Origin of the sequence: Tumidithrix helvetica PCC 7403 (genome assembly GCF_965232925.1) — a bacterium.
Taxonomy (GTDB): domain Bacteria; phylum Cyanobacteriota; class Cyanobacteriia; order Pseudanabaenales; family Pseudanabaenaceae; genus Tumidithrix; species Tumidithrix helvetica.
In genome coordinates this window covers 1-57,671 of sequence record NZ_CBDDRA010000014.1, presented here as the reverse complement: position 1 = coordinate 57,671, position 57,671 = coordinate 1, and the positions used below count along the sequence as shown (strand labels likewise).

Annotated in this window: 54 protein-coding genes and 1 pseudogene (1 of these 55 running past the window's edge); 20 read left to right on the top strand and 35 right to left on the bottom strand. The window is 46.3% G+C overall.

The genetic code is table 11. From position 1 onward, the window contains the following. The 4 genes and pseudogenes from ACP2WE_RS14085 to pdxR all read right to left on the bottom strand — a co-directional run. A protein-coding gene (locus ACP2WE_RS14085) for a hypothetical protein (RefSeq protein ID WP_425216178.1) crosses the window boundary here: on the bottom strand, positions 1 to 78 show its beginning. Its footprint begins 390 nt before the window's first position; the window shows 78 of its 468 coding nt (coding positions 1–78); it begins with the start codon at positions 76 to 78; its stop codon lies beyond the left edge, outside the window. Between the two features lie 59 nt (positions 79 to 137). After that, on the bottom strand, positions 138 to 5,471 hold the full coding sequence (locus ACP2WE_RS14080; RefSeq protein WP_425216177.1) for an AAA family ATPase: 5,334 nt from the start codon (positions 5,469 to 5,471) through the stop codon (positions 138 to 140). A 19-nt stretch (positions 5,472 to 5,490) separates the two neighbouring features. Beyond that, positions 5,491 to 5,844: pseudogene (locus tag ACP2WE_RS14075) on the bottom strand (response regulator transcription factor); the annotation flags it as partial. Between the two features lie 109 nt (positions 5,845 to 5,953). Further along, a complete protein-coding gene (gene pdxR / locus ACP2WE_RS14070; protein WP_425216176.1) occupies positions 5,954 to 7,402 on the bottom strand; it encodes a MocR-like pyridoxine biosynthesis transcription factor PdxR in 1,449 nt (482 codons plus the stop codon). 208 nt (positions 7,403 to 7,610) lie between these two features. Between pdxR and ACP2WE_RS14065 the strand changes: the two genes are divergently transcribed. Next, entirely contained in the window at positions 7,611 to 7,838 is a 228-nt protein-coding gene (locus ACP2WE_RS14065; RefSeq protein WP_425216175.1) for a hypothetical protein, read from the top strand. A gap of 5 nt (positions 7,839 to 7,843) precedes the next feature. Here ACP2WE_RS14065 and ppsA read toward each other — a convergent pair whose 3' ends face one another. Further along, positions 7,844 to 10,297 (bottom strand): phosphoenolpyruvate synthase, encoded by a 2,454-nt coding sequence (gene ppsA / locus ACP2WE_RS14060; protein WP_425216174.1) that lies wholly within the window; start codon positions 10,295 to 10,297, stop codon positions 7,844 to 7,846. Between the two features lie 180 nt (positions 10,298 to 10,477). Here ppsA and ACP2WE_RS14055 point away from each other — a divergent pair, with 180 nt between their 5' ends. After that, positions 10,478 to 10,666, top strand: a complete 189-nt coding sequence (locus ACP2WE_RS14055) for a hypothetical protein (protein WP_425216173.1) — start codon at positions 10,478 to 10,480, stop codon at positions 10,664 to 10,666. A gap of 75 nt (positions 10,667 to 10,741) precedes the next feature. Then, positions 10,742 to 12,886 carry a M3 family metallopeptidase gene (locus ACP2WE_RS14050; protein WP_425216172.1) on the top strand — a complete coding sequence of 715 codons (2,145 nt, stop codon included), beginning with the start codon at positions 10,742 to 10,744 and terminating at the stop codon, positions 12,884 to 12,886. Positions 12,887 to 13,123: 237 nt separating this feature from the next. Here the strand turns inward: ACP2WE_RS14050 and ACP2WE_RS14045 are convergent, their stop codons facing one another. The 6 genes from ACP2WE_RS14045 to ACP2WE_RS14020 form a co-directional block, all read right to left on the bottom strand. Continuing rightward, positions 13,124 to 17,023 carry a hydantoinase B/oxoprolinase family protein gene (locus tag ACP2WE_RS14045; protein WP_425216264.1) on the bottom strand — a complete coding sequence of 1,300 codons (3,900 nt, stop codon included), beginning with the start codon at positions 17,021 to 17,023 and terminating at the stop codon, positions 13,124 to 13,126. 275 nt (positions 17,024 to 17,298) lie between these two features. Then, positions 17,299 to 17,622, bottom strand: a complete 324-nt coding sequence (locus ACP2WE_RS14040; RefSeq protein ID WP_425216171.1) for a tetratricopeptide repeat protein — start codon at positions 17,620 to 17,622, stop codon at positions 17,299 to 17,301. Between the two features lie 421 nt (positions 17,623 to 18,043). Further along, positions 18,044 to 18,421 carry an RHS repeat-associated core domain-containing protein gene (locus tag ACP2WE_RS14035; RefSeq protein WP_425216263.1) on the bottom strand — a complete coding sequence of 126 codons (378 nt, stop codon included), beginning with the start codon at positions 18,419 to 18,421 and terminating at the stop codon, positions 18,044 to 18,046. Further along, on the bottom strand, positions 18,346 to 18,591 hold the full coding sequence (locus ACP2WE_RS14030) for a hypothetical protein (RefSeq protein WP_425216170.1): 246 nt from the start codon (positions 18,589 to 18,591) through the stop codon (positions 18,346 to 18,348). Before ACP2WE_RS14030 ends, ACP2WE_RS14035 begins: the two co-directional genes overlap by 76 nt. After that, the gene (locus ACP2WE_RS14025; protein ID WP_425216169.1) at positions 18,581 to 19,309 is read right to left on the bottom strand and encodes a hypothetical protein; all 729 of its coding nucleotides are present in this window, start codon (positions 19,307 to 19,309) and stop codon (positions 18,581 to 18,583) included. The genes ACP2WE_RS14030 and ACP2WE_RS14025 overlap by 11 nt, the downstream gene beginning before the upstream one ends. A 3-nt stretch (positions 19,310 to 19,312) precedes the next feature. Next, the gene (locus ACP2WE_RS14020; RefSeq protein ID WP_425216168.1) at positions 19,313 to 19,531 is read right to left on the bottom strand and encodes a hypothetical protein; all 219 of its coding nucleotides are present in this window, start codon (positions 19,529 to 19,531) and stop codon (positions 19,313 to 19,315) included. 366 nt (positions 19,532 to 19,897) lie between these two features. Here ACP2WE_RS14020 and ACP2WE_RS14015 point away from each other — a divergent pair, with 366 nt between their 5' ends. Both ACP2WE_RS14015 and ACP2WE_RS14010 read left to right on the top strand, forming a co-directional pair. Continuing rightward, entirely contained in the window at positions 19,898 to 20,581 is a 684-nt protein-coding gene (locus tag ACP2WE_RS14015) for a transposase (protein WP_425216262.1), read from the top strand. A 297-nt stretch (positions 20,582 to 20,878) separates the two neighbouring features. Beyond that, complete coding sequence (locus ACP2WE_RS14010; RefSeq protein ID WP_425216167.1) at positions 20,879 to 21,037, top strand: hypothetical protein; 159 nt, start codon at positions 20,879 to 20,881, stop codon at positions 21,035 to 21,037. Positions 21,038 to 21,506: 469 nt separating this feature from the next. Here the strand turns inward: ACP2WE_RS14010 and modB are convergent, their stop codons facing one another. From modB to cysE, 21 genes are all read right to left on the bottom strand, one after another. Next, positions 21,507 to 23,480 (bottom strand): molybdate ABC transporter permease subunit, encoded by a 1,974-nt coding sequence (gene modB, locus ACP2WE_RS14005; protein WP_425216166.1) that lies wholly within the window; start codon positions 23,478 to 23,480, stop codon positions 21,507 to 21,509. Beyond that, entirely contained in the window at positions 23,461 to 24,267 is an 807-nt protein-coding gene (gene modA / locus ACP2WE_RS14000) for a molybdate ABC transporter substrate-binding protein (protein ID WP_425216165.1), read from the bottom strand. The genes modB and modA overlap by 20 nt, the downstream gene beginning before the upstream one ends. 51 nt (positions 24,268 to 24,318) lie before the next feature. Next, complete coding sequence (locus ACP2WE_RS13995) at positions 24,319 to 24,528, bottom strand: TOBE domain-containing protein (protein WP_425216164.1); 210 nt, start codon at positions 24,526 to 24,528, stop codon at positions 24,319 to 24,321. A gap of 101 nt (positions 24,529 to 24,629) precedes the next feature. Beyond that, positions 24,630 to 25,268 (bottom strand): class I SAM-dependent methyltransferase, encoded by a 639-nt coding sequence (locus ACP2WE_RS13990; RefSeq protein WP_425216163.1) that lies wholly within the window; start codon positions 25,266 to 25,268, stop codon positions 24,630 to 24,632. A gap of 163 nt (positions 25,269 to 25,431) precedes the next feature. Further along, positions 25,432 to 26,058, bottom strand: coding sequence for a CBS domain-containing protein (locus tag ACP2WE_RS13985; protein ID WP_425216162.1), 627 nt, complete (start codon positions 26,056 to 26,058; stop codon positions 25,432 to 25,434). 417 nt (positions 26,059 to 26,475) lie between these two features. Then, positions 26,476 to 26,736, bottom strand: coding sequence for a hypothetical protein (locus ACP2WE_RS13980; RefSeq protein WP_425216161.1), 261 nt, complete (start codon positions 26,734 to 26,736; stop codon positions 26,476 to 26,478). 3 nt (positions 26,737 to 26,739) lie between these two features. Further along, a complete protein-coding gene (locus ACP2WE_RS13975) occupies positions 26,740 to 27,075 on the bottom strand; it encodes a hypothetical protein (protein ID WP_425216160.1) in 336 nt (111 codons plus the stop codon). 235 nt (positions 27,076 to 27,310) lie between these two features. Further along, the gene (locus ACP2WE_RS13970; RefSeq protein ID WP_425216159.1) at positions 27,311 to 27,721 is read right to left on the bottom strand and encodes an ArsC/Spx/MgsR family protein; all 411 of its coding nucleotides are present in this window, start codon (positions 27,719 to 27,721) and stop codon (positions 27,311 to 27,313) included. A gap of 25 nt (positions 27,722 to 27,746) precedes the next feature. Continuing rightward, positions 27,747 to 28,367: a cysteine dioxygenase family protein gene (locus tag ACP2WE_RS13965; protein WP_425216261.1), complete on the bottom strand. Its 621-nt coding sequence runs from the start codon at positions 28,365 to 28,367 to the stop codon at positions 27,747 to 27,749. Between the two features lie 37 nt (positions 28,368 to 28,404). Continuing rightward, complete coding sequence (gene fdxB, locus ACP2WE_RS13960) at positions 28,405 to 28,701, bottom strand: ferredoxin III, nif-specific (protein WP_425216158.1); 297 nt, start codon at positions 28,699 to 28,701, stop codon at positions 28,405 to 28,407. A gap of 69 nt (positions 28,702 to 28,770) precedes the next feature. Further along, positions 28,771 to 29,046, bottom strand: a complete 276-nt coding sequence (locus tag ACP2WE_RS13955) for a FeoA family protein (protein ID WP_425216157.1) — start codon at positions 29,044 to 29,046, stop codon at positions 28,771 to 28,773. Positions 29,047 to 29,059: 13 nt separating this feature from the next. After that, complete coding sequence (locus ACP2WE_RS13950; RefSeq protein WP_425216156.1) at positions 29,060 to 29,359, bottom strand: 2Fe-2S iron-sulfur cluster-binding protein; 300 nt, start codon at positions 29,357 to 29,359, stop codon at positions 29,060 to 29,062. Positions 29,360 to 29,458: 99 nt separating this feature from the next. Beyond that, positions 29,459 to 29,824 (bottom strand): iron-sulfur cluster assembly accessory protein, encoded by a 366-nt coding sequence (locus ACP2WE_RS13945; RefSeq protein WP_425216155.1) that lies wholly within the window; start codon positions 29,822 to 29,824, stop codon positions 29,459 to 29,461. 33 nt (positions 29,825 to 29,857) lie between these two features. Continuing rightward, a complete protein-coding gene (locus ACP2WE_RS13940; RefSeq protein WP_425216154.1) occupies positions 29,858 to 30,715 on the bottom strand; it encodes a HesA/MoeB/ThiF family protein in 858 nt (285 codons plus the stop codon). Further along, positions 30,715 to 31,050, bottom strand: a complete 336-nt coding sequence (nifW, locus tag ACP2WE_RS13935; RefSeq protein ID WP_425216153.1) for a nitrogenase-stabilizing/protective protein NifW — start codon at positions 31,048 to 31,050, stop codon at positions 30,715 to 30,717. The genes ACP2WE_RS13940 and nifW overlap by 1 nt, the downstream gene beginning before the upstream one ends. Before the next feature lies 1 nt (position 31,051). Next, a complete protein-coding gene (locus ACP2WE_RS13930; protein ID WP_425216152.1) occupies positions 31,052 to 31,291 on the bottom strand; it encodes a CCE_0567 family metalloprotein in 240 nt (79 codons plus the stop codon). A 56-nt stretch (positions 31,292 to 31,347) separates the two neighbouring features. Beyond that, positions 31,348 to 31,845, bottom strand: coding sequence for a NifX-associated nitrogen fixation protein (locus ACP2WE_RS13925; RefSeq protein WP_425216151.1), 498 nt, complete (start codon positions 31,843 to 31,845; stop codon positions 31,348 to 31,350). A gap of 146 nt (positions 31,846 to 31,991) precedes the next feature. Further along, positions 31,992 to 32,393, bottom strand: a complete 402-nt coding sequence (gene nifX, locus ACP2WE_RS13920; RefSeq protein ID WP_425216150.1) for a nitrogen fixation protein NifX — start codon at positions 32,391 to 32,393, stop codon at positions 31,992 to 31,994. Positions 32,394 to 32,423: 30 nt separating this feature from the next. Then, positions 32,424 to 35,201, bottom strand: a complete 2,778-nt coding sequence (locus ACP2WE_RS13915) for a bifunctional nitrogenase iron-molybdenum cofactor biosynthesis protein NifEN (protein ID WP_425216149.1) — start codon at positions 35,199 to 35,201, stop codon at positions 32,424 to 32,426. An 82-nt stretch (positions 35,202 to 35,283) separates the two neighbouring features. Then, positions 35,284 to 35,583: a Mo-dependent nitrogenase C-terminal domain-containing protein gene (locus ACP2WE_RS13910; protein ID WP_425216148.1), complete on the bottom strand. Its 300-nt coding sequence runs from the start codon at positions 35,581 to 35,583 to the stop codon at positions 35,284 to 35,286. Between the two features lie 180 nt (positions 35,584 to 35,763). After that, complete coding sequence (gene cysE / locus ACP2WE_RS13905) at positions 35,764 to 36,612, bottom strand: serine O-acetyltransferase (RefSeq protein WP_425216147.1); 849 nt, start codon at positions 36,610 to 36,612, stop codon at positions 35,764 to 35,766. A gap of 977 nt (positions 36,613 to 37,589) precedes the next feature. On the opposite strand from cysE, the gene nifB reads away from it, so the two are divergent. The 12 genes from nifB to ACP2WE_RS13845 all read left to right on the top strand — a co-directional run bounded on the left by nifB (position 37,590) and on the right by ACP2WE_RS13845 (position 48,649). Continuing rightward, on the top strand, positions 37,590 to 39,062 hold the full coding sequence (gene nifB / locus ACP2WE_RS13900; RefSeq protein ID WP_425216146.1) for a nitrogenase cofactor biosynthesis protein NifB: 1,473 nt from the start codon (positions 37,590 to 37,592) through the stop codon (positions 39,060 to 39,062). Between the two features lie 2 nt (positions 39,063 to 39,064). After that, positions 39,065 to 39,253, top strand: a complete 189-nt coding sequence (locus ACP2WE_RS13895; protein WP_425216145.1) for a hypothetical protein — start codon at positions 39,065 to 39,067, stop codon at positions 39,251 to 39,253. Next, complete coding sequence (locus tag ACP2WE_RS13890; RefSeq protein ID WP_425216144.1) at positions 39,237 to 39,371, top strand: hypothetical protein; 135 nt, start codon at positions 39,237 to 39,239, stop codon at positions 39,369 to 39,371. Before ACP2WE_RS13895 ends, ACP2WE_RS13890 begins: the two co-directional genes overlap by 17 nt. Beyond that, on the top strand, positions 39,368 to 40,573 hold the full coding sequence (gene nifS / locus ACP2WE_RS13885) for a cysteine desulfurase NifS (protein WP_425216143.1): 1,206 nt from the start codon (positions 39,368 to 39,370) through the stop codon (positions 40,571 to 40,573). Before ACP2WE_RS13890 ends, nifS begins: the two co-directional genes overlap by 4 nt. A gap of 108 nt (positions 40,574 to 40,681) precedes the next feature. Beyond that, the gene (gene nifU, locus ACP2WE_RS13880; protein ID WP_425216142.1) at positions 40,682 to 41,566 is read left to right on the top strand and encodes a Fe-S cluster assembly protein NifU; all 885 of its coding nucleotides are present in this window, start codon (positions 40,682 to 40,684) and stop codon (positions 41,564 to 41,566) included. Positions 41,567 to 41,788: 222 nt separating this feature from the next. Beyond that, positions 41,789 to 42,700, top strand: coding sequence for a nitrogenase iron protein (gene nifH, locus ACP2WE_RS13875; RefSeq protein WP_425216141.1), 912 nt, complete (start codon positions 41,789 to 41,791; stop codon positions 42,698 to 42,700). Between the two features lie 86 nt (positions 42,701 to 42,786). Next, positions 42,787 to 44,295, top strand: coding sequence for a nitrogenase molybdenum-iron protein alpha chain (nifD, locus tag ACP2WE_RS13870; protein WP_425216140.1), 1,509 nt, complete (start codon positions 42,787 to 42,789; stop codon positions 44,293 to 44,295). Positions 44,296 to 44,415: 120 nt separating this feature from the next. Beyond that, on the top strand, positions 44,416 to 45,954 hold the full coding sequence (nifK, locus tag ACP2WE_RS13865; RefSeq protein WP_425216139.1) for a nitrogenase molybdenum-iron protein subunit beta: 1,539 nt from the start codon (positions 44,416 to 44,418) through the stop codon (positions 45,952 to 45,954). A gap of 149 nt (positions 45,955 to 46,103) precedes the next feature. Further along, positions 46,104 to 47,234, top strand: a complete 1,131-nt coding sequence (gene nifV, locus ACP2WE_RS13860) for a homocitrate synthase (RefSeq protein ID WP_425216138.1) — start codon at positions 46,104 to 46,106, stop codon at positions 47,232 to 47,234. Beyond that, positions 47,224 to 47,481, top strand: a complete 258-nt coding sequence (locus tag ACP2WE_RS13855) for a nitrogen fixation protein NifZ (RefSeq protein WP_425216137.1) — start codon at positions 47,224 to 47,226, stop codon at positions 47,479 to 47,481. Before nifV ends, ACP2WE_RS13855 begins: the two co-directional genes overlap by 11 nt. A 56-nt stretch (positions 47,482 to 47,537) precedes the next feature. Next, on the top strand, positions 47,538 to 47,741 hold the full coding sequence (gene nifT / locus ACP2WE_RS13850; RefSeq protein ID WP_425216136.1) for a putative nitrogen fixation protein NifT: 204 nt from the start codon (positions 47,538 to 47,540) through the stop codon (positions 47,739 to 47,741). Between the two features lie 305 nt (positions 47,742 to 48,046). After that, entirely contained in the window at positions 48,047 to 48,649 is a 603-nt protein-coding gene (locus ACP2WE_RS13845) for a (2Fe-2S) ferredoxin domain-containing protein (protein ID WP_425216135.1), read from the top strand. Positions 48,650 to 48,665: 16 nt separating this feature from the next. Here the strand turns inward: ACP2WE_RS13845 and ACP2WE_RS13840 are convergent, their stop codons facing one another. Continuing rightward, the gene (locus ACP2WE_RS13840; RefSeq protein ID WP_425216134.1) at positions 48,666 to 50,306 is read right to left on the bottom strand and encodes a helix-turn-helix domain-containing protein; all 1,641 of its coding nucleotides are present in this window, start codon (positions 50,304 to 50,306) and stop codon (positions 48,666 to 48,668) included. A gap of 418 nt (positions 50,307 to 50,724) precedes the next feature. Between ACP2WE_RS13840 and ACP2WE_RS13835 the strand changes: the two genes are divergently transcribed. The 3 genes from ACP2WE_RS13835 to ACP2WE_RS13825 all read left to right on the top strand — a co-directional run bounded on the left by ACP2WE_RS13835 (position 50,725) and on the right by ACP2WE_RS13825 (position 55,711). Next, positions 50,725 to 51,003 (top strand): hypothetical protein, encoded by a 279-nt coding sequence (locus ACP2WE_RS13835; protein WP_425216133.1) that lies wholly within the window; start codon positions 50,725 to 50,727, stop codon positions 51,001 to 51,003. A gap of 120 nt (positions 51,004 to 51,123) precedes the next feature. Further along, positions 51,124 to 51,978, top strand: a complete 855-nt coding sequence (locus ACP2WE_RS13830) for an FkbM family methyltransferase (RefSeq protein WP_425216132.1) — start codon at positions 51,124 to 51,126, stop codon at positions 51,976 to 51,978. Between the two features lie 49 nt (positions 51,979 to 52,027). Continuing rightward, positions 52,028 to 55,711 (top strand): FkbM family methyltransferase, encoded by a 3,684-nt coding sequence (locus ACP2WE_RS13825; protein WP_425216131.1) that lies wholly within the window; start codon positions 52,028 to 52,030, stop codon positions 55,709 to 55,711. 17 nt (positions 55,712 to 55,728) lie between these two features. Here the strand turns inward: ACP2WE_RS13825 and ACP2WE_RS13820 are convergent, their stop codons facing one another. Both ACP2WE_RS13820 and ACP2WE_RS13815 read right to left on the bottom strand, forming a co-directional pair. Continuing rightward, positions 55,729 to 57,174: a cobyrinic acid a,c-diamide synthase CobB gene (locus ACP2WE_RS13820; RefSeq protein ID WP_425216130.1), complete on the bottom strand. Its 1,446-nt coding sequence runs from the start codon at positions 57,172 to 57,174 to the stop codon at positions 55,729 to 55,731. Between the two features lie 115 nt (positions 57,175 to 57,289). Further along, positions 57,290 to 57,511 (bottom strand): hypothetical protein, encoded by a 222-nt coding sequence (locus ACP2WE_RS13815; RefSeq protein ID WP_425216129.1) that lies wholly within the window; start codon positions 57,509 to 57,511, stop codon positions 57,290 to 57,292. Positions 57,512 to 57,671: the final 160 nt, after the last annotated feature.

Here is a 57,671-nt window from a genome sequence, read left to right as displayed (position 1 = left end):
TGGTTTGGTAGATGTTTTCGGAACCACTGGTTGTGGTTGGGCGATCGCTTGAATGGGTTGATCTATTGCTTGAGTCATTGTTTTAGGTAAATGACTAATTTGTAATTACCATTCTATATTCGGTCATGCTTATGAAACTAACTATCTTTAGTGAGAAATTGAGGTTTCAAGGGTAATTTGATGGTAACCGTAGTTCCAACACCGACCTCGCTTTCTAGATCGATCGCGCCATGGTGGAGTGTGGTGCACTGCTTGACGATTGCCAGTCCCAAACCCGTCCCTTGAATTTGTCCGACATTACTCGCCCGATGAAAGGTCTCAAACAAGCGATCGCGATCGCTGGGGGGAATCCCAATACCGCAGTCCCGCACTTGGAACGTCGCCATGCCATCGGCACAAACCAGCTCGAAGTAAATCTGACCGCCCTCTGGGGAATACTTGATCGCATTAGAAAGCAAGTTCGCAAAAATATGCCGCATCAAGGTTGTATCCATTTCTACAGCATCGCATTCCCCCTGACAGGAAAAGATAATTGCCTGCCCTTCCTTGACATTCAAATTAAAAGCCGTCAAAAGCTCGTGACAAAACTGTTCTAGGTTGGTTGGTTTGGGCTCGTATTTGAGCACACCCGCTTCGCTCCTACCCAAAAGCAAAACTTCATCCAGCAGATGCAACATATCGCTCAGAGATTCTTGGATTAGGGCGAAATACTCGGTTTTGCGATCGTCGGATAATTGACGCTTGGGATTTTGTAGCGATCGCACACAGCCCGTGATCGTCATCATCGGATTGCGGAATTCGTGAGAAACCATCGAGATAAAATTCGTCTTGAGCAGATTTGCTTCCCTCTCCATTTCCAATGCTTTAAGAATGGTTTGTTCGTTCTCCTGTAGTTGCTGATTGACTAGCGAAAGCTCTGATGTGCGCTCCTGTACGCGCATTTCAAGGGACTGATTGAGTTCCGCAAGATTCTGATAGAGACGGGCATTTTCAATGGCGATCGCTGCTTGTGCGGACAGGAGTTGCAATACCTCTACCCTTTCGGGTGTAAAAGCATCATGGGCTAAATTGTTTTCGACATACAGCACGCCAGAAAGCTTTCCCTGATTGACTAGGGGGGCACAGAGTACCGACATGGGTTGATGCATAATGATATAGGGATCGTGGCTAAAGAGATGTTTTTGCGAAGGATTATTCAAAATTACGCTCTCTTGGGTGCGAGCCACTTGGGTAATTATGGCAACCGATAAATTCTCGCTAAATTCGGCTATGGGTACGGACTGAAGCACTGTAACAAGTTCGCGATCGGCAGTTCCTTCCGCCTCCACCAGCAATGCCCCCTCGGATGCCAAAATCAAATACCCCTTTTCCGCTCCTGCATTTTCTAGCAAAATTTTCATCAATTTCATGATCAATTGTCCCAGCATCATCTCTCCCGAGAGGGTCTGCGATGCTTTTAAAACAGAATCCAAGTCTAAAATATTGGCACTGGTTCTGCCCGTACTTCTAGGGGATGGGGAACGTTGTCCTGATGTAGCTTCACTGACTTGGGAGAAGCGATCGAGTAGTTGCGGATATAGGCGTTCTAAATGGGCGACCTTGGCGATCGCTCCCCATTGCTGATAGGTAAAACGCGCATCGCGCATATAGACCAGCGCAACCTTAGGCTTCCCGATATTGAGATAGAATCTTGCCGCCAACTCATGGGCGAGAGCTTCTTCTTGAAGATACCCGTGCTCTTGGGCGAGGGCGATCGCGCGATCGTAGGCATCGATCGCTTTGGAGTTTTGACCGAGAATGCGATCGCGTTCTGCCTCCACCAAATGAAACTTGTGGGCGTAGTTCATCGGTGCGTGATTTGCCCATAGCTTCATTTTGCGCTGATTAGAAGAAACTTTCCTTAATATTCGCCGTTTTTGATGCTTGGGTACAGTTGGGAAGATGGCAAGCTTGGTAAGGGAGTCATAAAAGAAGGCAGCGGGAACGACCAGCAAACCTACCACACCATCTTCGAGTAGTTTTTTGACGCGATCGGCGGCTATTCCTGCCTCAGAATATTCGTAGAAGAGATAATGCAGGATCAGCTTGTTGAGATATAAATGAAATAGGGTGCTGTTGTCCTTACTGGCAATATGTATGGGCAGTTTTTCATCTTCGTTGTAGCTCTCACCAATTAACCGACAGGGATGCTGGGATTGACCGAGCAGGTTTAAGATCGCTTGCCGATAGATAGCCGTCAAAAAAATGGCGCGAGAGCGCTTAAACCCCAATAGGACATCGGTATAGGATGCCATTTCTCGCTCTAGAGCGGCTAGTTCGCTGCCCACCAGATAGGCATGATAGAAACGAAAGGCGATCGCCACAGTGCCGTAATCTAGATCCCCCATTTCTAGACCGATCTGATAGGACGCTAACAGCGGATCGAGGGTATCGCGCAGATGACCTTTCCAATGGGTGAGGTACAGATTCACCAAGAGCAGGGTTTTCGGTATAAATTCCTTGGCATTTAGCTTGGGCATCAGATCCGATGCCAGCCGTGCAAATTGGAATCCCCGATCGAAGTTCTCCTCCGCTCCACAGAGTACCATGCCGTAATCGGCATAGCCAAAGGCAGAACCGGGAGCATTGCCATAGCGCAGCGAGAGTTGAATTTTTTGAAACACCATCAACTGCCAGAGATCGGGGCGAGTAAAATAAGTTGGCGTGCAAACACTGGCGATCGTCGCCATCGCAGCGCGTTTGTTGGGATTCGTCATTTTGGGCAAGTGCATCAGCGATTGAGGTTGTCTGCCTATCAAAGTCCCCATCAAGGCTAATTTTGTGCCGATCGCCCCCCACCAAACATCCCACCGACTGGGTGATTTGGGGATTTTGATTCCCAGCATGGCTAAGACATCCAAGGCGATCACGATCGCTTCGGCAAATTTGTTTTGAGCGATCGCAGCTTGAATCTTAATCTGATAGATTTTCACCTTGTCTAATAGTAATTTGGCTTCGCGAAGCACGATCTCTGCTACCCTTTCCATTTCTGGGTAGTCGCCACTCAGATAAGCTGTCTCTACCAATCCCGTATACATAGCTAGGGTTAGATTGTAATCCTGCCGCCAACTGTTTTCTGCTAAAAGACTGCTACCTATAGAAAAGTAGGTAAATGCTGATGCATAGGCAGTAAGCGATCTCGCCTTTAAGCCAGCAGTAAGATTAAGTCTTACCAACTCATCCTTCTCGGCAGGTTCTGTGCATAATTCAATACTCCAATTCAGTTGATTGACGATATCGAATATCCTTGTCGTGAGAAGTTCGCTGGGAGTCGATTTTAAAAACAATCGCCCAATCTTTCGGTGAGCCTGCATTTTCTCCGTTTCCGAGAGCAAAGCATAGGCAGCTTGCTGAATCCGATCGTGTTGAAATTTATAATCGACCTCAGATATGGGGAGAATTAACTGCGATCGAATGGCTGTCACCAGATCGGGGAAAATCAAATCGGGCGATCGTTCGCAAAGTGTTGCCAGGGTATCCAGATCGAAGTTCGTACCGATGCAAGCAGCAAAACGCAAAACCTGCTGGGTGGACTCTGGGAGCTTTTGGATTCTGGCGATCGCCAACTCCACGACATTCTCAGTGATTGCTTTTGCTTCGATTTGGGCGAGATCCCATTGCCATTGGGGTTTTGTGCCATTGTAAGTAAAGGTAATCAGATTCTCCGCATACATCATCCTGAGAAATTCACCGACAAAAAATGGATTCCCGCCTGTTTTATCCATGACCAATTCTGCTAGGGATGTAGCGATCGGGATATCTGTGTGGAATGTCTCTGCGACCAATTGCGTCACAGCCTCTAATTTTAAGGGTTCTAAAACAATCTGGCGAATTCCTCCAGCCCAACGCGACCCTGCTTCTAACATCCTGCATACTGGATGCCCTGGATCGACTTCGCGATCGCGGTAAGCTCCGATGCATAGCAAGTGTGGGATATCACTATCCACGAGTAACTCAATTAATTTCAGCGAGGCAGAATCTGCCCATTGCAGATCGTCGAGAAATATCACGAAAGGATGGCGATCGCTACAAAACACCCGAATGAAGTTCTGAAACACGCGATGAAATCGATTTTGGGACTCGGCAGAATTCACTTCAGCCAGTTGTGATTGCTTGCCAACGATCCGTTCGAGATTGGGAATAATATCCAAAAGAATCTGTCCGTTTGCCCCCAAAGTGCTTGAGATCTGCTCTCGCCATTGTTGCAGTTGGACTGCAGGTTCTGCCAATAGCTGTTGAATTAGCCCATCAAAAGCCTCGGCGATCGCGGAGTAGGGCATCCCCTGCTGCAAGCGATCGAACTTGCCAGCGATAAAATAGCCCTGCTTTTCGGTGATTGGTTTATAGAGTTCCCGCACCAAAGATGACTTCCCAATCCCCGCATATCCGGCAATCAGAATCAACTTCTCTCTGGTGGGATTTTGGACGGCACTGGATATTTGATCCAATGCGTTTAGCAAAGCGTCAACTTCTTTCTCCCTTCCATAGAGCTTTTCTGGAATCTGAAACCGATGGGAAATATCTTGGGATGCCAGAGGGAATTCAGCAATTCCACTACTCTGTTGTAGTTGCATCAAACAATTCTCTAAGTCAGCTTTCAGCCCCCAAGCACTTTCATAGCGTTCCTCGGCATTTTTTGCCAACAACTTCATAACGATATCAGAAACTACTGGAGGAATATCCGCATTCACCTGAAGGGGTGACAAGGGTAATTTCGCCAAATGCGAATGCACTAACTCTAAAGTATCCTCCGTATTAAACGGAAGTCTTGATGTAAGGAGTTCGTAAAGTGTAACACCGAGCGAGTAACAGTCGGTGCGACAATCTAGGCTGCGGTTCATTCGCCCCGTCTGTTCGGGAGACATATAGGCCAATGTTCCTTCCAAGACATTCGCTTGCTTGAGGGGTTGGTTTTCTTGGATGAGTTCGCTAGAAATACCGAAGTCAATAATTTTCAGGCAGCCCGTATCTGGGTTGTAAACGATATTACTAGGGTTGATATCCTTATGAACGATCTTGGCAGCGTGAATCTGTCCTATGCTTTCGGCAATCGCGATCGCAATCCGAAGAAACTCAATTAAAAACAGATCTCCCCCATTCGCTTTTTCCTTAAGTGTGGATCGCCCTTGCATCCACTGCTTTAAAGAAACTGCACCAAAGTCTTCTAAAACAATTACCAGCTTTTTCTGGTATGTCTCTAAGGCATATGCCGCGATCGCACCCCTCGCAGAATTTCTGCTTTCCTGATTTAATTTGCAAATTATCCTGTATTCCTGTTGATATCGGCGCAGTTCCTCAGGCGAGGGAAACTCCTCTTTCAAGACCTTAAAAATTACCGAAACTCGATCTACAGTTCGCAACGCCCGATAAACCAGCGACCGATCGCTTTCATAGAGTTTTTGCGTAATTTCGTAGCCCGAGACTGTAAACATAGGAATATCAAACGAGTGAGAGATACGTTGCGATTCTCGCAAAAATCTCTTCGATATTAAAAGGTTTGACCACAAAATCAGTAGCCCCCGCCTCAAGTCCCATGACGCGATCGCTGAGTTCATCCCTTGCGGTCAGTAAAATTATAGGGAATTTATGCCCAAGCGATCGCAAACGTCGGCATATTTCGACGCCTTCCAAGCTAGGCAACATCCAGTCTAAAATCGCAAGATCTGGTGGCGACTCTAAAGCTAGATTCAGTCCTGCGATGCCATCATGCGCCACAGTAACGCCATAGCCCTCAAGCCCTAATTCCGATTCCATAAATCGACATAATTTAACATCGTCTTCCACTAGCAGAATATGTGGCGTCATACATGTCTCTCCCCATTCAAGGTAATCCAATTAAGATTTTCTTAACCTTTTTACTCTAGTAGATCTAATCCTAGAAAGATGAATTTCCCCTGAGGCGATCGTTAACTTTTCATAAAAGATGGGATTTGAGAATATTGCCCAAGATCGCAAGACCGCGATCGATATCTTCTAAGGATTGCGAAAAATTGAGTCGAAATGCAGGATAGCCCTGCCCGTCTGGAAAGAAAAGTTTGCCGCGCCCGATAAGTACCTTTTGCGCTTCCGCTGCAAGACGTATTGCTTGCATCGGTGCTTGATTGGGAAGCTGCACCCAAATAAACAGTCCTCCATTGGGAACTATCCATCGCACTGAGCTTGGGAAGTGTTGTTCCATGGCATGTAACATCCGATCGTGGCGCTGTTGGTTGATCGCGCGCAGATGATTGAGGTGGCGGCGGTAATGCCCTGATGCAATATATTCACTGGCGATCGCCTGTGTCACCGTGGAAACATGCAGATCGTGCAGCAACTTAATCTCAACTAATGATTGATAGTGTTTGCCCGTAGACACCATATAGCCTAATCTCAGCCCAGGCATCAGCGTTTTTGAGAATGTGCCAATGTAAGTGACCAAATCGCTCCGATCCAAAACCTTGAGCGGCGCGGGCGCAGGTTCAAAATTCAATCCTTCATAGGCGTTATCTTCCAAAATCGGACAGTTATACTTCTCAGCGAGAGATATCAATTCGCGACGATGGGCTAGGGATGTCGTGATTCCCGTGGGGTTGTGTAATGTGCTGACTGTATAGATGAGCTTGGGCTGATGGCTATGGAGATATTGCTTCAACAGTTCCAGATTCATACCATCCTTTTGCATGGGAATGCCAATGACTTTAATTCCCATTTTTTCTAAAATCGCGATCGCCCCGTGATAGGTGGGACTCTCGACGATTGCCCAATCTCCAGCTTGGAGATAGTATTGCAAGGCAAGAGATAAAGCTTGCTTCGAGCCGTTGGTGATAATCAAATTATCTGCCGAAACTTCCAAACCTAGCTTCCAAGCGAGCATTTGTGCTACCTGTTTTCGCAGTGTAAATTGCCCTTGAGGGGAGTCATAGCTAAACAGCACGTCGGCAACTTGATTCATGGCTCGACGAGCAATTTTGGCTAGATCTTCTAAGCCTGATGGACGCGGGAAGCCAGACGTGAAATCGATCGTGTCAGGTTCTAACTGTGCTTCGAGCGAACTCATATATTGATCGAAAAATGATTCGCCCCACTGACTCGGAATCACAACCTTTTGATCGGCTTCGAGCGTGGAACTTCGATCGCTTGAAATCGCCACATGATTGACAAAATATCCAGCACCTTGCTTTGCTGAAACTAAGCCATCAGCCTCTAAGACGCTGTAGGCTTCGATTACCGTCAATTTATTTACCTGTACGCTTTCGGCAAGCGAGCGAATGGACGGTAATTGCTCCCCAGGTTGGAGCGATCCCGCAGCGATGAGACGACTGATGCGATCGCGGATTTGGAGATAGATCGGCTCTTGTGCTGAGCGATTTAACGGAATTCTCATAGGGCAGTCACTCCTGAGAGGTTGAGAGCAGTATATAGCGATACCTACTCAACCTACCTAGTACAGTTTTATTAAGTTTTACTAGAACAGTTGAGTATTTCTGTAACTGTACTAGCTAAAGTGACCAAATCTGTACCTTCCCATCAACTTCGCAACGCGATAAAAATAAGAAGCATCTCCCGATCTGCAATGACTTGGCAGCAAAATTATGCAATTCTCTTTTATTCCTACAAATCCTTTCGTCTTTCTAGGTAAAGCGATCGAGAACTTATTTCGAGCTGTTTTTGACCGAAGTGATGAGGTCAAAGTTTGGCAAGAAACCGATCGCAAGGGGAATCTTTACTGGAGTACTTACGATCCTAAGACTGGAGAATGTGCGAGTTTTGGCTCTGAGCTAGAAGTGATGCGATGGATTGAAAGCCGCTATTATTTCTAGCATGATTACGATATCGCTGAGAGGCGATCTTCTACAGAAGCGATCGCGAGCATGGTTGGCAACAACGAATCAGGATTGAGGCTGATCGAGTCGATACCTTGTTCCACCAAGAAGCGAGCAAACTCAGGATAATCGCTAGGAGCTTGACCGCAAATGCCGATCTTGCGATCGCATGCTTTTGCCTTCGCAATTACCATTGCCACCATCGTCTTCACGGCATCGTTGCGTTCGTCAAAGATGTGAGCCACCAGAGACGAGTCGCGATCGAGCCCCAAAGTGAGTTGGGTGAGGTCGTTAGAGCCAATCGAGAAACCATCGAAGACTTCGCTGAACTGTTCTGCCAAAATCACGTTACTGGGAATTTCGCACATGACGTAAACTTGCAGACCGTTTTCGCCGCGTTTGAGACCGTGTTTTTCCATCTCTGCGATTACCTTACGACCTTCCTCGGGTGTGCGACAGAAGGGAATCATGGGAATGACATTGGTTAATCCCATGTCATCTCTGACCCGCTTCAAGGCTTTGCATTCCAGACCGTAGGCTTCGCTGTACTTCGGATCGTAGTAACGAGAAGCCCCCCGCCAACCAATCATGGGATTCTCTTCTGATGGCTCAAATTGCTTGCCGCCTAAGAGGTTGGCATATTCGTTGCTCTTAAAGTCTGACATGCGTACAACGACGGGGTTGGGATAGAATGCCGCTGCGATTGTGCCGACGCCGTAGGCGAGTTTATCGACAAAGAAATCGGGTTTATGAGCATAACCTACGGTCAAGGTGGCAATCTCTTTCTTGGCAGCTTCATCCTCTAAGCGATCGAAGTGAATCAATGCCAAGGGATGAGCTTTGATGTGATTGGCGATAATGAACTCAAATCGGGCTAGACCCACGCCATCGCAGGGAATTGCCGCCAGACCAAACGCCTCTTCGGGGTTGCCCACATTCATGAGGATTTTGGTGCGCGTGCGTGGTAACTTATCCAGCAGTGTCTCCTCGATCGCAAAGGGAATCAGTCCCGCATAGACGCGACCTTCTTCACCTTCCGAGCAGGAAACGGTGACCTCTTGTCCTGTAGCGATCGCACTGCTAGCATCCCCGCAACCTACGATCGCGGGAATACCCATCTCTCTAGCGATAATCGCAGCGTGGCAGGTACGTCCGCCTTGGTTGGTGACGATCGCGCTAGCTTTTTTCATGATCGGTTCCCAGTCGGGGTCGGTCTTATTCGTCACGAGAACTTCTCCCGCTTGGAACTCATCTAGCTTGTGGGTTTCGAGAATGACTCGGGCTTTGCCCTGACCGATCGCTTTGCCCACCGATCGACCTGTAATCAGAACGTCCCCTTGGGCTTGGAGTCGATAGTTGCGCAATACGCTGCTAGATTTTTGCGATTGCACGGTTTCGGGACGCGCCTGGACGATGAATAGTTCTCCAGTTTCGCCATCCTTTGCCCACTCGATATCCATCGGCGTATCTTGACCGCGCACCTGCGAGTAGTGATCCTCAATGATGCAGGCCCATTTTGCCAGTTGGAGAATCTCAGCATCGTTGAGGGCAAACTTGTTGCGCTCTGAGACTGGCACGGAGATATTCTTGGTCAACTTACCGCCGCCGATGTCATAGATCATCTTGATTTCCTTTGTGCCCAGACGCTTTTCTAAAATCGGACTAAATCCCGTTTTGAGCGTGGGCTTGAATACGAGGTATTCATCGGGGTTGACCGCACCCTGCACCACATTTTCGCCCAAGCCATAGGCAGCAGTGATCAGCGCGGCATTCCTAAAACCAGTTTCGGTATCGATCGAGAACATGACGCCAGAGGTGGCGAGGTCAGAACGCACCATCTTTTGCACGCCTACGGAGAGGGCGACATCAAAGTGGTCAAAGCCTTTAATCGTGCGATAAGAAATGGCGCGATCGGTAAAAATAGAGGCAAAGCAATTTTGGCAAGCTGTTAAAACGGTACTGAGTCCGTGAACGTTGAGATAGGTTTCTTGCTGCCCCGCAAAACTAGCATCGGGGAGGTCTTCGGCGGTGGCACTAGAGCGAACTGCGACATCGGTTTCAGAACCATATTGACTACACAATCTCGCATAGGCACGCCGAATCGCCTCTTGGATCGGTTGAGGCATAGGTGTGTTGAGAATAAGCGATCGCGCCTGTTTACCGACACTGCGGAGATTGTTGACATTTTCCACATCTAGCGTGGCAAATAGCTGCCGCAATTTTGATTCGATGCCCGCTGCCTGAATAAAGTAGCGATAGGCATGGGCTGTCGTTGCAAAGCCGTTAGGGACGTTGACGCCTTGAGCCTTGAGTTCGCGAATCATTTCTCCTAGTGAAGCATTCTTCCCACCGACGAGGGGAATGTCTGCAATCCCTACCTGCTCAAACCAGAGCACAAAGGCTTCGTCTTTAGAGGGTATGGCATGCTCTCTAGTCAAAATTTCTGAACTAGTCATAGAACTATCTCCTTTTTTCCTGTACGACGAACCAACTAACCATTGGTCAACAACAAGGAGGAGGTGGCTAGGGATGAGCTTGAGCGAGGCGATCGCTGATTCCCAAAGCGGGAGGAGCTTGCAGTGTTAACTGTTCGATAGTTAACCTCCATCCTTGGTTTCATTGTCCCACGAACCCCAATGGCAAAATCTAAAGATTTTTTACGCTTTTACGCATTTCTGGATCGTGGTGAAATCTTGAAGCGGAAAGCGATCGCATTGTGCGGGTATGAGTTGCCGCAGAATGAATCGTTAGCCGATTACCGATCGCGAAAAATATCAGGCGATCGCAGCACAACTTTAACTGGGGGGAAGCAATTTCAGCTATAACTGTTTGTCACATCGATCATAATTGAAGTAGCAAAACTCAAACATACTAACCAATACTGAAAATTAGCATTACCCATGACTACTGCGAATCTTGATGCACCGACTGAAACAGCCAATCCTTTACTGATTGGCAAGGGCTTGCCACCATTTCCAGACATTAAGCCCGAACATGTTGTCCCCGCAATTACCCAACTGCTAGCAGAAATTGATGCAGGGTTAACCCAGTTAGAGGCAAATCTAGAGGCAAGCTTAAATTCTCATAGTCAACCGACCTGGAGCGATCTGGTAGAACCCTTAGATCGGCTTACAGAAAAGCTCACATGGAGTTGGGGTGTAGTCGGACACCTCACCAGCGTTAAAAATAGTGCCGAACTGCGCGAAGCACATAAAACCATGCAGCCAGCGATCGTGCAATTTTTTAATCGCCTCAGCCAAAGCCAACCGATTTATAAAGCCTTCAAAGCCATTCGGGCAGGCGAGACCTGGCTGAGCCTCGATCCAGCCCAACAAAGAATCGTCACTGCCGCTATCAAAGAAGCCGAACTGTCTGGTGTTGGTTTAGAAGGAGAAACCAAAGCGCGATTTAACCAAATTCAGATGGAATTGGCAGACATTACTACCAAGTTCTCCAATCATGTCCTAGATGCCACCAAAGCCTTTAGCATGACCCTGTTTAAACCCGAAGAAGCCGAAGGCTTACCTCCCAGTTTACTCAGTCTTGCCGCCCAAGCCGCAAGAGCTGACGGAGACAGCAAAGCCACACCCGAAAAGGGACCTTGGTGCATCACCCTAGACTTTCCTAGCTATGTACCCTTCATGCAGCATAGTACCCGCCGCGACCTGCGCGAAAAACTATATAAAGCCTTTGTCAGTCGTGCCTCCAGTGGGGAATTTGATAACTCTCCCTTAATCGAACGGATTTTGGAACTACGCCAAGAAAAAGCGAAGCTGCTAGATTTTGAAAGTTTTGCCGAATTAAGCCTCGCGACTAAAATGGCTCCCAATGTTTCAGCCGTCGAGACCCTGCTCGAAGAATTGCGTCAAGCCAGCTATGGTGCTGCTGTCCAAGACCTCGAAAACCTTAAGACATTTGCAAAGTCGCAAGGATTCCCAGAAGACGAAGAACTCAAACACTGGGATATCAGTTTTTGGGCAGAAAGGCAACAGGAAGCGAAGTTCGATTTTAGCGAGGAAGAACTGCGTCCTTACTTCCCACTACCACAGGTTTTAGAGGGGCTGTTTAAGCTCGTGAACCGCTTGTTTGGGATCGCCGTCACCGCAGCCGATGGCAAAGCTCCGATCTGGCACGAAGATGTTCGCTTCTTTGACATTGCCGATGAGTCTGGGCAAGCGATCGCCCATTTTTATCTCGATCCCTATAGCCGCCCCTCCGAAAAGCGCGGGGGTGCATGGATGAACGATTGTGTCGGTCGCGCCAAAATCACCGAAGATGGGAAGACCTATACACGCTTACCCGTAGCTTATCTGATCTGCAACCAGTCACCCCCTGTTGATGGTAAGCCCAGTCTGATGAACTTCCGCGAAGTTACCACCCTATTTCATGAATTTGGTCACGGCTTACAGCACATGCTTACCAAGGTGGATTATTCAGGGGCATCGGGAATTAATAATATCGAATGGGATGCTGTCGAGCTTCCCAGTCAATTTATGGAGAACTGGTGCTACGACTATCCCACCTTAATGGCAATGGCAAAGCACTATGAAACTGGTGAAACGCTACCTGAGCACTACTATTACAAGTTGCTGGCTGCCCGTCACTATATGAGCGGCTCTGGGATGTTGCGCCAACTTCACTTTAGCTTGACCGATATCGAACTGCACCATCGCTATCAACCCAATGGGAACGAAACTCCTGCCGAAGTGCGATCGCGTATTGCCAAAACTACTTCCGTTATGCCTCCTTTGCCCGAAGACAACTTCCTCTGTGCATTTGGGCATATTTTTGCTGGGGGCTATGCCGCAGGCTATTACAGCTACAAGTGGGCTGAAGTCCTCAGTGCTGATGCCTTTGCTGCCTTTGAGGATGCGGGTCTAGAGAACGAACCCGCGATCGCAGATATCGGCAGACGCTATCGCGACACGGTTCTAGCCTTAGGTGGAAGTTTGCACCCAATGGAAGTGTTTAAACAGTTTCGCGGTCGCGAACCCAGTACTGCGGCACTGCTCAGGCATAGCGGACTAGCCACAGTTGCTTCGTAGCGTTAATCTATCTCAAGTGGTTTCGACTTCGCTCAATCACTTCCTGCGGTGAATCCATGATTAAATTCACCGCAGTTCCTTAAATTGCTATGATACTCCCTTCCCACAAGAGGCTGAGGCAGAGCGCAAACAACGCAAGAAACTTGCCGCTAAGCTGCGCGAACTGAATATCGATCCTGATTCTCTATAGGGATCGCATAAAAATTAACAGGATCGCCATTCCCAATACCTAGCGAATCATAGAGATACTTCGCCAAAACCACCACCACCTGGGGTTTCAATGATGATGCGATCGCCTGCTTGCATGGCGATCGTGCTTGTACTGGCTAGATTTTCTACTTCACCCTGTTGCCGTTTGACCCAATTGCGCCCGATCTTGCCAGATTGCCCTCCCTGCAAACCAAATGGGGGCACAATGCGATGATTAGATAAAATTGCCGCTGTCATGGGTTCTCGAAATTGGATCTGACGAATTACGCCATTGCCGCCGCGATGACGGCCCTGCCCACCGCTATGGGGGCAAACGGCAAAATTCTCTAAAATCACGGGAAATCGCCATTCTAAAACTTCAGGATCGGTGAGTCGCGAATTGGTCATATGGGTTTGCACGGCATCCGTACCATCAAAATCACTTCCCGCCCCCGAGCCGCCACAAATGGTTTCGTAGTACTGGTATTGGGCATTGCCGAAGGTGAAGTTATTCATCGTGCCTTGCGCCGCTGCCATCACACCGAGCGCCCCATAGAGCGCATTTACGATCGCTTGCGAAGTCTCGACATTGCCAGCGACGACAGCGGCGGGATAACGCGGGTTCAGCATGCAACCTTCAGGTACGACGATCTCCAGCGGTTCCATGCAGCCGGCATTCAAAGGAATGTCATCGTTCACCAAGGTGCGAAACACATAGAGAACGGCCGCTTTACAGACAGCAAGGGGTGCGTTGAAGTTATTGGCTTGCTGGGGCGAAGTCCCCGTAAAATCGATCTTGGCAGTGCGTCGATCGGGATTGAGGGCGATCGCAACTTGAATCTGACAGCCCCAATCAAAGGGATAGGTAAACGTATATTGGGAAGTTGAAGTGGTTTCGATCAAATTTGCGATCGCTTTGCGGACGGATTCTGCGGCATTATCTTGGATATGCTTCATGTAGCGCTGTACGGTGGTAAGCCCGTATTCCTTGGCGATCAGCAGGAGTTCCTTCGCACCGTATTCATTTGCAGCGATTTGGGCTTGCAGGTCGGAAATATTTTGGGCGGGATTGCGCGCAGGATATTCTCCAGAGGTGAGCTGTTGGAGTACAGCCCGTTCGCAGAAACTGCCCTGTTCGACTAATCGAAAATTGTCAAACAGAATTCCTTCCTGATTGATGTTGGTGCTATCGGGAGGCATGGAACCTGGGGTGATACCACCAATATCGGCATGATGTCCGCGCGAAGCAACATAAAAGATCTGAGCGGAATGCGTTCCATCAAATACGGGTGTGATTACAGTGATATCTGGTAAGTGCGTGCCACCGTTGTAAGGATTATTTGTAGCAAACACATCCCCTTTATGAATTCTCTGTTGAATTCCCTGCTTTGAATCTTGAATTAAAGCCTTCACACTTTCACCCATGGAACCAAGATGTACGGGAATATGCGGGGCATTGGCAACCAGTTGCCCTGCAGCATCAAAGATGGCGCAGGAAAAATCCAATCGTTCGCGAATATTCACACTGGCGCTGGTATTTTGCAGCGTAAAACCCATTTGTTCCGCGATCGCACGAAAGAGATGATGAAAGATCTCCAGCTTTACAGGATCGGGCTTGGACTCTTCTCCCCCCTTAATAAGGGGGGCTGGGGGGGATCCTGCTTCATCTAACAGGACTTTTTTGGAATTAGAGGTGTCCGATCCCCCTGTCCTATCGGGCATCCCCCTTATTAAGGGGGACTTTGGTTCTTCTTTCCCCTTATTAAGGGGGGCTGGGAGGGATCGATCGCATTTTCTCAGAATTAAATGATTGCGCTCGGTGAGTTCTGCCTCCCAAGTCGGTTCGACAACATTTGTCCCTGTGGCATCGAGGATAATTGCCGCCCCTGAAATCCGATCGCTGGGTTGCAAATCCTGCCGCCGAAAGATCGGAGCCTGATGCCATGCACCACCAGAATAGATTTGCGTTGTTGCCACAGGTGAGGGAGGCAGAGCATGAGTTCGTTCCTGTATGGGTTCTTCGGGGATATTCGTTTTGCCAATGACTTCCACAGCGATCGCCTGTACGATGATGCTGCGGTCAGCAAAGATAAAACCATAACGTTCTTTATGGGCTCGTTCAAATTCTGAAATGAGATCGGTAAACCGTAATTCCTGAATGGAAAGATTTATGGAATCCCACCTAAAATCGATATCCAAAGGCGAATCCGTGCCTTCATAACGCAGTCTTAGCAATCCATTGCTTTCAATCCTTAAAAGGTCAGGGAACTCCGAATCCAAAGACTCCGAACTGCGATCGGATTGCTGGATTTCCGCCTTACCTGCTAGAAGCAATTCATCGGCGATCGCATCTAAATCCGAGAGAATATCTGACTCTAACTTCGCTTCAATACCGCGCTCCTGAATTACGCGCAGGTCAGCCAAACCAATACCATAGGCAGATAAAACTCCCGCATAGGGATGGATAAATACCGTACGAATCCCTAAAGCATCGGCGATCGCACAGGCATGTTGTCCGCCCGCACCACCAAAACAACAGAGCGCATATTCTGTCACATCGTAGCCCCGTTGCACGGAGATTTTTTTGATAGCAGATGCCATCTTCTCCACGGCAATTTCTAGAAACCCTGCCGCAATCGCTTCGGGCGGGCGATCGCTTCCAGTTTCGGCTTGAATTTGGCTGGACAACTCCGCAAACTTTTGCCGCACAATCTCGCGATCGAGGGGTAAATCTCCATTCGCCCCAAATACACTAGGGAAAAAGTCTGGTTGGAGCTTCCCGAGCATGACATTACAATCTGTGACCGTTAGCCCTCCGCCATTGCGATAACAGGCTGGCCCTGGGAAAGCCCCTGCGGATTCTGGTTCCACCCGATATCTCGCCCCATCAAAGGAGATTAAGGAACCACCGCCCGCAGCAACGGTGTGAATTGCCATCATCGGCGTACTGAGACGAACTCCCGCGATTTCTGTGGTTAGCGATCGCTCGTAGATTCCCGCATAGTGTGCCACATCCGTAGAAGTTCCGCCCATATCAAAACTGATAATTTTGTCAAATCCAGCCTGCAAGCTGGTCTGGACTGCTCCGACAATCCCTCCCGCTGGGCCCGAGAGAATGCTGTTTTTCCCTTGAAACAAAGCAGCATCAATCAGCCCCCCATTGGACTGCATGAACATGAGTTTTGTGCTTTGGGGAGAATTCTTTCCTTCCAACGCGATCGGTAATTCCCTCGGTGATTCCCTTGGTGATTCCCATAGAAATTCACTGCTAATCTGTTCGACGTAACGCCGTAAAATCGGCGACAAATAGGCATCCACCACGGTGGTATCGCCCCGACTAATCAGTTTCATCAAGGGGCTGACGATATGCGATACTGATATTTGGGTAAATCCAATCTCTTTGGCTAAGGCAGCTACTTTTTGCTCGTGGGCGGGATAGCGATAGCCATGCATCAAGGCGATCGCGCCAGCCCGAATTCCTCGCTCGAAAGCAGCCTGCAATTCTGGGATCAAATCTTTTTCATTCAGGGGAATTAGAACTTCACCTTGAGCGCTGTACCGTTCCTCTACCTCGATCGCTTGCTCGTAAAGCATTTCTGGCAAGAGAATCTGACGGGCGAAAATATCAGGACGATTTTGATAACCAATCCGCAGGGCATCCTTAAAGCCTTTGGTGATTAAAAGCACCGTGCGATCGCCTTTTCGCTCTAACAAGGCATTGGTCGCCACCGTAGTCCCCATTTTGATCGCGGCAATCTGCTTCACGGGAATTGGGCGATCTCTAGGAATACCTAAAATTTCTCGAATTCCTTGGATAGCAGCATCTTTGTAGCGATCGGGATTTTCGGATAAAAGCTTATGGACAATCAGTTGACGACTGGGGCTTTGCGCCACAATATCGGTAAAGGTTCCGCCGCGATCGATCCAAAATTGCCATCTTTGCGCCATAAATCCAGAACTACCTATCCAAAAAGCCACTTCAATTGTGACACATAGCGATTAGCTGTTGGCTGTTGGCTTTGACTTTCCTTTGGCATGCTCAGAACATTGCACTGAGCCAACGATTTTTTGGAGTTTGGTTAGATGGATTAGATTTGCTCGGGATCAATGCCAAGCGATTGAAGGTAAGCTGCAAGTCTCTCTTTTTGCTGACGCTCTTGAAGCGCGATCGCTTCAGCATTTTTAGCTCGTTCCTCAGCAGATCTAACCTGTTCCTCAGCAGTTTAGTCAGCTAGGAAGCCTTGATCCTGACTTAGTTTCTTCCATATAGCGGCTTCTTCAGGATTTATTTCTACGTCACTATCACCGATTAGATATATTCCTGCTAAGTTATTAGATGCTACTGGATATCCTAGCTCAGCAGATTTTTTGTACCATTTAATCGCTTCCACAACGTTTTTTTCTACTCCCAATCCGAGATGGTAAATATTAGCAACAATACATTGTGCTTCAGAATTATCTTGATATGCAAATGGCTTTAATAATTTAAGTGCTCTTGCATAATCACCAGATTTAAAAACATCAATAACATTTTCTAAATCTTCCATCGTTTTTTTCTCCTTTTGTAAACTAGATTAATACCAATTTAATTGGTGAAAGCAACAGATAGGAAATGCAAGACACTGTAATTCTTAACCACATGCTAGATCTGTTACCCTTGGTCTTTAAATTGGTATAATTACAGATTTGACGTTTCATGAAACTATTTATCTACAAATTGCAAGCATTGATTCCTAGGTATATTAGGATCAGGATAACCTGGGGGGATATTCGGGAAAAGTCCATCAAAGGATTCAGGACATGGTAACTCTTGTGGCCATGGGAAAGTTGCTACAGCACCATATCCTAGACAGTCATATCCACATGTCTTGAAAATTAGACCAGGTATTGGAGGAGATTCGTATATAAATTCACATCTCTTTCTCTTTTTTGTGAGATCCATTTCAGTGGAAGTAAGTATTCCGCTACCTAGTCCACCTCTAGCATTCTCAGTGTATCCACTGGCAGCTGAATAGGGGATCGCTTTGCAACGGGCAAATTGTCTTTGAAACTTCCTGCTGATTTGATTGCCTCTGAGCCAAGCCAAGCAACTGCCCCAGCAATTCCCATCCAGATTAAACCAATAAGATTTCCATTATCATCTCTGCCTCTGGCTTCATCGAATAACCCATACGGATCGATCGCATTCGTCGCACTATTCCCAACATACCTATAAAGATTCGCATCACCACCCGCAAAACCAATAGGATCTTCAGAGATAAACCTCCCAACTACAGAGTCGTAATACCTCGACCTGTAGTAATAAAGCCCAGTCTCAGAGTCAAACCCCGCCCCGTAAAGCCAAATCGCGACTTCACAAGTGGCGCACTTTGAGCCCTGACATTGCCAAAACTATCGTACTTGATGTGCTTTTGCACCACACCCGCAGAGCTAACCAGATCCCTCACCGTACCCAAATAATCAGAAAGCGTCCAAGAGACCTGATTACTTTCACATTCACGTAGCTCACTCCACAATTTTTCTAGTCCTGAAATTGACGGTAGTTAATACATTCGCTCCAAGCCGTAATTTGCAATGATATCCATTATCATCGATAAAATCATCTCTAAAAGGGATGTCACCAATATCAATTTCTCCATACACTTGTAAATTATGTCCCTGTTTGTTTAGATCATTTATTCTATCAATAACACCTGTAAGCACTTGATTGTGCAATTTCTCATTGATATTGATTTTGAGTTGCTCAGACAATTCCTTAGCCTGTAAATCATCGGCTTGCAAGAAGTTTTGAAGTGAGAAATCTTCCAAATCATTCTCATCTGTGCAATCAAGAGATATTTCTTGATATGTATTAACTATTTCAGGGTTAATTAAACGTTCCCAAATTTGTCTCTCATCAGGCATATCATCACAGGCTTCTTCATCAGGAATAGTATCGGCATATCCTGTCGAAATGATTAGATCGCAACATATCATCAAGCCATAGCAACATCCATCTTTCTCATCAAAATCAGAACAATACTCAATGGAATCATATCTTTTTTCAATAATCTTTAGATCGTGTCCTAACCTATTCATTGCTTGCACAATGCATCTCAGTCTTGCATCCATAAGCGGCATTAGATAATAGTAAGCTTTCTCCGCTAGCGAATCTGCAAGCGCACGTGATTCCCATGGAGATTCACCAAGTTCTTGAAATTTTTGAGATGAAAATTGCATAAGTGAAGGTAACATACTCTAGCGATCTCGTCCTGGATGATTAGTCCCTTTTCCTCTTATCAATAACCTACCGGCTTCAGTGCGTAGTTTATCTCTCAGTGGATGATTTTTATCAAGAGTATTGGCAGCATCTCGTAAAGCGTTACCCGCATTAATATCAACTGCTCCATGATTTCCAGATCTTCCACTCTGTCCAGATCCTTGATTTTCTCTTGCTTCGTTTCTTGCATTTTGCAATGTTTTTCCTTTAATTTGTTTAGCAATATCGCCTAATTCCTTATCAGTTTTTCCTTCTAGATCTTTTTTAGACGGTATTTCAGGTCAATACTTCGGACAGTTTTAGAAAATAGAGAAAAAAAAGCCATTCATCGTTTAAGGTGTGGTTATTGAACGCCAGTACCAAATGAACAGCATAAATTTCATATTACACAGTCTTCTGAGTAAACCGCAACAAAAATTTCTTGTAACTCTGTTTTCCACAATATTGGTTGTGTGCGGGAAAGTTAACTTCACCAACCTGAGTCGGTATAGTCAAATATCAGAACGTAGCTATCGTCGGCAATTCCAACGTTCCTTCAACTTTATCAAAGGTAACGCTACCTGATAGAACTTGCCATTCCAGCAACAGCCCGCCAGATCGTAGCGACTGACTGTTCATTCGTACCCAAAAGTGGCAAAGCAACCTATGGAATTGAGCATTTCTATAATGGAAGTGCTGGACGTGCAGAAAAGGGATTAGAGATTTCTCTGTTAGCAATTGTGGATGTTGATGCAAAACAAGGTTATGCCTTATCCGTGCAGCAGACTCAACCTGCAAAAACAACTGCGGAAACGACTCGGATTGATTACTATTTGGAACAACTTCAAGTGACTTATCCTTATCTGCCAAAATCTGCGCGTTATGTGGTCAGTGACGGCTTCTACAGCAAAATCAAGTGGGTTAATGGTGTCACGGCTTTAAAGTTGGATGTGATTAGCAAGTTACGATGGGATGCTGATTTGCATTATGTCTATTCAGGGACTCAGAAACCTCGTGGTAGGCATCGCAAGTATGACGGCAAGGTGGATTTGACTGATGTTAGTTCTATGACCCTGGTGCGTGAACTTGAACCTAAATTATTTTTATACACTGTTGTTGTCTGGGCATTGAGTCTTAAACGCAAAGTTCGTCTTGCTTATCTCCTTGACTGTCGCGATCCAAAACGAATTGGTCGGGTACTTTTATTCTCGACCGATATCCACATTGACGCATCTGAAATCCTAGACTTCTACAAAGCTCGGTTTTAGATTGAATTCATCTTTCGTGATGCTAAACAGTTTACGGGCTTAACCGATTGTCAAGCTCGTGACTTTACTAAACTAACCTGAGTTCGGGTTAAGGATTTCGGAACAAAGCAAGCCGACTTGCTGGAACCGAGGGGTTCGATCCCCCTGCCCTATCGGGCATCCCCCTTGAAAAAGGGGGACAGGTGGGTTCTCCCCCCTTTTTTCAAGGGGGGCTGGGGGGGATCCTTGGGATGTATAGCGTTTCAGGTTTTCTTATCCCGAACTGACGTTAAACTAGATTTCCATTTCAATGCCAGTTTGAGTGCCTTAAATCTGGCTAAGGTTGATGCGATTCAACGGCATCGATCGCCTCAACCTTTTGTCTTTTCGATGGCGAGTTACAAACGTCTGGCTCTCAATTGCCATTTACTGGATCGATTTATTTCTCTGTTATACCAATTTAAAGACCAAGGGTAACAGATCTAGCATGTGGTTAAGAATTACAGTGTCTTGCATTTCCTATCTGTTGCTTTCACCAATTAAATTGGTATTAGATTTAGAGCCTATTTCGATTAAATCTCATCCTAAATTCCTAGATCTTTGCTCCTACGGCACTATTGCTTACTAATTTTGTCCGAAGTATTGAGAGAATCAGGGCAGGCATAGAGGCACTGCTGCATAGAATTGTAGGGGCAATTCATGAATTGCCCCTACACACAAATCAAATAGGATTGCTATACATAACTCCGTACTTCTTCGTTCTAGCGCTAAATTTGTGGATAAATGGCATGGCTGCATTCACGGCCTCATCATAGGTTCTTGCCACAAAAAAGAAGCGGGATAGCATCAGGTTCTCAGAACCACTGGCGTTTAGGGCGCGATATTTCGCAATGGTGGCGAAGGGATGTTCGCTACAACTCCTATGAGTTCAGGTTAAATCAGGTTCTTAGACCAAAAATAATTTGTCAGGATCGAGATAAACGAGCCAAGGTTGAGGATATTGGTTGAGAACTTCCCACTTTTCCTTAAATACTTCTGCTTGTAGGTGATAGTCCCAATCATGGCTTGGAGGAGTATTTAATTTAATATACAAAGTCATGCGGAAAGGCGTTTCGGTTATACGAACTAGCCAGCAGGGAATGGCATTTTGCGAATGAAATTGTAATTGAGAAGCTTCTATCGGCTCAATTGTTGTAGATTTTTGCAAGTCTTCTTCACAATTTAGCTCTTCATAGATCGATGAATTTGTCATAGCACTCAATCCATGATTATTGAGAATGTTCGCAACATTTTTGCTCGAACTTTCTAAGAAAGCAATGTGATGGGCTCGAATTCCTACATGGGTGGTTAAATGTGATGCAGCATAGTTGACCTGCAAGATACATCCCCAATCTAGAGCTTCCACTACTTGAGGCGCGATCGCAGAAATGAGAGAAAAGTTTTTACAGCCCGTGAGTCGAGCCGTCTCCACATTAGCAGGGCGATCGAAAACAGCCGATTTCTCGCCATAGCTCACGATCTGCCCTCGATCTAGGATGAGCAGGTTTTCACAAATGCGATAGGCTTCCTCAATGTTATGGGTGACAAACAGGGTGATTCCCGTATAGGTACTGAGAGCTGAGATCAGTTCCCGTTCCATTTGGCTGCGCAGGTGCGTATCGAGTGCCGAAAAGGGCTCGTCTAAAAGCAGGATATCGGGTTGGCTGATCAGAGCCCTTGCCAAGGCAACCCGCTGTTGTTGACCGCCCGATAGCTGATCGGGGTAGCGATCGCCAAATCCTTGAAGTTCGATGTTTTGCAGTTGGTCGGCAACCTTTTGCCGAATCTGCGATCGCGAAAGTTTTTTGGGCAAACCGAAAGCGATATTTTGGGCAACGGTAAGGTGAGGGAAAAGCGCGTAGTTTTGAAACAGGAAACCTACGGAGCGATCGCGGCTGGGCAGATGAATTCCCCGCTGCGCATCAAATAAGACCTTACCATTGAGAATAATTCTGCCAGTTGTGGGCTTTTCCATGCCAGCAATGCAGCGCAACAGCATACTCTTACCCGTGCCTGAAGCTCCTAAAATGCCGATTGAGCGATCTGTGCAGTGCAATTTTACTTGTAAAACAAACTCAGGCAGGAGTTTCTCAATCTCGATTCGCAATCCCTGTTGGCGATCGGAAATTGGCAATTCGTGATTGGGAACAAACTCTTTCCTTTTTCCTTTTTCTGTTTGTCTTAACAATTGATGGGCATAACTTTCAGACTTGTGCTTACGGGCAATTGTCCAGAGATGTGCGCCTGCGATCGCTGAGAAGGAAATCGATAGAATCACGGCTGTCCAGAGCCAAGCCTCTTGGGTTGCGCCTGCTTCCACCGCTGCATAGATAGCCAGAGGAATCGTGGTGGTTTGTCCTGGGATATTGCCCGCCAGCATTAACGTCGCACCAAATTCTCCTAAGCCTCTGGCAAATGCGAGGGTTGCGCCTGCCAAAATGCCTGGAAATGCTAAAGGTAAGGCAATTTGCCAGAAAACGCGAAACTCAGAAGCGCCCAAGGTTTTGGCAGCACGGAGCAAATTTCCATCCACCTGCTCAAAGGCTGCTTGCGCGGTCTTATACATGAGTGGAAAGGTCACAACTACCGCCGCCAACACGCCAGCATACCAAGTAAAAATAAGATTGACATGAAAGATTTGCAGAAACTTCCCCAGCCAGCCATTTTGTCCGAGTAACTGTAACAGCAGAAAGCCCACGACTGTGGGGGGTAAAACGAGGGGTGCAAGGAATAAACTATCGAGTACCGACTTCCATTTGCCGCGATATTCTAACAACCCATAGGCAGCCGTAATTCCCAAAAAGAATGTGAAAAAGGTTGCAGTTGCCGCAACCTTTAGCGATATCCAAAATGGCGAAAAATCAAAGGGTACTGAATCCATACTTTTCAAATATATGCTTCGCTAGAGCGCTGGATAGAAACTCTAGATAAGATTTGGCGCTGGGTTGATTGGGGCTTTTTTGCAGAACCGCGATCGGATAGACAATAGGTTTGTGAAGTTTGGCTTCGATAGTTTGCACGACTTTAACTTTTGTCGAAGTTTTAGCATCTGTAGCATAGACGATTCCTGCTTGAGCGTTGCCAGATTCCACAAATTGCAGCACTTGGCGCACGTTATTCCCCAAGACAAATTTTGACTCTACAGATTGCCAAATCTCTAGTTTCTTTAAAGCTTGTTCGGCATATTGACCTGCGGGAACGCTACGGGGATCGCCGATCGCAATCCGTTCGATATTTGCATTGGTTAAATCTTTTAAATCGCTAGCATCATTTTTATTCGCAGGCACGATCAACACGAGGCGATTGGATAGTAGATCGCGGCGCGTATTGGTAAGGATGAGATTGCTTTTTTGGAGTTCGTCCATCTGCTTGGCGGCAGCGGAAATAAAGACATCGACGGGCGCCCCGTTCGCGATCTGTTGTAGTAGATCGCCCGAACTTCCAAAATTCGTGCGGACGGCAACGTTGGATTTTGATGTGCTATAGAGAGGATTAATTTCCCCTAGGGCTTCCTTTAGACTAGCGGCAGCGGAGACAGTTAACTGTACGTTCTTTGCCTCAGGTGGTGTTGTTTTATCGCTCGTTGGCGCGGTGAAATTACAAGCAGCGATCGCAAATAGAGTAAAGACAACCAAACCAATAAACGTGAGAAGTTTTTTCTTACTCATGGGAAACCCTCAGGGAATTATTTTCTAGCGAAATTCAAGTCTAGGCGATCGCTAATCGGTGGCTACAATCACATCAGATGCCTTGATTACAACATAGGCTTCTTTTCCTTCTTCCAGTTCAAGGGCTTCAGCCGAGGATTTTGTGATAGTCGATATTACATTGATGCCTGGCGCAATTTCAACGGATATTTCAGCACTGACTGCGCCAATTTTGACTTTCTTGATCGCACCCTTAAAAGAATTACGCGCGCTAATTTTCATAGATTTTCTTTCCCGTTCCTTTTTTGATAAAACGATAATGATTGCAAAAACTATATGCTATACAAGCATATAGTTTTTGAGTTATATAAGAGTATTGGAGGTTACTTTTTACAAGCTACGATGTGAAAAATGTGCCAGTGTCTTGGTTCGCCGAGAGGGGTTTGACCGGGATGTTCTTCTTCTTCAAAATGTTCCACATCAAAGGGCTGGAGCAATGACTCTACTTGCGCTCTAGAGAAATGGGTCATATTTGGATAAACGGTTGCCCATGAGTCGCGATCGCCAAATAGTTGACCGCAAAATCGCCCTCCATAGCGCAGTGAAGCTGTAATTTCTTTCCACAGATTGGGAAAATCTTGCGGCGGACAAAAAGGGAGTGCGAAACTGGAGTTGATTAAATCGACCGACTTTGGTAGAGCCAGTGACTCAAACTGCATCACCATCGATTCCAACAGCAGGGGATTGAAATCATTCCGATCTCGTAGTTTTGCGATCGCTGCTTCATTCCCGTCAATCGCTAAGACTTGCCATCCCCTCCTCACCAATTCCACGGTATCGCGTCCATCGCCGCAACCCAGATCCACTGCAAGGCGAGGCATTTGCGGTGACATCTCCTCATCAAATAATGCCAGTGCTTTCAGTAAAGTTTCGCGAGGTGGACGACCTGCGATCGCCTGATAATAGGCAGACCAGTCGCGAGAAAATCTACTGGTTTCGGGAAAGTTGAGCATCGGTTTCATGAGGTTTCTATGGAAATGGACAGAAACAAATTCGATTCTGGTTTCGATTTTGATTCCAATTTTGATAATTGTGGGATATAAAGGCTAAAGCCATATTTTGTATTAGTTTTAGCCTTTAGCGTATCTACAAAGTCATACAGATCGACGCTTTACGGTTTCATGACTAACTAACGAGTTGTCCAGTGCCAAGAACTTGGAAGATTTTAGGATTTTCGTCACAGTAGATCTGGAATGCTGTTTTGTCAGGGACATCTGCGCCACTTTGATAGATCATTTCTGCTTCGATATCTTCGACCAACGCCCAAGCAGCAGCGCATTCCTTCGATACAATTCCAGGACCTGCACAAACGGATCTTGCTTCGGCGATCGCGCGTGCGAGTTCGTTGCGAGCGACCACGACTTTGGGCTTCTCTAAAAAGTCACCCTTGTTGAGAATATCGCTTAAAGAGACAACTCCAAGGATACCTTCTCGAATCACAGGAGCCACATGGATGCCTGTGTTCGCAAATAAACGAGCGATATATTCTACACCCAGATCGGGATTGACCGAAATACAGGGCTTGGTCATGATTTCATAAACGTGCATTGCGGCTGGGTCTTTGCCATAGGCAACCACCTTATAGACAATATCTGCTTGCGTCACAATTCCATAGGCATCATCTGACGAACGAATGTCTACGATCAGCGTGCGAATTTTCTTCAGCCTCATCAGTTTGATCGCTTCTGCCACAGTTGCAGAACCGCGTACGATCGCGACATCCTGAGACATAATCTCAAATGCTTTTAGCATAAAAGCTCACCTTTGTTGACGACGTTATTTAGCTTAATTCTTATCAGAGAGCTTTTGTTATTTTTACTACATTTCTTAACTTTATTTTGTATTCAATGTAGCAATTTATTATAAAAATTTATCTGCGTTGAAATCCTTTGAAAATAAGGATTTAAGTCATTATTTCTATATAATATAGAGTTATTGTATCCATGACTTTATAAAAATTGAATCATTTTTTTGCATGACAAAACGAGCTTTAAAAAACCATAATTTCAAGTTTGATAATTAAAATTAGCTGTTTGTTAAAGCTATTAAATGAGCGATCGCAGAAATCCTGTTTGAATTGCATGTAGGGACAATTCATGAATTACGCCTACATGCAATTCTAGGCAGATAAGAATGGCTTGCGAATCATCTGGAATGCGATATCAAGTCTTAACTTGATGTCCGATCGGGGTATAACCCTAGTTGCTTTGATAATTCTCTGGCGACGTGAATCAAAAACTTCGCAGCATCTTGATTATCATGATGAGCGTAATAGGTGGCTGCCTGAACCATCATTTTGACGAGTCCTTCATCGAGAAGATCGCTATGGAGATCGAGAAGTTCGGGTTCGCTGCCATTGGGGCATTGAAATAACTTGTCAATCAAAGCAGCATAGAGATCGTGGCGTTGTTCTTGTGTTTGTGCGGTCATGGTTTAGTCCTCATCCCGAGCGGGAAAATATTCTTCTAAATTCCAGAGATTGCGCCGATTTTCGATTGTCCAGTTGCGAGACTCAGGGGTTAACTGGGCCCAAATCCGATCGATCGGAATATAGGGAGACTCATACTGATACTTTTTACCGATCGCACTAAGGTTTTGGGCAACGCCAATGGGAATACCAAGGGCTTGCCAATCGACATCGACTTTTCGATTGGGTAATCCTCCTATTGGGTCAAAGATTAGCTGTGCGAGGCGAACTAGATCGGCAAAATGACCCGCATTCAGCCCAGTTAGCTTTTGAATATGAATTGCCTTATTGTCATCTATCATTCTCTACTTCCACCTCAATTTCAAAATCACCTATGGGAATAGGGTCACTGCCCATCAGCACTAAAGCTGTCTTCTCATGGAATGGCTCGGATGTAACTTCTTTTTCCTTAGTACGAGTAGCAACAGGATTAAACTAGTCGCATAAAGACTGCTTTTATGTTCGATCGTCCAATTGCGAGTTGCTGGGACTAACTGTTCCCAAATCGTGTCAATGGGAATATAGGGGGAGTCATAATTACCTACCGCTACGCGGGCAGGTTTCTAGATCCAACTCTTTTATGTTTCCATTGGCGGCTGTGAGTCCCAGCCAAGCATCGATCTTGGCTAAATTAAATCCGACAGTATAGCGATCGCCCACTTGAATCAGAGGTCGGCGAATCAAAATTGGGTTCTTGACCATCAAGGCTAAAGAAGTCTGTTCGTCAAGTTTTTCGGGCACGATCTCTCCTTCTCTAATTAGAGGAGCAGTCCGATTAAACCATTCCCATTGCGGGCGATCTTTGAGAAATTGGTATAAACTTTCGGGACTCCAAGATTCAGTCAAGAGATTCCGTGCTTCTACAACATGCCCCGATGCCTGCAAGAGCGCTTTTTGCTTCGTATTGTTGATGCAACCAGGTTTCTCATAAAAAATAATTTTTGCCATACCCCTATCAACTCCGTCAACCAAACTAAAAGGGCTTTGCTGTGTGATGTGTCACATCGAAAATAAATCGCGATCGCGGTTGGGTATCACCATACAGTGTGAAGCTAAATGCAGGGGCATCGCCAATGGCAGTCACTTGATGAATGGCATTGGGCATAAAACTAATAATCTCCCCTGCACTCAGCACCTTTTCGCCTACGACCTCGATTTTATGGGGAAATTGAGGATCGGGCACGCGTTGCCAGAATGTATGCTTTTCCTGTCCCATGAGAACAGCCACAACTCCCCAAGTGCCGTGGTTGTGAATGTTTGAAGAAACTCCGGGTGCAAATGCTGCCGTTTGCACGGTGAGAGGATAGCCAATCTCATCGTAGAGAGTGCGAGTTCCTATGCCTGTTTTAGAACAGGGTTTGGGATATTGGGTATGTAGCCAATAGGAATTAATCGTTAATTGCCTGACGCGCATCCGAATTTGGGGTAAATAATCCCATTCGTCGGCTTCATTGGGAACATTCCGCAGCAAAGTGATAATCTCGGTCAGGAACTCGTGGAAATAGTATTTGTCCCTGATTAAGTCCCATTCTCTACAGGTGGGACGAGATTCGCAATGCCCGTCGTCGGTGACGATCCAATCTTTGCCGCTCATACGCTGGAAAGAGATGCTAATCATAATCGGAATTTCTTTAGGCGATCGCCAGCGCTTTATGGGTATAACAGTTCTTGGGGCAAACCCGCGAACAAGCTTCACAACCAATACAGTTTGCCGCATTGGCGATCGTCATCACTTTCTTCTCAATTTCATCCTCATCTTCATCATCCACAAATTCTCCATCTTCATTCACACCTTTAAGACCGAGCACATTGCGTCCGCAGACTTTAAAACAACGGGCACAACCGATGCATTTATGCTGGTCGATCGCTTGTACGAAGTTGGGAAGCCATTCTTTGCCCCCAAAGGTTAATCCAGTTAATGTAGCCATGGATAGTACTCCTTTTTAAGTATTTTGGGTGTTGGGTGTTTTGAGCCAAGAGCTTGAATTCCCAGCTAACTACCCTGCCATGCGGGTATTGTGAACATTGAGTAGGCGAATTTGAATAGAACGAGCGATCGCATCGCTCAGCGTTAAGTAGTTTGTGCCCACTTGAATCGCAACTTTGGGAAATCGCTTGGCAATGGTAACTTTTGCCCCCAAGACTACGCCTGCACGCTCTAACTGATGTAGGGTGCGATCGTTTACTTTGTTGAGGGAGGTGACAACGCCAGATTCACCAACTTGCAGTAGCGAAAGGGAAGAACTAGAAACTGTAAATCCTTGCATAGACATGGGGGAATTACTCCTAAACAAGGTAGGCTTCTTGATGGGTGCGAATCGTGCAGTCGGAACGTGGGTAAGCCACGCAAAGGAGCACGAAACCTTTTTCTATTTGTTCGTCATCTAAAAAATTCTGGTCTGACTGATCGACTGTGCCCGCATCCAGTTTGCCAACACAACTCGAACAAGATCCTGCATTGCAGGAAGAAGGTAGTTCTAGCCCCGCATCCTCTGCGGCGGAAAGAATCGTTGTTTCCTCGTCAATGGGGATAGTAATATCGATCTGCCTCTTTTTGTTGAACAGTCGCACATTGTATGTCGCCATAATTGAAATCTCCTCGTAAAATCTCCGAAATAATGAAATGATTTAGATCCACTCCTGTAGGGGCAATTCATGAATTGCCCCTACAGGCTGCGAATCGTGTTAACTGCAAGGTACGGCAGCGGGGGTACAATCTCCAGCTTGGAAAGACTGCCCACAACCACAGGAACCCGTAGCATTGGGGTTTTCAAACTTAAAGCCACTCTCGATCAAGCCGTCCACGTAATCGACCACAACGCCATCGAGCAAAGGAGCGCTTTGGCGATCGATATACACGCGTACTTTCCCAAGCTGTTCCACAATATCGTCAGGATTTTGGCTGTTCGTGATATCCAACGTGTACTGATAGCCGCTACAGCCGCCATCCTTAACGCCAAGACGAATGCCTTTTTCTGTTGTGCGATCGGCGGAACCTTTAAGGAAAGCCCGTAAGCGTAATTCGGCTTTTTCGGTAAGGATAATAGACATAGAAATCTCCTTGGGTTTAATAGTTCAGTAGTATCAAGTGGTCCGTATGGGTGTGGGTACTTTTGCAAAGGAATGGATTCGCTGGCTAGTTACGCCCTCGACTGTTGAAGCTGACTTTGAGACTGGCGACCTTTTTTTTTCACCACCTCCACAAACAGGGCAATTCGGATCGTGATAGGTATTGTGTTTGGCAAATTCCAAACGACCTAGATCCATCGTCAACAGTTGCGAAAGTAATGGTGGACGAAAACCTGTAAGAAACTTAATCGCTTCTAGGGCAGTCAAACAGGCTAGGGTTCCCGACACAGCACCGAGAACACCAAAACCCCGCCGATCCCAATCTGGTTTTTCGGGAAACAAACAAGAAAGGCATCCAGTTTCATGGGGAACGATCGTGGTGAGATAGGCTTCCATATCGTTCATAGCGGATTCGACCATGGGACGATGCCAACGCACGCAGGCGGCATTCAGCAGATCGCGCTCGGTGAAATTGTGGGCGCAGTCGAGGGCAATATCTGACGACTTGACCAGGGCATCAACGTTATCGGCTGTAATGTAGTCCAAAACAGCTTCTATTTCCACATCGGGGTTAATGCTCCGCAAGGTTTCTTGTGCTTTCAACACGCGGGGCTGACCTACCCAATCGTCAGTCATCAGCACTTGGCGATTCATGTCATCGAGACGTAACTCACCCCCACGGACTAGAATTAGTTTTCCAATTCCAGCAACAGCAAGATAGAGTGCGGCTGTGCCACCCAAGCCCCCCACACCCGTTACTAAGACGGTGGCGGACTTGAGTTTCTTTTGTGCTTCTTCGCCAAAGTTAGGCAACATCATCTGACGACGATAACGCTCTAACTCTATTGAGGACAGTGTGGGGAATAGAGACATTACACTTCCTCCTCTCCTGTATCGTTGCCAATATCGCCTAGCAGAACAACGTTGTGGGGCTTTTGGTGAAAGACTTTAAACAGTTTTTGTTCGATCGCATTAGAAGTCTGCAAAGTAGCATAGGATTCCTCTAAAGCTTGGCGATAGTAGACTAATTTCTGCTCCTCGCTGGCTTCGGGATACTCAGCATTGATTTCTTGCAAGGACTGCGAGAACTTTTTGAGAATATGCAAGCGATTGATATTCACAACTTGCGGATCGTAGGGCAGCTCGAAAAAATCGAAATACTGTTCCGCATCGGTCAATTTCTGGAATTGGCTAAGGGTAGCAACCATATCAGTGACTCCGATTTTCTTCTAGGATTTTGAGTTGTTTTTTCATTTCGTCAATCTGGCGAAAGATTTCATAGGTCTGAGCGGCAACGTCCATCAACTTTTCATAGTCAGTGGGCAACCCTTCCGCCAAATCATGCAGATCCATTTTCATTTGACCTGCCTTGCTGTTTAACCGCTTAATCTGAGTTTTGAGTTCGTCAATGCCACGGTTAGCGATCGCTGTATCTGTCCCTTGCGCCATACTTATATTCCCTCGATTATTCCCTCGATTATTCCCTCGACGATCGGCTTAGATGTTTATGCTTTGGCAACTTCAGGGAAGTTTGTGGCAAACTCAACGCCTTTCTGGGCGAGTTTCTCACCTTCTTCTCCTAACTTTTCGAGCGAATCAAAGCCAAAGCGCTGAGCATCTCGAAGGGTACGAGCCACAACCAGTAGGCGACCGCAAAAAATCAGCGACCAGCCAAATCCTTCGTGACTGAGATCGACAACCACTTGGCAAAGATAACCAGACTCCTGTTCGATGCGGAGTGCGATCGCGCGATAAAAGGCAAAAATTCTCGACTTAGTAATCGGATCGACATCGCCATCTACTGAGATTTTGCGCTTTTGCTGTTTGGTGAGAATAAAGGGCTTGAGCAGCAGTTCGTCTGACCAGTTGCGGTATGTGCCATAGGGGTCGTTAACGCGGATTTGCTGAACCAAACCTTTTAAGAATGGACTATTCTTAATCACTTCAGAAGCATTTTCTGTATTAGCCTCGGTTGTGGAAGTCAATGTACTTGTTGCGGTCATGGAATTCTCCTTGTTCTATTATTTTTAAGTTGGGGTTGAGAAGTTTCTATGTATGAGCTTCTCTGAGTTTTAGATCCTCCCCCAGTCACCCTTTTTAAAGATGATTGAGGGGGATCGAGGATTGATTTGTAATGAACTAGAACTTCTCAACCACTCTCTAGTTCGTCAAAATCGTGGGATGGCTGCTGTAAGGCTTTCCTCAACCAAGGGGGAGGATTGCCTCTCAGGGTTTGCACCAATTTACCCAGTACCTCAGCGATTTCATCGTCTTCTGACTTCGCTTTTACGGGGGTGATCCGCTTGCGAATCAGACGGGCAGCAGCACTGCCCCCGATCGCTGAAACATAGACAATGGTGCAATCAGACAAGGCTTCGATCTTAGGAACTAACTTGTCCTCATTGCCATCTTCCTTCAAATCTCCGTTAAAGGAGATTGTATTCAGGAATTGATAGCCTTCGGGTGAGACATCATAGACATCAATCTCTTTTGCCCAACCAAAGTGAGCATTTATATGGACGCGATCGCTTGTAGTAAAAGCAACTTTCATAACGGTTCTCCTGACAATTCTCCTTGAAGTTCAAGGTTCGGATCCCACGGACTTCGGGTAGGGGGGATCGACACCTTTAAATATAGGCTGGGGATGATTTGACTCCTCCTCTTCTAAAAACAGATTCCCGAGAGCAAAGAGTAAATCCATCGTGCCGCGATAACCGATCGTGCAGCGATGACCGTTCCCTAAACGATCCAAAACAGGGAAGCCCAATCGGTGCAACGGAATTCCTAATTTCTTGGAAACTCGTTTGCCGTTGGAATTGGTAATAAGCAGATCGGAATCTCTAGCGAGGTTCTCAAAATCTTCGAGATCGCCAATCGTTACTTCAGGTATGGGTAATTTTTCTAACAAGGGCGATCGCGTTGTCGTGACTGCCGCTTGTACTTCTGATCCCATTTCTGACAGCCACCAAGCGACGCTGTAGAGCAGATCGGGTTCTAGGGCAAGGGAAATCCGCTTGCGACCAAAATAGAAGTGGGTATCCAACATCGCATCTTGGAGTTGTTGGCGTTGATAGCGATACTTTTCGGGTACGGCAAACCCACTAATCAGAGATAGTTGTTGCATGAGGCGATCGGTTGCGCCTAAACCCGTGAGGCGATCGAAGACTTGGAAGTCCGTACCAAAGCGCTCTTGCAAAATAGTTGCGGCTGTGCGCATGCTCTCACCCAAAGCTAGGGTAAATGCGGATTTGCCAACACTGCGAAGCTGCTCGAGGCTGGTTCCACCTGTGGTAATGGGACTGTAGATCTCGCTCAGATGGCCATCCAACGAGCTAGAGAGATCGGGAATGAAAATGGGAAACAGGCAGAATGTCTGGAGTAATTCCTTGAGTTCTTGCACATCGCCAGGGGCAAGGGCAGAACTTGCTAATACGGTGACTTGCTGCGGATCTTTCGTTCCTGCTTGGGGTAGCGATCGCACGATACTCTCAATGGCAGCGGCATAGCCATCCTGTAGCGACCCTTTAAAATCGGGCGTGGAGGCATAGGCGATCGGAAGGGCATCGAGTTCGGGATGCTTTTGGCGGAAGGTTCTGAGAATGCCTTCCATATCATCTCCTCGCGTTTCGGTTAAGCCCGTCGTACAAAGTCCAACGATCTCAGGCTTGACCTTTTCCACAAGCGTGAGAAGTGCTTGTTCGATATTGTCTTCGCCACCCAGAATCGTGGTGACTTCGGTCATTGCCGTGGTCGAGAGCGGAATCGATTCGCGGAAATGGCGCACGAGTTGCACCTTGGCAAATGCCGTACATCCCTGCGAACCATGCATTAAAGGCATCGCTCCTTTTAATCCCAGAAAAGCGAGGGATGCGCCGAGGGGTTGGCTTTGCTTGAGCGGATTGACGGCTACGGATTTCTTGGGTGTGACGATCTGCGTTTGGGCTTGCTCTGTATCGCTATCTAATAAAAGCGAGGTGTTGAAAGCTGTTGGATCTTCCCAAGGAGCGGGTTGGCGGACTTGCTTCCAAATGGGGCTATACAGCGCTTCTTCGAGTTCTCTGGCAATCTCGATCATCCCGACATAGCCCGCATAGGGATGATGCCGCTCTTGGTTGATATCGAGAAATGGAATTCTTGCCTTGAGGGCGGTGTACTGGTTGCGACCACCCGCGATCAGCATATCTGCTTTGGTTTTGGCGATCGTCTTGAGTAGTTCTTGGGCATTGCCTTTTTCCATCATAATGCCATCGGCACTCAGCAAGGCACGAATACGGGCTTTATCTTCTTCCGTACTTTTCTTGGTGCTGGTGGCAACCACTTCCATGCCCAAATCTTTGGCAGCGGAAATAATCGACCAGCTTTTGACACCACCCGTGTAAAGGACAACGCGCTTGCCCTTGAGCCGATCGCGATAGGGGGTAAGTTCGCGATCTAGATTCGCGGTTTCTTCAGCAATTAATTTTTCTACCCGCTCTTGTAGGTCGCGATCGCCTAACTTCTCGGCAATATGTCGCAGACATTGATTCATATCGGCAATCCCATAAAAAGATTCTTCCACATAGGGAATGCCGTATTTCTCTTCCATTTTGCGGGCAACGTTGATCAGTGCTTTAGAGCAGATCAGCACGTTGAGCTTAGCGCGGTGAGCGGTGCAAACTTCTTGATAGGTGGCATCGCCTGTAATTTTTGCCAAGACGCGAATGCCGAGCTTCTCAAATAGGGGTAAAACACTCCACATTTCCCCTGCAATATTGTATTCGCCAATTAGATTGATGTCGTAGGGCGTTGTATATTCTGGTTCCGCTGTCCCAATTACATATTCAAGCAAGGATTCGCCACCGATGCGATTGCCGAGATTTTTGGTTCCTGCAAAACCGGGGGAATTTACGGGGACGACGGGAATTCCAATTTTTTCTGCTGCCTTTTGACAAACTGCACCCAGATCGTCACCAATTAGCGCTGTGACGCAGGTGGCATAGACAAACACGGCAGCAGGCTTGTATCGTTCCTGTACTTCTAAAATCGCCTTGTAGAGCTTTTTCTCGCCACCAAAGATAATATCGTTCTCGGTTAAGTCTGTGGTAAAGCCAGTTTTGTAGAGGGTAGATCCTGAAGAGAGGCTACCGCGACCACCCCAAGAGTTTCCTGCACAGGCGATCGGAGCGTGCACCAAATGGGCGACATCGGTAATTGGTACAAGCGCGATCGACGCACCATCAAAGGCACAGCCTCCTTGAGCAGCTCCCGGTTGAGCCTGTTGTTGGCAAGCTTTATTCTTTTTTTGCCCATCTTTGTGGTGGTTGTGCTCGCAGGCAGTCTCCGTGAGGAGTTCGTTAATTTTTCCTTGCGTGAGTTTCATGGCGCAAATGGGGGTGGAGGTGGGTTAGAAAGCAAGTGCAAAATTTAACCAAGGTAGAGAACGATGTTCCCTAACAGGCATTTCATTGGGGTAACTCAGACAAGAAGTTTGAAGCACGGAAGCGCAAGCCACTCACCTCTTCAAATAGAGGATTGATTTTACAAAGAGGAGGAATGTGGTAAGTCTTTCCAAAGGCTGTAATATCGCGTTCAAAGGGACAACTAGCAGGAATCAAATGGCAGATCAGGTTAGCGAATCTACGATCGCGAATTTCGATGCGATCGAGCCATTGGCGCAAAGGCAAGAAAATATCAATAGCAGGCAGCTTTTTCTGACCGAAAAGCGAATAAGAAAATCTGTGCGGATAAGCGGTATTTGTCATGGCAGCATCAATTCCTTGGAGGTTATTTGGGTTTGTGAGAGTTTTGGGAATCGTCGTCGTTCAGCATGCGACTGAGCATATAGTCCTGAACGTAGGTGTAAACTAAAACGAGGCAGCCAACAACTAAAGTTTCAGACATGATCTTTTCCTCAAGAGATAATATGGATAAGGATTGTAGGATTAGGATGGGTGCTGGGTAACGTTGCCAATCTCCTCACTCTTTGGATTTGAATCTTTTGGGAAGCCTGACTCTAAACGCTTAGATGCTAAAAGCTGCTGCTCCAATCGCTCGATTCGCGCTAGCAAAGTCTGTAAAACCGTGGCTTCGGTGTCGGGTAGCTGTCCGTGCTCTAAAGGCAACTCTGGCTCCTTTGAGCGGCAAATGCGACCAGGAATGCCAACTACGGTGCAATGGGCAGGGACGTCTCGCAGTACGATAGAGCCAGCCCCAACCCGCGCATAGTCGCCAATGTGGATGTTGCCGAGTACTTTAGCCCCCGCTCCTACGATCGCGTGTTTGCCGATGGTAGGGTGACGCTTACCCGTTTCCTTACCCGTACCACCGAGGGTGACACCTTGGTAAAGCAAGGCATAGTCTCCAACGATCGCGGTTTCCCCAATTACAACGCCCATACCGTGATCGATAAAGACCCCTTTCCCAATCGTGGCACCTGGGTGGATTTCGATGCCCGTAAAAAATCGGGCACAATGGGAAATCAGACGCGGCAGCAGGGGAAGGTTGAATTGATGTAACCAGTGAGCGACGCGATGGATCGTGAGGGCGTGCAAGCCGGGGTAGCAACATAGCACTTCTGACCAGTGACGAGCGGCGGGGTCGCGATCGAAGATAATGCGGAAATCCGCGATCGCAATCTCTAAACCCTCTATTGCCCGTGGAAATACCTGTGGAAACTTGGGAAGCTGCCAAGACGATTGTGCTGGCAGGAAGCTGAAATATGGTGGAAGGTTACATTCCTTACCAATTTCGTGGGCATCCAATGTGTTTAGGCAAGAGAAGGGTTGCAGCATTACCGTTTGGTGTGAAATGCGAGGTTCTATGTTCCTGCTTATATCAGGTGCTGTAAAACCTACGGAAATGAATGCCGCTGATAAGATTTATTAGAATAATTAGGAATGTACTCAGCATTCTTAAGCCTGATGGCTCAAGGCTTCCACTTTTTCTTTGGTATAGGGGTACTAGTATTTTTGAGAGGGGGTACTAGTATTTAAGGGAATAGGGATGGGTATTTTTACAGGCTTGCGGGCGCATTTGTACTCAAGTAAAAGATGCTACAGGCTAGCATTGGCAAGAACTTCAGCAAAAAGCATTACGAAAACTCAAAAAGTACTCATAGATAGGGACAAATGAGTAATTTGGTTTTAGCAAAGCAACTTCTGTATTAATAGATACGGTTCCATATTCTACTGTACTTGGTAAGAAAATTCAAGGGATAAAGTTCAAATTTTGATTTTTATATCTGTATATATAGATACGATTAGTATCGCTTTAGCCATGAAAGAAAGCAACTCATGACAATTATTAAAAAGATTCGATCGTTTCGCTACAAATTATCGAAGGAATGATAATTTGGATACAAAATTAATTGTCTAGAAGCAAGGGTGTGCGCACCGTTTAAACCAAAGCTAGACCTTACTTACAGCCATTCTTTTATATGTTTTTACGAGAATTGGCAAATTTTTTGAGTACTCAGAAAAACACTCAAAATTAGTACTCAAAGTTTACCTCAATAGATTGCTAGTTATAGGTTTGTCATGAGTACAGACAAATCTGTACCCCTACCCCATAAATACTCAACCCCTCGCGGAAAAATACTCGCACCCCTATCCCAAAAATATTTTTAGATCGAGACAGAGTCAGGGTTAGTGGTTCTGAGTACATTCTTAATTACTCTAATAAATCTTATCGCGATCGCTTACCCAAGCTGTTTGAAGGTGGCTGCTATAAAGTTCGTGTTGACCGCAGTCCACCATTCTAGGAAGCCTCAATGACACCACCAACAGCCGCCCTCACTTCGTCCCCTGTTGAGAATAAGATTGCAACGACTTCAGCCAAATCAAAATCAGAAAGCTGTGGTTGTAGTAGTACCAAGAGTTCCAAAAATTCTTCCAAAAGCGCTCTTAGCGAAAGTATGCAAGAGCGGATTGCTAAGCATCCTTGCTATAGCGAAGATGCCCACCATCACTACGCTCGGATGCACGTTGCTGTAGCTCCCGCTTGCAACATTCAGTGTAATTACTGCAATCGTAAATATGACTGTGCCAACGAAAGCCGACCTGGTGTAGTGAGCGAATTACTCACACCTGAAGAAGCTGCCCATAAAGTAATGGTGATTGGCGGCAAAATTCCCCAGATGACCGTCTTGGGAATTGCAGGCCCCGGCGATCCTTTAGCGAATCCTGAAAAGACCTTCCGCACTTTTGAACTGATTGCGGAACAAGCTCCCGATATTAAGCTTTGTCTTTCCACAAATGGATTGATGCTTCCCGAGTATGTCGATCGCATCAAAAAGTTAAATATCGATCACGTTACGATTACGATTAACATGGTCGATCCTGAAATTGGAACCAAGATTTATCCTTGGATTCGTTACAACCGCAAGCGCTACACAGGAATAGAAGCCTCTCAAATCCTGCATCAGCGTCAAATGGAAAGCTTAGATTTGCTCAGAGAAGCGGATATTCTTTGCAAAGTGAATTCCGTCATGATTCCTGGTATTAACGACGAGCATTTAGTGGAAGTCGGTCGCGTGATTCGCGAGAAAGGAGCATTCCTTCACAACATTATGCCTCTCATCTCGGCTCCCGAACATGGTACTCACTTCGGCTTGACGGGACAACGTGGTCCCAATCCTAAGGAGTTGAAAAAACTTCAGGATAGCTGCGCTGAAGGCAACATGAAGATGATGCGCCACTGCCGTCAATGCCGCGCTGATGCGGTTGGTTTACTCGGTGAAGATCGTTCCCAAGAGTTTACCAAAGATAAGTTCATGGAAATGGCTCCCACCTACGATCTGGAAACTCGTCAAGTAGTTCACGCTGGTATCGATCTATTACAAGCAGAATTGCAAGAGAAGAAAGCCAAGGTAATCAACATCCAAAAAGCGATCGCCACACCCAAGATTCTCGTAGCCGTAACCACCAAGGGCAGCGGCATCGTCAACCAACACTTTGGTCATGCTAAAGAGTTCCAAATCTACGAAGTCGATGCCAACGAAGTGAAGTTTGTGGGACATCGCAAGATCGACCAGTATTGCCAAAGCGGTTATGGCGAAGAAGCCACCCTAGATGAAATCATTGGCGCAATCTCCGATTGCAAGGCGGTACTGACTGCCAAGGTTGGTAACTGCCCTCAAGAGAGTCTTCGCAAAGCAGGCATCGAACCTGTTGAAGCATACGATGCGATCGATACAGTGGCAAAGGAGTTTTACGCAAAATTTCTACAACAGCAAGGAGTCTAGCCATGCTTTACATTCCTGAAGATCAATGTGTCTCCTGGGAAGTTTGCCGCTCTCATTGTCCCAAGGGAGCCTTTCAGCAAAATGCCAATGGACGTTATTGGATCGACCATAACCTTTGTAATAGCTGCCTTCATGCCAAATTCTCTAAACTTTTACAGCAGCAGGAGTCCAGCCATGTCCTACATGCTTGAGTATCAAGTCATCCCTTGGGAAAAATGGTTCTCTCTCCACGATCGCCGAGTGGCAGATTTGAAGAAGGCAATATGGGCAAACCTAACCAACCAAAGATTTAAGGAAGTAATTGTATGAGTGCCGACATAATTTATCTGGATAACAACGCCACGACAAGGATCGATCCCGATGTTGTAGAAGCTATGCTTCCTTACCTCACCACCTACTATGGCAATCCTTCAAGTATGCACACCTTCGGTGGTCGAGTCGGCAAAGCTATTCAAACTGCGCGATCGCAAGTTGCCGAACTCCTCGGTGCCGAACCCTCAGAAATTATCTTCACCAGTTGCGGATCGGAAGGAAACAATACTGCAATTCGTGCGGCTCTTGCGGCTCAAAGCGATCGCAAGCATGTAATTACCACCCAAGTGGAACATGCCTGTGTAATGAATGTTTGCAAGCAGCTAGAAAAGCAGGGATACACCGTTACCTATCTCTCTGTCGATCGCAAAGGACAGATCGATTTATCGGAACTGGAAGCAGCGCTCACTGGCAATACAGCATTAGTAACCACGATGTATGCTAACAATGAGACAGGCACAATCTTCCCAATCGAGCAAATTGGTTCCCTCGCCAAGGAATATGGTGCGACTTTCCATGTTGATGCCGTGCAAGCGGTGGGCAAAATCCCCCTAAACCTAAAGAACAGCACCATCGATCTGTTGACGCTCTCTGGACATAAACTCCATGCTCCTAAAGGCATTGGTGCATTATATGTCCGCCGTGGCTACCGCTTCCGTCCCTTTATCTTGGGTGGACATCAGGAACGTGGACGTAGAGCAGGAACCGAGAACGTCGCTAGCATTGTTGGTCTGGGTAAAGCAGCGGAATTAGAGCTACTCCATTTGCCCAATGCCGTTAAACATGAACAAAAATTGCGCGATCGCTTAGAAAAGTTTCTCCTATCCATAATCCCCAACTGTGAGGTGAATGGCGACCCCAAAAATCGCCTCCCGAATACTACTAACATCGGGTTTAAGTACATTGAAGGTGAAGCGATTCTGCTTTCTCTCGATCGCTATGGGGTTTGTGCTTCCTCGGGTTCTGCCTGTACATCAGGTTCCCTAGAGCCATCCCATGTCCTACGGGCAATGGGACTACCCTACACGATCCTTCACGGCTCCATTCGCTTTAGCCTCTCTCGTTACACCACGGATGCCGAGATCGATCGCGTCCTAGAAATCATGCCTGGTATCATCGACCGTCTGCGCGCTCTATCTCCCTTTAATAGTGATGATGCAGGTTGGCTGCAGGAAAGAGGAGAAGCGCTAACAGTTTAGAAATTCATCGCAGTTGATAGTTGACAGTTGACAACTATCGGTCGAGAACTCGCAATTATCAACTGTCAACTCAGTAACGATTAACTGTCACCTAACCGAGTAACTACTATGTGGGACTACACCGAAAAAGTATTAGACCTCTTCCACAATCCTAAAAACCAAGGTGCGATAGAAGTCACTGAAGAGCAAGATATTGCTGTCGTATTTGGCGAAGTAGGCAGTATTGCCTGCGGAGACGCACTAAGATTACATCTTAAGATTAACGTTCCTGCCGATCAAATCCTTGATGCCCGCTTTCAAACCTTTGGTTGCACCAGCGCGATCGCTTCTTCTTCGGCATTGACGGAAATGATTAAGGGACTGACCTTAGATCAAGCGCTCAAGGTATCGAATAAGGATATCGCAGAGTACCTAGGTGGCTTACCCGAAGCCAAAATGCACTGTTCCGTGATGGGACAAGAAGCCCTAGAAGCAGCAATCTACAAGTATCGTGGTATCGAAGTCGAACATCACGAGGAAGATGAAGGCGCTCTCCTTTGTACCTGCTTTGGAGTCAGCGATAACCGCGTTCGTCGCATTGTGATTGAGAATAATCTCACCACCGTCGAAGAAGTCACCAACTATATCAAAGCAGGTGGCTCCTGTGGTTCCTGTCTCGCAGGAATTGAGGACATCATTGCCGCAGTCGAGAAGGATAAGGAAGCCACAACCGCTAGGGTCGAAGCCGAGTTGACTCGGATTCAGCAGACCACCCGAGGCTTAACCACAGTTCAAAAAGTGACAAAGATTCAAGAAGTCTTAGACGAAGTCCGTCCGATGTTAGTTGCTGACGGCGGTGATGTGGAACTGTTTGACATTGATGGCGATATCGTCAAAGTCATCCTCAAAGGTGCTTGCAGTTCCTGTTCTGGCAGTACCGCCACCCTCAAGGATGCGATCGAAGTGAGATTGCGCGATCGCGTTCTGTCTACCCTCACCGTCGAAGCCATCTAAGCAGGTAATCACTGATTGCTAACAGCTTTTCCAAAACCCAAATTCATGAAAATCCAAATGTCTCTTGATTTGATTTTCGCTTTCCCGAATGTCGAACGCTCTCCTCCTGTGTGATGAAAGCGATCGCCTCAGAGATTGAGAAAGAACTTCCTTAAATTTTTTCTCAAGAGTTCAACCTCCAACCCACCATACATTTTTGATTTAACAAAGGAAAAACCAACCATGACTCAAACTAGACAAATTGCTTTCTATGGCAAAGGCGGTATCGGTAAATCCACAACTTCTCAAAACACGATCGCAGGTTTAGCTGACCTCAGCGCTGGCGAACGTATCATGATTGTAGGTTGCGACCCTAAAGCTGACTCTACTCGCTTGATGCTGCACAGTAAAGCTCAAACCACCGTTCTTCACCTTGCTGCCGAACGTGGTGCAGTGGAAGATGTGGAACTTGATGAAGTTCTACTCAGAGGCTACAAAGGTGTGAAGTGCGTAGAATCAGGTGGTCCCGAACCAGGGGTCGGCTGCGCTGGACGTGGCATCATCACCGCCATTAACTTCCTAGAAGAAAATGGAGCCTATGAAGACCTCGATTTTGTTAGCTATGATGTATTAGGCGACGTAGTTTGCGGCGGTTTCGCCATGCCAATTCGCGAAGGCAAAGCCCAAGAAATCTACATCGTCACCTCTGGTGAAATGATGGCAATGTACGCGGCGAACAACATCGCTCGCGGTATTCTCAAGTACGCTCACTCTGGTGGCGTGCGTTTAGGTGGTTTGATCTGCAACAGCCGTAAGTGCGATCGGGAACTTGAGTTGATCGAAACTCTTGCCCAACGCTTGAACACGCAAATGATTCACTTTGTACCTCGCGACAATGTGGTTCAACATGCGGAATTACGTCGCATGACCGTGATTGAGTACGCACCCAATCATCCTCAAGCCCAAGAGTATCGCACGCTTGCGAGCAAGATCTACAACAATACCAACCTTACCATTCCTACACCTATCACTATGGACGAGTTGGAAGAGCTACTGGTTGAATTCGGCATCCTTGGCGATGACAAGGAATTCGAGCATCTCGTCGGTAAGACTGCGGATGAAATACCCGTAGAAGAACTCGTTCTCGCTAAATAACTTGTAATCTGGGTGGGCAAAGCCCACCCTTCCAGCTCATCTTTTCCTTTTTCCTTTCTATTCTTTTACCCCATGAGAGGCTAAACATGACACCTCCAGAATCTGCTACATTAACCCAAGAAACCGCCACACCAGTAAATGCGATCGCTGAGACCAAAGAACTGATCAAAGAAGTTCTAGAAGCATATCCCGACAAAGCGAAGAAAAAACGGGAAAAGCATCTGAATGTTTATGAAGAGGGCAAATCTGATTGTGGTGTCAAATCCAATATCAAATCTGTCCCCGGCTCGATGACCACCCGTGGCTGTGCCTATGCTGGCTCAAAAGGTGTGGTTTGGGGACCAATCAAAGACATGATTCACCTCAGTCACGGGCCCGTTGGTTGCGGTTATTACTCCTGGTCAGGTCGCCGTAACTACTATATCGGCACAACTGGGATTGACTCCTTCGGCACGATGCAGTTCACCTCCGACTTCCAAGAACGCGATATCGTCTTCGGTGGTGACAAAAAACTCTTGAAACTGATTACCGAATTAGACGAACTCTTTCCTCTCAATCGTGGTGTTTCGATTCAATCGGAATGTCCGATCGGTTTGATCGGTGATGATATTGAAGCAGTAGCCAAAAAAGCTGCCAAAGAAATTGGCAAAACCGTTGTTCCCGTTCGCTGCGAAGGATTTCGCGGCGTATCCCAATCCCTCGGTCACCACATCGCCAACGATGCCGTGCGGGACTGGGTTTTCCCTCAGTATGACAAGAATAAAAAAGCTGGCAACGTGCCAGATAGTACTGCCTATGATGTCGCAATTATCGGTGACTACAACATTGGTGGAGATGCATGGTCGAGTCGGATCTTGCTAGAAGAAATTGGTCTGCGTGTGGTTGCCCAGTGGTCTGGTGACGGTACGCTGAATGAGATGATCAACACCCCTTCAGTGAAGCTCAATCTCGTACACTGTTATCGTTCCATGAACTATATCAGCCGCCACATGGAAGAAGCTTACGGGATTCCCTGGCTAGAATATAACTTCTTTGGTCCTACCCAAATCGCCGCATCCTTGCGAGAAATCGCTTCAAAATTTGATGCCACGATTCAGGCAAAGGCAGAAGAAGTAATTGCCAAGTATCAAGAACAAACCGATGCCGTACTGGCTAAATTCCGTTCTCGCTTAGAAGGTAAAACTGTTGCGCTGATGGTCGGCGGTCTACGTCCCCGCCACGTCGTTCCTGCATTCCACGATCTAGGCATGAAACTGATCGGTACGGGTTACGAATTCGGTCACAATGACGATTACAAACGTACTACTCATTATGTTGAGAATGGCACGCTGATCTATGATGACGTTTCTGCCTACGAATTTGAAGAGTTTGTCAAAGAGCTGAAGCCCGACCTCATTGCATCAGGTATTAAAGAGAAGTATGTATTCCAGAAAATGGCACTTCCCTTCCGTCAGATGCACTCTTGGGATTATTCAGGTCCCTACCATGGTTATGATGGCTTTGCTATCTTTGCCCGTGACATGGACTTGGCATTAAACAGCCCCACATGGAGCTTGATCGGCGCTCCCTGGACAAAAGCTGAAGTTGCTGCTTAAGATGACGAGTTTCGGCTTCGCTCAACGCTCGACTTACCTTTAGGGTGAGCGAAGCTGAACCCCCATCCTCACCCAATTTTTTCACCCACATTGATTTTCACTGACATTGGAGACAAAGTCATGGCTCAGAATAACGTTAACGATATTAAAGATCACGCCCAGCTATTCCACCAACCCGAATATCAAGAGCTGTTTCAGGCAAAAAAAGAGTTTGAAGGCGGACATAGCCCTGAAGAAGTTGCAAAGATTGCGGAATGGACAAAGACTTGGGAATACCGCGAAAAGAATTTCTCGCGCGAAGCTCTCACCGTCAACCCTGCAAAGGCTTGCCAACCCCTAGGTGCAATTCTTGCCGCCGTTGGCTTTGAATCTACATTGCCATTTGTCCATGGTTCTCAAGGTTGTGTTGCCTATTTCCGCAGCCACTTTACCCGTCACTTTAAGGAACCTTTCTCTGCTGTATCTTCCTCAATGACCGAAGATGCTGCTGTATTTGGCGGACAGAACAATATGATTGATGGTTTGGCAACTTCCTTCAATCTCTATAAACCTAAAATGATTGCCGTCTGTACGACCTGTATGGCAGAGGTCATTGGTGATGACTTGCAAGCATTCATTACCAATGCCAAAATCGCTGGATCTGTGCCTCAGACTTTCCCCGTTCCCTATGCCCATACGCCTAGCTTTGTCGGTTCCCACATTACGGGTTACGACAATATGATGAAGGGAATTCTCTCGAACTTGACCGCAGGCAAGAAGCAGGAAACCACCAACGGCAAGATTAATTTCATCCCAGGTTTTGAGACCTACATTGGTAACCTGCGTGAAATCAAGCGTTATGCTACCTTGATGGATGTCAACTACACCTTGTTAGCCGACAACTCGGAATATCTAGATTCGCCTAACACGGGTGAATACAAGATGTACCCAGGTGGAACCAAGCTAGAAGATGCAGCGGATTCGATCAATGGCGAAGCCACGATCGCATTCCAATCCTACGCCACCACCAAAACTAGAGAATATATCGAAACTGAGTGGCAGCAAAAGACCTACGTGAGTCGTCCTGTGGGCATTCGCGGTACGGACGAATTCCTGATGAAGCTTTCGGCACTGACGGGCAAGCCCATTCCGAAGGAATTGGAAGAAGAGCGCGGTCGGGCAGTGGATGCACTGACGGATTCGCAGGCATGGTTGCATGGCAAGCGCATTGCCCTCTATGGCGATCCCGATCTAGTCATCGGTCTAGTCCAGTTCTTGTTAGAAGTCGGTGCAGAACCCGTTCATATTCTCGTCAGCAACACCAACGATAAATTTGAAGCCGAACTACGCGCTATCCTTGACGCTAGCCCCTTCGGTCAGAATGCTACGATCTGGGGCGGTAAGGATCTATGGCACTTGCGATCGCTCCTATTTACCGAGCCAGTCGATCTCTTGATCGGAAATTCCTACGGTAAGTACCTATGGCGCGATACCCATACCCCCTTGGTACGGATTGGTTATCCAATCTTCGATCGCCATCACCTGCACCGCTATGCTACCTATGGCTATCAAGGCGCGATCAACCTGCTCAACTGGATCGTGAATACGCTCCTAGATGAACTCGATCGCAACACGATTATTCCTTCAAAAACGGATATCTCCTACGACTTAATCCGTTAAATCTTCCTGTGGGAAAGACTAGAGAGATTACTCCACCCTAACCCTCCCCTTTGCAAGGGGAGGCAACTGGATTTCCTTGCTCCAGAGGTTTGAGTAGGAATTTTGAAAAGCGCAATCACAGCAGAAAGTACAGCAAGAGGAGGCAGATCATGCTTGACATTCAAATTAACGATACAACCCTAAGAGATGGCGAACAGGCTGCTGGGGTAGCGTTTAGCACTGAAGAGAAAATCGAAATCGCTAAATTCCTTGATGCCATCGGTGTCCAAGAACTAGAAATTGGTATTCCCGCCATGGGTGGCGCAGAAGCTGAAGCGATCGCTGCCATCAATAGACTGGAACTGAGCGCAAAATTACTAGGCTGGAATCGGGCAGTAATTGCCGATATTCAAGCTTCAATCGCTTGCGGACTCCAGCGTGTCCACATTTCTGTACCAGTTTCCGACGTTCAAATCGGTGTGAAGTTCAATGGGAGCCGTCAAGTCGTTTTAGATAAATTGAAAGAAAGCGTCACCTATGCGATCGAGTGCGGTCTGTATGTTTCTGTCGGTGGTGCCGATGCTTCTAGAGCTGATAGTGACTTTTTATTAGAAATCGCAACGTCTGCCGAGCAGTTGGGAGCCTCTCGCTTCCGATTCTGCGATACCGTGGGCATTCTCGATCCCTTTAACACCTATCGCAAGATCAAATTGCTCGTCGATGCCCTGTCAATTCCCGTTGAAATGCATACCCATAACGATTTAGGGCTGGCAACTGCCAATGCCCTCGCAGGTCTGCAAGCAGGGGCGCGATCGCTGAATACCACCGTCAATGGATTGGGCGAAAGGGCTGGTAATGCTGCCCTAGAGGAAGTCGTGATGGCGCTTAAGCAAATTCACAGCATCGATCTAGGCATTGACACCCGCCGCTTTTTGGAACTCTCTCAACTGGTTGCTTCTGCCTCGCGAAATCCCGTTCCGCCTTGGAAAGCGATCGTGGGACGCAATGCCTTTGCCCATGAGTCGGGCATCCATGCCGCAGGGGTACTCAAAAATCCCAGCAGCTACGAACCTTTTAGTCCCGATGAAGTTGGGGGCAAACGTCGCCTTGTGGCTGGCAAACACTCAGGTCGCCATTTAGTATCCAACTTGCTGCAACAGCAGGGAGTCGATCTTGCCAAAGAAAGATCAAAGGCGGTTTTAGATGCCGTGCGCCAGCAATCGATTCAGGTCAAGCGGGGTCTGACTGCTGAAGAACTGCTCCATCTCGTGCAATCAGGGAGAATTGCTCATGCTGTATAACGATGTCGAACTAGATAGTCCTCCTATCTTTGAAATTGGGGAAAAGGTAAGAGTCAAAAAACTCATTCGTAATGACGGTACATTCCCTGGTAAAGATATTGGCGAAACGCTCGCCAAAAAAGGGGATGTGGGTTATGTTGCCAGTATCGGCACGTTTTTACAGAGTTATTACATCTATGCCGTCCATTTCTTTCCGTCAGGCTATGTCATTGGTTGCCGTCAAAAAGAGCTAGAAGAAATAGTCTAATCCAACTGCGATAGAAGTCTTTAGCTACAATCTACAAACCATCAAGGAGAATATTTATGAAAGTCATGCTGCGTCGTAACACCATTGGGCATCTTGTGGTTTATGTAGCTAAAAAAGATTTAGAAGAGGAAGTTGTCAAAGAAGAAGAAACCACTGATGGTAAAGTTTTGACGCTAGCAAATGGCTGGGAACTTGCTTTCCCGACCTTAGAAGAACCGCTACGTTTACCACAAACGATAGAAGCAAAGCGAATTGCTTAGGACATTTCTCATTTCAAGATTACCCCACCCTAGCCCTCCCCTTGCAAAAGGGAGGGAATAAGATATTTCCAGTTTTCCCCCTACCCTACGGGAAGTCGCTTCGCGGCTAGTGCAAGGGGGAATTAAAGGGGGTAAGTCCGACTTGTGTTTACACCATGGTAATTTCTTTACTGGAAATCTCCTTAAAATCCCAACGTTGTCTGAGCGGAGGTCAGCCAACGTTATCAAACTGAGCTGAGGTTGATGCTGAGCTTATCGGTACAATATTTTCGAGCAAGTTCCTTAATGATGGAGTTCGTAAGCATATGACAAAAAATTGCCATATTACTCCTTTCCGTTTGGAAGGAAAATTTCTAGGACTGGTTTGGAAAGGTCGTAAACTCAAGTGTCTGCGTATGACTGTCGGCGAGGATGAACTGGAGATTGCCCTATCTAAACAAGCAAGGTCTTTGCTGTCAATGTCGATCAATACTAAAGGGAAACCGCTTTTAAGTCCTTGGGATCGCATTCAAGTACTTGGAAATGAAAAGTGCGATCGCCAGACTGGAGAACTGCAACGCAAAATTTACGACGTACTATGCTGCGGAGAAAGCCATTGCGAATCCATCCTAGTAACCTCTCTAGCCACTTCGGAAAGCCAAAGTTTTCAACCGACAAAACCACAGACAAAGCTCTTGGTCTGTCAAAAGTCGGGATGTAAAAAGAAAGGTGGACGCAAGCAGCATCAAGCTATTGAAAGCGCCTTGCGCGATCGCCAACTGTACGATCTTGTCAGCATTGAGGAAACTGGCTGCTTGGGAAGGTGCTCCATGGCTCCAAATGTTGTGCTCATGCCAGGGAAACACCGCTTGAGTGGTATGCCACCCCAAGCGATCGCCGATCTGATCGAAGCTCGCGAGTCCAAATGAATTTGCTATAGATTTTCTATAAACCTAGGGTTTGTTGAATTAAGACTTGGTCGTTCTTTTTGGCTTGAAAGCGTCCATTTTCGACATCGCGAATCCAGCTTTGGCTCTTGCCCAGTTTCTCTGCCAAGGTACGCTGACTAATTTGTTGTTTTTTGCGCATCATGGCAATCTGTTCGCCTGAGAGCATCACTGGCGTTCCTGCTTGGATTTTCTTGCCAGAATTCTTGGTATGCCGTTTGGGGATTTGGCTTTGCGATCGCTCGAATTTGCGTTTTTTCTTTGCCAGATCCGCAGGCTGTTCCCAGTCCGCCAACAGTTCGAAGGATAGAATTCGGGCATTCATAAGCATTTGCCACTTGCCGCGCGGGCCCGAGTCTGTGAGACGCAGATTGTTATTACCATCATTTGTCCAAAATTCTAAGGCTTCTTCGGCATCATCGGGCACATCTGCAAGTTTTGACCATAGCGGCTGAATTTCCACGGGATAGGAAACAGGATCGAATACGGGCTTGAGACCATAGCGATTTACCACCTCTAGGTCGCTCTCAAACATGCGTAGGAGTCGTTTTCTTTCTTCCCGTTGCGAAAGGGCTTGGTTGACGCGATCTTCGCCATAGGCAACCCGCATCAGGGTGACCACGGTAATTCGTTGTTGCTCTCCCATTCGGGTTTTAAATAGCAACCACAGCAGCATCCGCGCCGCACCTTCATGTTGCTGCCAGATGCTCATGATCGCGCCCAAAAGCGATTTTGGTAAATTGCTATATTGATAGAAAGCTTTTCCCGCTTGGCATCCCTTCTTATTGAGAAAATACTGCGACCAAATGCCTGCTCTCACTTTAAACGTTAGTCCCAGCAGGTGCTTGCATCCCTCTTCATCTTCATGAAAATGATGCACAATTTCTGATAAATGCCACAGAGGGCTTTCGAGCAGACAGAAGGCAGGGACTTTGCCCTGTTTGGGCCATTCGATTTGCGCTGTGATCCAACAGGGTTGTAGAGCAAGCATTTTAATCAGATTTAACTTGGTCGATTTGGTCAAATCTTTGCGCTTATCCAAACCCAGATACTCTTCAATTTGGCGATCGTTGATCGAAAACTCTTGCTCCCAAGGCTTATCTAACGCAGTGGCATAGGCGGCATAGATCAAGTGCATACAGGCAGCCCGAATGTCCAGCGTATCAGAGGCAAGAATAGTTTGTGCTTCTATGTGCGATCGCGGGTAGCTAAAATCCATGACATTGTTGAGCCGCAAAGCAATCTTGCCTTTCCCTTGACTCACCGCTCGTTCGTAAACTAGCGTACCCGTCTCATCCAATGCCCAAGGCAGCGATCGCCTCTGTGCTAGTAAGTTGCAGGCTTCCCAAATCACGATCGCCGAGCTAAAGGGCGTACTCACACCGTTAGCAAACAAACTCGGACTGGTCGTAAAGAAATTGTCGATCGCTTTTACTCTCCCTTTTTTTGCCTGTAACGGCAAAGGAGCGCCTGTCGGACATCCACTCACACACAGGGGTTCGGGAGCGTATCCTTCACAGTCATTACAGAGGGCGGGGTTAATCCAATAATGGCCCTGTTCGAGAGCGATCGCACCCGTGGGACAAACAGATAAGCAAGAGGAACAGCCAATGCAATCGCTAGATATTTTATATGCCATAGTTACAGCTCTATCGTGCTTTGAAGTTATTGACGCTAAACTTTCTGCTTCTGCCAATTTGCAGGAGCTAGGAACCAATAGGCAAGGAAATCATTACTATAGAGTTTTATACTTAGTAACTCATTGGTAATTCTGTTCAGATTGAGCATCTATGTAGACTTAATGGCATCTTAATAATTGCTTATTTTGCAATCAGTGTAAGACAGCCCATGCCCTTGCTTCATACATATTCTTATATTTTCAAGCTCATTCTGATTTAAACCTATCCTAAGTTTTGGGCTTAGCTCCTAATGCCATCATGGTATCAGTCTAGGGCGATCGCAGGGAACGATGACATAGCCCGATTTTGACGATTTGCCCTGAGATAATTTTCCTGCTTTCTGTAGCGCGTTTATGGGTATTGGGTAAAATTAGAGCTATGGCAAATACATTATTCGACAAAATTTTTCGCGATCGTAACGGACAAATTGTATTGGCTCAAATGCCAAATCTACCCCTGATTGTCTGGATTGTAGCTAGTTTACTCAAACTAATTTTTATCACAGGCAAAGTTAGTATAGGACTGGACGCATTGGCTTTTGGTGCCTTGTTTACTTGGGCTTGGGAGGAATTGTTCCAAGGCGTTAATTATTTTCGTAGGGCCTTAGGTGCGATTGTACTGATGGCAGCGATCGCCGCCAAAGTCCTGCCGTTATAGCGCTCCTTTTTACCCAATTCCCTCCCCTTCCCGTCATGGCTAAAGGTTAAGGTTAGACAACTGCTGCCCGTAAAGCCATTGTTTTAGACATGCCTCGTCCAATCAGCTATCCATAAAAGCATGAAAACCTATATCCGAGATTACAAGTGGGGCAAAATCATCCTACTAAATTATGACTTAATTAGCGACATCATTAATTTCTATGGTGAATGGGCTGACTTAGAGGTTTCTCTCTTTGCGTCAATTCTAGAACTAGGCGATGAGGTAATTGAAGTAGGATGCAACCTTGGTATGCATACAATTCCTCTCTGTAAATTTGTTGGTATCACGGGTAAGGTGATTGGTTTTGAAGCCCAAAGAGTACTCCACCAAGTCCTATGTGGCAATATGGCAATTAATAATATTACCAATGCCTACCTCTATAACTATGCAATCGGAGAGATGGATAGTCACATCTATATTCCATCTCTTAATTATGAGACACAAGGTAATTATGGTGCATTGTCTTTGGGAAACTATATTTCAGGAGAAAAGATTGACTTGAGAATGCTGGACTCCATTGAAGCGATCGCCGATCTTACTAAGCTCAGGCTAATCAAGATTGATGTTGAAGGAATGGAAGCTGAAGTGATTCAAGGTGCCAAGACAATAATTTCGAAATTTAGACCCATCCTATTTGTTGAAAACAATCAAAGCGAGAAAGGCGAAAATTTGATTCAATTAATCAGCAGTCTTGATTATTCCTGCTATTGGTTTTGTGCTAGAGGCTATAACCCCAATAATTACAACCATATTGAATTAGATGTTCTAAATGGCGGAGGAGATCATAATATGCTCTGTATTCCTAACGAGCATAATAAGAATCCTAGTTTTCTACAAAAAGTTAGTAGCTTCAATGAACTTCTAGAGGGGAGAGTTCCTTGGGTAGAAGCGGTCGATCCAAGTTGGTATCAACCTGCTCAAATGTATGTTTAAATCTTGCGGTCAGTACATATTTTAGCCAAAATTATCCATAACTATAGGTATGAAAACATATATCAAAGATTGTAAGTGGGGCAAGATCTTACTGCTTCGCTACGATTTCATTAGCGATTTTGTCAATTGCTACGGAGAATGGGCTGATTTGGAAGTTTCCCTGTTTTCATCCATTCTGGAAGTTGGTGATAACGTCATCGAAGTGGGCTGTAACATGGGGACGCATACAATTCCCCTGTGTCAGTTTGTTGGCGAGACGGGTAAGGCGATCGGGTTTGAACCGCAAAGAGTTCTCTATCAGATGCTATGTGGCAATGTAGCAATGAATAACCTCACAAATGCCTATCTCTATAATTATGCCATTGGGGATGCAAATGATGAGATTTATGTTCCATCTCAAGACTATGGTGCTAAAAGTAATTATGGCGGATTGTCTTTGGGAAGTTATGCTTTTGGGGAAAAAATTCCCTTAAAAACGCTTGATTCGCTAGAAATAATCAGTAACCTCTCTAAGCTGAAGCTGATTAAAATCGATGTCGAAGGAATGAAAGCTAATGTCATCCAAGGCGCAAAAAATCTAATCTCGAAATTTAGACCCTTTCTATTTGTTGAGAACGATCGCAAAGAGAAAGGCAATGCCTTAATTGATTTACTGCACGATTTGGAATATGACTGCTACTGGTTCTGCACGCGACGGTTTAACCCTAACAACTTCAATCGGACAACTATAGACATCACACAAGGGATTGGAGATTATAATATGCTTTGCATTCCTAGAGAGCAGAGCCAACGCCCGAATTTCTTGCAAAAGGTTAAGGATTTCAACGAGCTTGTTGAGGGAAAGGTGTATTGGGTCGAAGCAGTAGATCCAAACTGGTATAAGTCTTCTTCTCAGGTAAATTTAAAGGATTCTATAAATGATGATTTCCAAGAGAATACTGCGATTCGCGAGGAATTTAGTCGGAGCATAGAGTTTTACCAACAGGCGATCGCCACCAACCCAGACCTCAAGTCAAATTACTGGCATCTCGGACTGGCGTTACTGTTGCAAGGGGAGGAAGAGGAGGCTCAGATGACATGGCTATCTGCTGTCACGGACATGTCGCCCGATCGATTAGAGTCTGCACTGATAGAACTTACTGAAATCTTAGAGACTGAAGCACAAAACCGTGAAGCGATCGCTGATTTTGAGGCAGTTTGGCTAATCCGTCAGCATATTCGCGAAAATAGACCTGAAGATTTAAATAACCTCCTAAAATTAATTTTAGCTTCTATCGAAATAGAGCAGTTCATCCCAGATAGCGACATCCATCTAGAACAGGCGATCGAACTACTTACCTGCGAACCATTAATTTGTTCTGAGCTGAATCCTCCTACGCTCCTCTCCACAACGCTGAAAAAGCTGAAAGAATTCGCCTCAAACCACGAATCTAGCGATCTCGAAGCCAAAGAATTCATTCAGACATGGATTGATGAATTTACGAATGCTTGTGTTTTTTACTACCAATCTTTACAAGCTGAGCATCCCGATCTTGCTCTCTATCCCTATTCGTTAGGAAATATCTATGCTGAGATCGAACAAACTGATGAAGCGATCGCTGCTTATAGCCAAGCCCTAGGGCTAAATTCTAACTATGCAGAGGCTCATTTTTGTTTGGGTAATATGGAATTGCGGCAAGGGAATGACGATCGCGCGATTGCACAATACCAGCGATCGATCGCGATTCAACCTAACTTTGCGAAACCCTATGTAAATTTGGCATATATCTTAGAAAGGCGCTCGCAACTCGAACCAGCGATCGTCCATTTGCGCCAAGCAATTCAAATCGATCCGAATTTTGCCGAAGCATATGGAAATTTAGGCGTGCTTTTAAGAAAGTCTGGTAGGGTCGAAGAAGCGATCTCGGAATATCGACAAGCGCTGAGCATTAAGCCGAACGACGTCTTAACCTACGCAAATCTTGGTGATGCTTTGGTCTCTCTAGAGAGGCTAAACGAGGCAATTCCCTACTACCAATCTGTGACTTCCCTTCAGCCCGATCGATCTGAGGCTCATTACGAACTCGGCAATATCTTTTTTCGGCAAGATCGATTAGATCGGGCGATCGAGAGCTATCTTGCCGCAATTAAGCGCAATCCTAAATTTGTCGCTGCTTACAATAATTTGCTCTCGATCTTGATAAAAAAAACCGATCTAGGCGAACCATTCTATGAATTATGGCGACAAATAACAGAACAATATGCCAGTCTATGCGCGCAACTCCGTCTGCAAAGCGATCGCAAAGAATCTATCCAAGAGTGGATTTCTCCCTTAACGAAAGTAATTCGAAGCAATCTCGTATCAGGCAATCATCAGGTTGCATTGGATAAATTTCTCGCGCTTGAAACCGAATTCTATCAGAGTCCTGAGAATCTAACACAGGCAGATATTATAAATCTATATGGCGAACTTTTGTTCTTTGTCTTATTCCTGAGAGACGATCGTGCGGCGAATACAAGATTTTTTCGAAAGGCTGGCGAACTCTATGTAAATCGCGTACTCAATCCCGCTCAGGATCTTTCTCTAGTTCAATTATGCTCAAACAGGCTTCCAGAAACCAGAAACCAGAGAAAATTGAAAATAGGCATCCTTTCGCGGAGTTTTCGCCGCCATGCTACGGCTTGGTGTTGTGGCAATTTTATCGAAGAATTATCGAAACTAACACCCTATCTCTATCTCTATGACACAGGCAAATATAGAGATGACGATCTCACCGCTAAATTTGAGCAAATTGCTGCGAAATACTATCGCACTCCAACTAACAACCCAGATGAAATTGGGAAACTCGTGACGGCAGAACTGCTTAAAGATGAAGTCGATATCATGGTCGAACTTGATTCGATGATGAATACCGTCCATGCGGAAATTCTCAATTATCATCCTGCACCTATTTGCGTCTCTTGGCCAGGGCTAGAAGCGCCATTCCTGTCTGAACGCAACTATTTTCTCTGCGATCGCCATCTTATCCCCCAAGAATGCGATCGCCATTATCTAGAGCAGATGCTCAGAATGCCTGATTCCTATTTGGCAGTTACAGACTTAAAGCACGATCCGATCGATCGCGATTTTGCGAGGCGATCGCTTGGCATTGAACCCGAGCAAATCGTTTATTTATCGATTACAGCAGGGCACAAGTTTAATCGACCCGTTGCAAAGGCAGCAGTGCAAATTTTACGTCAAGTTCCCAATAGCGTACTTTTATGTAAAGGAAAAGGGGATGCTGAATTAATCCGAGGCGTTTATCAGCAGGAATGCGATCTGCAAGGAGTAGCAAGCGATCGGATTAAGTTTTTGCCCCCACGTGCCAAAACGGAAGAAGCCCATCGCTCAACTTATCTACTTGCTGATATTTTACTCGATTCTCATCCTTACAATAGTTGCACCCATAGCCTAGAAGCGATGTGGCTAGATTTACCCATTGTTACACTTGTGGGCGACCAATTTTTTGCCAGATTTGGCTACTCATTTTTGCAAACGCTCAACATTCAGGCAGGAATTGCTTGGACTTGGGAAGAATATGTCGAATGGGCGGTAAAATTGGGTTTGGATCGCGAACTGAGAAGTTCAATTCAATTGCATTTAGCAAAGTCTAAGCAGCCTGAAAGTCTTTCTCCTTTATGGAATCCCAAAAAGTTCGCCGAAGATATGTACGCTATCTTTGAGGATCTACACTCTCGTACAACCCATTCATGAAATGGAAAGCATCTTCATCAAATGGAGCGATCGCGGTCAGAATCCTTATAAGAACAGCAGGCATTGACAAGTCTGGCAGGAATTGTCGGGTTACCGCCCCAATGTAAATGGATATAGGTAGCAAGTAGGTGAGCATTCCCCCATCCTTCTGAGCCGACATTTGCACCTGTGTAATTGGTGAGGTCAAAAAGCGGCTCAGGCGTGGGGCTTGTTTGCACAGAGCGGTGAAACTCATGCCCCCAGATAGGTGCATCCAAGGTCAGCCAAGGATGCTGTGGAGAGATTTGGTTTGAGGGATTTAGATCTAATGGATTCAGATCTAAGGAATGCTTTAACGTACAGTGTCGATAGCCGAGCGTCAACTTTTGCGTCATCGCTGTCTTAGTTGGGAGTACGCCTACCATCTCAAAGTTTTGCCCAGAAAAGTCAGCGATCGCTTCGCTGAGATACATCAGACCACCGCATTCTGCATAAATCGGCATCTTTAAGTTGGCACAGTGTCTAACAAAGGCGATCGCAGCTTGATTTTCTGATAATTCCTTGGCGAATATTTCTGGAAAGCCACCACCAAAATATAGCCCCTGCACGGATTCAGATGGTTGGTTGTCTGAAAGCGGACTCCAGTAAATCAGTTCTGCCCCTAACTCTTGGAGCATATCTAAATTATCGGTATAATAGAAGTTAAAAGCGCGATCGCGTGCTACAGCAATCTTGATCTTCGTTTCGCTTGAAATTTTTCCTGTGGGGGAATTAGGAGGATTCCTATGGATTCGTTTAGCGCTTATTAAAGGCTTCAGTTTCTGCCAGTCTAGACAACGCTTTCCTAGATCGGCAAGTTGAGCGCTAATCTCATTAAAATTCCCAACTTCCTCTGTGGGAACCAGACCAAGATGGCGATCGCTGAGCGTAATTCCTTCCGATCGCGGAATCACACCAAGAATAGGAATTCCCAAAGGCGAGATCGCTTCGGTCAAGATTTCACGGTGGCGATCGCTGCCGACGCGATTTAAAATTACGCCTGCCAGATTTAGGTCGGGGTCAAAGTTTTGATAGCCATAGATCGTTGCGGCAAGCGATCGCGACATGCGGCTGCAATCCACTACGAGAATTACAGAAATAGATTCCCCCGTGCGATCGAGTAGTTTGGCAATATGGGCGGTACTGGCGAACTCATCACTACCCGCACCATCAAATAGACCCATCACACCTTCGATTACAGCACCATCAACGCTAGTGGTATGTTTCTTAAAGCAGTCACGCACATAATCAGGGGAAGTCAGCACAGGATCGAGATTGCGGCAAGGTCTCCCCGTAATCGCCGTATGGAACATGGGGTCGATGTAATCTGGCCCAACCTTAAAAGACTGAATTGCCATCCCCCATTCCCTTAAAGCTGACAAAATTGCCAGTGTTACTGTTGTTTTGCCAACACCGCTATGTGTACCCGCTAAAGCGATCGCCATTTATATTGATTTCCTTTAGAGAACCCACTTCATTAAGTGATTTTCCACTAGTTTAGATAGTCTGAGTATAAGTCCAGAAACTCTTTGTCCATTTTTTCTACCTATTGCTATCCCATCAGAGATCTGGTGCGACTCTTTTTTCAACTAGATCTTCTTGATAACGGATAAATAGATTTCCCGAAACATAGACATTCTCTTGTTTCTCAAACCACAGCCTTAATGCTTCCGTCGTATAGCTAAGATTGCGCCGTTGTTTGTCGCCTTCGGGCATTGGCTCAAAGTCCTCATCAGGCAGTTCTATCTTTGAAGTTAGCTTGTGATTACCCGAAATTGTCATAACGGCATTCCAAGTCAGATCTATATAAAGATTAACATAGGGAGCATCTCAATTAGGTAATAAGTAGAAATACTTAGCAAAGCAGAGTGGGATAATCGATCAAAGTTAAGCCCTATAAAACAATGAGTCCAGAAGACAAAGAAAGACTAGAAGCCTGTAC

Bases quoted from the DNA above. Each gene is read 5' to 3' on its own strand.
- ACP2WE_RS14080 (WP_425216177.1), bottom strand. From the start codon at position 5,471: ATGTTTACAGTCTCGGGCTACGAAATTACGCAAAAACTCTATGAAAGC.
- pdxR (WP_425216176.1), bottom strand. From the start codon at position 7,402: ATGAGAATTCCGTTAAATCGCTCAGCACAAGAGCCGATCTATCTCCAA.
- ACP2WE_RS14065 (WP_425216175.1), top strand. From the start codon at position 7,611: ATGCAATTCTCTTTTATTCCTACAAATCCTTTCGTCTTTCTAGGTAAA.
- ppsA (WP_425216174.1), bottom strand. From the start codon at position 10,297: ATGACTAGTTCAGAAATTTTGACTAGAGAGCATGCCATACCCTCTAAA.
- ACP2WE_RS14055 (WP_425216173.1), top strand. From the start codon at position 10,478: ATGGCAAAATCTAAAGATTTTTTACGCTTTTACGCATTTCTGGATCGT.
- ACP2WE_RS14050 (WP_425216172.1), top strand. From the start codon at position 10,742: ATGACTACTGCGAATCTTGATGCACCGACTGAAACAGCCAATCCTTTA.
- ACP2WE_RS14045 (WP_425216264.1), bottom strand. From the start codon at position 17,023: ATGGCGCAAAGATGGCAATTTTGGATCGATCGCGGCGGAACCTTTACC.
- ACP2WE_RS14040 (WP_425216171.1), bottom strand. From the start codon at position 17,622: ATGGAAGATTTAGAAAATGTTATTGATGTTTTTAAATCTGGTGATTAT.
- ACP2WE_RS14025 (WP_425216169.1), bottom strand. From the start codon at position 19,309: ATGTTACCTTCACTTATGCAATTTTCATCTCAAAAATTTCAAGAACTT.
- modB (WP_425216166.1), bottom strand. From the start codon at position 23,480: ATGGATTCAGTACCCTTTGATTTTTCGCCATTTTGGATATCGCTAAAG.
- modA (WP_425216165.1), bottom strand. From the start codon at position 24,267: ATGAGTAAGAAAAAACTTCTCACGTTTATTGGTTTGGTTGTCTTTACT.
- ACP2WE_RS13995 (WP_425216164.1), bottom strand. From the start codon at position 24,528: ATGAAAATTAGCGCGCGTAATTCTTTTAAGGGTGCGATCAAGAAAGTC.
- ACP2WE_RS13990 (WP_425216163.1), bottom strand. From the start codon at position 25,268: ATGAAACCGATGCTCAACTTTCCCGAAACCAGTAGATTTTCTCGCGAC.
- ACP2WE_RS13985 (WP_425216162.1), bottom strand. From the start codon at position 26,058: ATGCTAAAAGCATTTGAGATTATGTCTCAGGATGTCGCGATCGTACGC.
- ACP2WE_RS13980 (WP_425216161.1), bottom strand. From the start codon at position 26,736: ATGACCGCACAAACACAAGAACAACGCCACGATCTCTATGCTGCTTTG.
- ACP2WE_RS13975 (WP_425216160.1), bottom strand. From the start codon at position 27,075: ATGATAGATGACAATAAGGCAATTCATATTCAAAAGCTAACTGGGCTG.
- ACP2WE_RS13970 (WP_425216159.1), bottom strand. From the start codon at position 27,721: ATGGCAAAAATTATTTTTTATGAGAAACCTGGTTGCATCAACAATACG.
- ACP2WE_RS13965 (WP_425216261.1), bottom strand. From the start codon at position 28,367: ATGAGCGGCAAAGATTGGATCGTCACCGACGACGGGCATTGCGAATCT.
- fdxB (WP_425216158.1), bottom strand. From the start codon at position 28,701: ATGGCTACATTAACTGGATTAACCTTTGGGGGCAAAGAATGGCTTCCC.
- ACP2WE_RS13955 (WP_425216157.1), bottom strand. From the start codon at position 29,046: ATGTCTATGCAAGGATTTACAGTTTCTAGTTCTTCCCTTTCGCTACTG.
- ACP2WE_RS13950 (WP_425216156.1), bottom strand. From the start codon at position 29,359: ATGGCGACATACAATGTGCGACTGTTCAACAAAAAGAGGCAGATCGAT.
- ACP2WE_RS13945 (WP_425216155.1), bottom strand. From the start codon at position 29,824: ATGTCTATTATCCTTACCGAAAAAGCCGAATTACGCTTACGGGCTTTC.
- ACP2WE_RS13940 (WP_425216154.1), bottom strand. From the start codon at position 30,715: ATGTCTCTATTCCCCACACTGTCCTCAATAGAGTTAGAGCGTTATCGT.
- nifW (WP_425216153.1), bottom strand. From the start codon at position 31,050: ATGGTTGCTACCCTTAGCCAATTCCAGAAATTGACCGATGCGGAACAG.
- ACP2WE_RS13930 (WP_425216152.1), bottom strand. From the start codon at position 31,291: ATGGCGCAAGGGACAGATACAGCGATCGCTAACCGTGGCATTGACGAA.
- ACP2WE_RS13925 (WP_425216151.1), bottom strand. From the start codon at position 31,845: ATGACCGCAACAAGTACATTGACTTCCACAACCGAGGCTAATACAGAA.
- nifX (WP_425216150.1), bottom strand. From the start codon at position 32,393: ATGAAAGTTGCTTTTACTACAAGCGATCGCGTCCATATAAATGCTCAC.
- ACP2WE_RS13915 (WP_425216149.1), bottom strand. From the start codon at position 35,201: ATGAAACTCACGCAAGGAAAAATTAACGAACTCCTCACGGAGACTGCC.
- ACP2WE_RS13910 (WP_425216148.1), bottom strand. From the start codon at position 35,583: ATGACAAATACCGCTTATCCGCACAGATTTTCTTATTCGCTTTTCGGT.
- cysE (WP_425216147.1), bottom strand. From the start codon at position 36,612: ATGCTGCAACCCTTCTCTTGCCTAAACACATTGGATGCCCACGAAATT.
- nifB (WP_425216146.1), top strand. From the start codon at position 37,590: ATGACACCACCAACAGCCGCCCTCACTTCGTCCCCTGTTGAGAATAAG.
- ACP2WE_RS13895 (WP_425216145.1), top strand. From the start codon at position 39,065: ATGCTTTACATTCCTGAAGATCAATGTGTCTCCTGGGAAGTTTGCCGC.
- ACP2WE_RS13890 (WP_425216144.1), top strand. From the start codon at position 39,237: ATGTCCTACATGCTTGAGTATCAAGTCATCCCTTGGGAAAAATGGTTC.
- nifS (WP_425216143.1), top strand. From the start codon at position 39,368: ATGAGTGCCGACATAATTTATCTGGATAACAACGCCACGACAAGGATC.
- nifU (WP_425216142.1), top strand. From the start codon at position 40,682: ATGTGGGACTACACCGAAAAAGTATTAGACCTCTTCCACAATCCTAAA.
- nifH (WP_425216141.1), top strand. From the start codon at position 41,789: ATGACTCAAACTAGACAAATTGCTTTCTATGGCAAAGGCGGTATCGGT.
- nifD (WP_425216140.1), top strand. From the start codon at position 42,787: ATGACACCTCCAGAATCTGCTACATTAACCCAAGAAACCGCCACACCA.
- nifK (WP_425216139.1), top strand. From the start codon at position 44,416: ATGGCTCAGAATAACGTTAACGATATTAAAGATCACGCCCAGCTATTC.
- nifV (WP_425216138.1), top strand. From the start codon at position 46,104: ATGCTTGACATTCAAATTAACGATACAACCCTAAGAGATGGCGAACAG.
- ACP2WE_RS13855 (WP_425216137.1), top strand. From the start codon at position 47,224: ATGCTGTATAACGATGTCGAACTAGATAGTCCTCCTATCTTTGAAATT.
- nifT (WP_425216136.1), top strand. From the start codon at position 47,538: ATGAAAGTCATGCTGCGTCGTAACACCATTGGGCATCTTGTGGTTTAT.
- ACP2WE_RS13845 (WP_425216135.1), top strand. From the start codon at position 48,047: ATGACAAAAAATTGCCATATTACTCCTTTCCGTTTGGAAGGAAAATTT.
- ACP2WE_RS13840 (WP_425216134.1), bottom strand. From the start codon at position 50,306: ATGGCATATAAAATATCTAGCGATTGCATTGGCTGTTCCTCTTGCTTA.
- ACP2WE_RS13835 (WP_425216133.1), top strand. From the start codon at position 50,725: ATGGCAAATACATTATTCGACAAAATTTTTCGCGATCGTAACGGACAA.
- ACP2WE_RS13830 (WP_425216132.1), top strand. From the start codon at position 51,124: ATGAAAACCTATATCCGAGATTACAAGTGGGGCAAAATCATCCTACTA.
- ACP2WE_RS13825 (WP_425216131.1), top strand. From the start codon at position 52,028: ATGAAAACATATATCAAAGATTGTAAGTGGGGCAAGATCTTACTGCTT.
- ACP2WE_RS13820 (WP_425216130.1), bottom strand. From the start codon at position 57,174: ATGGCGATCGCTTTAGCGGGTACACATAGCGGTGTTGGCAAAACAACA.
- ACP2WE_RS13815 (WP_425216129.1), bottom strand. From the start codon at position 57,511: ATGACAATTTCGGGTAATCACAAGCTAACTTCAAAGATAGAACTGCCT.